A 43,007-nucleotide genomic window follows, 5' to 3' on the forward strand; every position below is an offset into this window, starting at 1 on the left:
CCAGTCTTTTAAGCGCTTTGTTGCTTGTGTATCCGTTGTAGCTTTTAACACATAACGCATGTGATTCAATGCTTGATCGCTATGCTTTGTATGAAAATCTTCCCGTAGCCATTCACGCACAAAACCACGTTCTTCCTCTGTTAACTCGTCCGGCTTTCGCGCTAAACAGCGGTCGATAAATCGGGATTTGTGCTGTTTTTTTGCTTCACCTAAGTAACGTCGTCTGCGCTGCTGGGCATCGGTGAAAATTTGAATCAAATGAAAGCGATCCAATACATTGATTGCGACGCAATGTCCACGTGAAAAATATTTGGCTCCTCCTCAGATGGCAGAGCGATTTCAAAAAAGGATGGCAACGGTAGAATTAATTTGATAAACTTAGAGCACAAAGTGAAAACTCCTCTCGTGGTTTGTCTCAGCAACAATTACGATACGTGAGTTTTCACTTTTTTTCTATACTTTAATGGAAATTTATTGAATTTTTTACGGTCAACCCCAAGTTATGGTGATGAACCAAAATCAATCACAAGTTATGGTGAAGATCCATAATTGTTATAAACCGAATGTATAAGCTAAATTTATGTAAATTAGTATTCAAACTTTTATATATTTTAATCAAACATATGGGTAAAGAAGGGGGCGGTACTATTTGCGAAGAAAAATTTTTACGTATTTATCAATAATTTTCTTGTTTTTATCATTTCTTGTTGGATTAGCTCCACAATCCATCCTGGAAATTAGCTTAACAATTCCATTTATTTCAGGAATTTTAGGATTAATATTTGCTATTCTAGGGATAAAAGGACCCACTCGTATGATTTTAGTTGTCATAAATTTGTTTGTATTAGTAGTGTTTATCGGGGTATATCTAATGGCTTTTTATGGACTTAATAACCCTTAAAAGAACCACAGTTTTAAAAATAACTGTGGTTCTTTTAAGGGTTATTTTCATTTTAAGTTTTAATATGCTTTCAGTTCCTTCTATTATTCACAGTCTTAATAACTTCAGATAGTTGTAAGATTACTGTTTCTAATTTATCTAGCTTCTTCGCAAATCTTACAAATAGGTAAACTGTAATAGCAATTGGGAAACCAAAATTCCCAGTTAAGGTAATCCACATTGGAATATCTTCTGTTCCCTTATTTAAAGAGCCACAACATTCACCTAGATTTCCTTGACCATCTTGTTTTTCGACACTAAGAAGCTACATCTATCTTTCACAGATAAAAGTAGCTTCTTATTTAATAGAATGGCTTCATGCCCTCGATATTACCAATACACTTCATTAATACCTTACGACAATAAGGTAACGAATATTGCACAATATAGCCTGATGTTAAAGCAATGACCACAGTACCAACACCAACAGGACCTCCGAGTAACCAGCCAAGAATCGTTACAAGCACCTCGATACCCATTCGTGCCGTTTTAATCGTTCCGCCAAATTTTTCAACAATAATCATCATTAATGTATCCCGTGGCCCTGCCCCCATATTCGGAGCAATATACATACCACAGCCAAAGCTTAAAACAAATAAACCTACCACAAAATAAGTTATCTGTAAGCCATAATTACTTGTTGAAGGTAATAGCCAATTAAAAACATCTATAAATGATCCGATAAGTAGCATATTGAGCCATGTCCCGATTTTTGGCCCTTCTCGTAAAACAATTGAAGTTGAAACAACAATTAAAAGCCCTGTTAAAATAGACCAAGTACCAATTGATAAACCAAAATTCTGAAATAAACCCACATGCAACACATCCCAAGGGCTCGTTCCTACGATTTTCCCTTTAATGGACATGGTAATTCCAAGCGACATCACCATTAAGCCACCAATAAAAAACGTCCAACGCCACCCCGTAATTTTCCTCATTTCATATCCTTCTCTCTATGTATGATATTGCTCTAACTGTATCCCTATTTTCTACAAAAATCTTGAAGTATGAATTTTAGCTGATTCCGTTGAAGAAAAAATTCTGCAAAGCATCTTATACAATTAATGTGTATATAGTGCTAACAGAGCTAGTGACAACTTCTCTAAGCGGAATTTTCATGTAGTTGAACACCTAAGCGATTCTACGAGCAGTTCTTTATCCCACCCGCTTACTTTTACACTCCCGAGCAGTTCTTCACCCTACCTGACCATTGCTACTCTTACTTCCTGATAACTTAAATAAAAAAACTACCCAACCTATCATTCTTGGGTAGTGGTAATTGGTGCGAGCTTTGCCTTTGTAACAGCGACTAAATCATCTAGCTGTACGTGCATTTGCATGCCGATTTTTCCGGCACTCACAATAATACTTCCTTGCTCTTGAGCTGATGCATCGATGACAGTTGGATAAAGCTTCTTCATGCCGACTGGAGAGCATCCGCCTCGTACATAGCCTGTATAGCCGAGCAACTCCTTGACAGGGAGCATGTCGATTTTCTTCTCGCCTACAACCTTTGCAGCAGCTTTTAAATCAAGCTCATCTGCTACAGGAATAACACATACAAAAAGCTTTTGTGCACTTGCCTTTGCTACTAATGTTTTGAAAACACGTGAAACTGGATGACCAATTTTTTCAGCAACCGAAATTCCGTCAACTTGGCCGTCACCAGTCTCATATTCAATTACTTCGAACTGTATTTTTTGTTGCTCCAACAATCTTATAGCATTTGTTTTCGCATGTTTTGCCTTAGCCATGTTAAAAAACTCCTATCTGCAGCATTAGGCTATCATGGAGAACATAGGGTCATTTCCTGGTCGATAGCCGTCTTTCGCCATTTGAATATGAGTGGCATATTTTTCAGAAGCGTATTTAAATGTTCGCGCCTTATATGCCTCTGCATAACTCTTACCGAAAATTGTATCTGCAAATGGATTTAATTTCAATTCCTTCGAAAAACGTTCTGGAACTTTAACGTCAATTACTTCACGTACAAAAGCGGGATCACTGTCATCTAGCTCTTGGCCGTTTAGTTGCACCTGCATATGTTGTATTTGAGCATCTACACTTACCGCTACACGTAAATTCTGTGATGGTGATTGCGTGGGTGCTAGCGCTGTATTCCGCACCTGCTCTAGAATTTGTAACGTCTCCTCATCTGCTATAGGCGCTTCCTCATCTACATGCTCTAGTTGTGAAAGAACTTCAGGCTTTTGCGCTTGCTCATGAGCGAGCACATTCTTTTTCGTTTGTTGCAAATCTTGAATGATCGCTTGCTGTTGAGACGTGACTTCTTTGGATTCCTCTTTTTGTTGCTCATAGAGATCTTGATCTGTATGCCCTAATAGTAAATTTTCTAGTTCAAGCAATAACGGATTTTTCTTTGGCTGAAAATACAGTGAGTTTTTTCGATATGCATCACCTGCTTGTTTTCGCTGTAAAATCTTTTTACGATTATAGTGTGATGAAATTCTTTCTTGTTCTATAAAACTTGATAGTTTCATATAATTCACCTCGGCTTTCTTATTTAATATGCAAGTTAAATAATAGATATGATAATTTCTTCTATTAATTTTATCTATTCCGTCTGAATAGTTTCTGTACCCTAATTATCGGAATTTTCTTTATCAATTTCAAGAGCAAATTAATACTAAGCTCCTAAAGAAATAAATCACTTTTGATGAATTAGGTACAAAGACCTTACAAAGACCCCGATATTCTATGCATTTATTATTTCAATATTTAATTTCAATAAAAATATTACGGTTATCACTTTATAAATGGTGTTAATTCACCACAAAAAAACAGCCCTTTAGCAAGGACTGTTTCTATCTATCTTTTTTAGGTTTAATAAGTATACTTTTATAGGCTAGGTAACCAAGCCATGCTCCAAGTGTATTTAAAATTAAATCATCAATATCTGCCGACCCGACCCTAAAAATAAACTGGATCGTTTCTACCGCTAGACTAGAGAAAAAGCCTGCACAAATAACCGTCCGAGCTTTACGAAACTTTTTTGATAATAATGGAAGTAAAAAGCCCATTGGGGTAAATATTAATAAATTGCCGAGTAAGTTAATAATAATGATATCCCAATTAAAATACTGTGAGTAATTTATATAGCGAAGAATTGTATCAAAGGGAATAAAATTTGTCGTTATTCGCCAGTTACTATAATCAAACAGCCCTAATTCACCAAGAGAATATTCGCCATTGAACAACCTAACGACTACATTCACTAGACGATCAATGACTAGTTTATAAAAAGCTATTACAGAATAGATACAAAAAAAGAGCCAACCTGTTATCTTTATCGGTAAATAATATGTATCTATCAATGCACGATATGGTAATGGTAGCTTGGCATTACCCTGTATATTATTTTTTGTCACGCCTCTACCACCTACTTCCCTATATCCTCACATAATTCTAATATGCCCTACTCCCCTAAGCAAGTGGTAATAATAAGATAAGTAACACGGTTTTAACCACAAATTGTGGAACCTTCCTCCCTATACTATACGTCTGTCCGGGTTCGGTTGAGAAGTATAAAATGGAAAATAATAACCGAATTCTAAAAAAAAATAGCAATAAGAATAATAAAAAAAGGAGCGGAAATCGCTCCTTTTTCAATTAACTATTTAAATAACCGCCCCAATCGTAATCGCCAATTTTATAAAATTCACCTTCATCATTTCTTTCATACGCACGCAAAGGCGGTTCTTGGATAAATTCCAAAATGGAATCGTCAAAATTTAAGATTGCTCCAACAGAGACAATTTAAAAGTTTTTTAGTATGTTTTATCACCCTGTTGTCCTCTATCTATCATTCAATTTCCAATTTGTTTTTCATTTACATAGTTTAAGTATTCTTGAGCTTTAATGAATTTCTCTTGTGACTCTGCAGGAATTGAAGTGACATCCGGAGCATCTGTTACTCCTAATTGTGCCCTAATCGTTTCATAGTCTAATAAGGCTTGAATGTATTGTTCATACTCTTCAGCTGTTAAAATTTCTTTGCTTGATGGTAGTCCATTTAATTTATCAAAGAATGGTTGAATTTCGGACAATGCTACTTTAATTTCTTCTAATTTCTCTGCAGGGAGATGAGAATAATCTATGTTCCCATTTTTATCGCCATATTCAATTTTTGCGCTTGAAAATACTTTTAATAAATTTTTAAATTGTTTAAATTCTTCTTTTCCTAGGTCGCCTTTTGCTTGATCTAGCTTTGCATTAAATAATAAGTAACTTTCCATCGTAACACTCATCGCATGTTTTTTTAAATTATCAAATGAACCATATAAATCATCGGCAAGTAATGCTTGATAAGCAAATGCACCTGTTGGAATCATTAAACAAGCAGAAATAACAGCTATAGCCAATCGTTTTTTTACAAAACGATTCAGTTTGCCACCCATTTCAGACTTTGCTTTATTAATTCCCAATTTACTTCTATTATGAATCTCTACAGGTATTTCTATTTTTGATAGCTCTTGCTTAAGACGATTATCCATAGTTACGTACCTCCTTTAAATTTTGACGAAGCTTGCCCAAAGCACGGTATAGGACAGACTTTGCGGTTCCAAGTGGGATATCTAATATCTCTGAAATTTCCCTTAATGTACGATCATCGTAATATTTTAATAAAATGACACTCTTCTCATCCTCTTTTAAAGTATCAATCAGATTATGTAAAGATACAGTAAGTGCAATATCTTCATCTTCTGACCCAATAAGCACTTCAAAGTCTGGATTTAGAGGGATTACCTTTTTGTTTTTATTGATTAAGTTCAATGCACAATTAATCGTAATTTTCATGAGCCAAGTCTTAAAATACTCTGTTTTTTTCAATGTACTGATTTTCTTAAATGACTGATAGGCCACTTCTTGAACAAGATCTAATGCATCGTCTTTATTTTTCACATAGACATAAGCCATTCTATAAATATCTGTTTCGTACTGTTGGAAAAGCTTTAAGTAGGCTTTATCATCACCTTTTTGTGCTTTCTTTACTAAACGTTCAAGTTTCAACTTATTTCCTCCTTTCGTTTTGGTTTTCATCTATTAGACAAACGGTAAGGTGATTTGGCTTAAATTTTTTTAATTATTTTTTTATGTAATATGCTTTTGGAAGTCTAATGAATATACTCTTTATCAAAATAACACAGCCTCTTGCTAATAGGTTTGCAAATTATGCTGTTAATTTATCTACTAAATAAACAAAAGAAGTCCAATTCATATGCGAATCGGACTTCTTTTGTTTATTTCTATTTAGTTTTTGTACTCAGCAACTGAGACAACTTTTTTCATTTAAACTGGATTTACTCCATGTTTACGTTCCGAGAATAATAAATATTTTGACATATAGAGCTCTAAACGTGATTCAAGTGCTTTTCTTAAATCATTTGGCTCAATAACATCGTCAATGATCAGCTCTGAAGCTAGACGATAGACATCGATTTCCTCTTGATATTCCTTGCGTTTCTCTGCAATAAAGCTTGCCTGTTCCTCTTTTGGGAGTTCAGCAATTTTATTTGCGTATACTGCGTTGACCGCAGCTTCTGGGCCCATTACAGCAATTTGTGCGTTGGATAGCGCAATACAGCAGTCTGGCTCAAAAGCAGGACCTGCCATCGCATACAGCCCTGCACCATATGCCTTACGAACAATGACTGTTAATTTAGGAACGGTCGCCTCGCTCATGGCAAAAATCATTTTCGCACCATGGCGTATAATCCCAGCTTTTTCAACTTGCGTACCAATCATAAAGCCTGGTACATCTGCAAGGAAAAGAAGCGGAATATTAAACGCATCACAAAGTGAAATGAACTTTGCTGCTTTATCAGCTGAATCGTGGAACAAAACGCCTCCCTTTACGCGCGGTTGATTGGCGATTATTCCAACAGATTGCCCATTAATGCGTCCAAGTCCTGTAATTAATTCTGGAGCAAATAATTTTTTCACTTCACAAAACGAATCTTCGTCAATAATACGTTCAATTAGCTTATACATATCAAAAGGAACGTTTTGATTTTTCGGTATTAGTTCATCAATCGATTTCTCAAAAGAAGCTGGCGGTTTTGGAGCCTCTACCTTCCCACGCTCTGCAAAGTTGTTCGGGAAATAGCTCAAATATTTACGAGCATAAGAAATTGCTTCCTGCTCCGTTTTAGCAAGCACATCTCCGCAGCCAGAAACAGAACAGTGCATTTTCGCTCCACCCATCGTTTCCAAATCTACTTTCTCACCAATAACCATTTCCGCCATACGTGGGGATCCTAAATACATTGATGCATTGCCCTCTACCATGACTACAATATCGCAGAATGCAGGGATATAGGCACCTCCTGCTGCAGAAGGTCCAAACAGTAAGCATATTTGAGGGATTTTACCTGAAAGCTTTACCTGATTATAGAAAATGCGTCCTGCTCCTCTTCGACCAGGGAACATTTCTAATTGGTCAGTAATACGTGCACCTGCTGAATCGACTAGATACAGTAATGGGCAATTTAGCTTTTCAGCTGTTTCTTGAATACGAATCATTTTTTCTACTGTACGTTTCCCCCAAGAGCCAGCTTTAATCGTCGAATCGTTTGCTAAAACACAAACAGTACGGCCATGGATTTTCCCGATTCCTGTTACCACGCCATCCGCCGGTAAGTCACCAGCTAAGCAGTTTGCGTACAAACCATCTTCTGATTGCAGCCCATCATCTAATAATAATTCGAGTCGTTCACGTACAAATAGCTTTCCTTGCTGTGCATTTTTATCGTGATATTTTGGCAGACCACCTGCTAAAATTTGTTCCTTCATTGTTTTAGTTGTATTTTCTGTCGGTACATTGCTCATATTTAATTCCTCCTTTTGCCCAATCGGTTACGCCTTAGCATAATTGCAGTAGCACTTCGTATTACTTCTCCCTTACGTTGCAATAATCGGTTTATCACCATAGTGTGGGGTTGATTTCCGTGCCGATTTTATTATTTTTTTAGATTCCTACTTTAAACCATTCAAAATCTATCATCAGAGCGTTTATTTCCCTAAGTATTGCGGTGTTCGCTTTTCTTGGAAAGCAAGTAAGCCCTCTAATCGATCTTCTGTAGGAATCAGAGCATTATATGCAAGTGATTCGATTTTTAAGCCAGTAGCTAAATCTACTTCAACCCCTTGATTCATTGCGATTTTCGCCTGTACTAAAGAAAGTGGGGCATTTTTTGCCATTTCAAGTGCAAGTTGCTGTGCCTTTTCAAGTACTTCATGTCCCTCATGAACATACTCTACAATCCCGTAGCTTCTTGCTTCCTCTGCATTTAATCGACGTGCTGTATAAATTAATTCCTTCGCTTTTCCAATGCCAATTAGTCGCGGAAGTCGTTGTGTGCCTCCTGCCCCTGGGATAATGCCGAGAGATGTTTCTGTAAGGCCTATCTTTGCATGTGTAGCTGCAATACGTAAATCACAGGCTAACGCAAGTTCGAGCCCGCCACCAAAAGCAACACCATTTAATACGGCGATAACTGGTTGAGCGAGCGCTTCTACTTTTGCTACTGTTGCCCCGATTAATTGCACAATCTGCTTTACTTGTCGGTCTGGCATCCCTTTACGCTCTTTTAAATCTGCTCCTGCGCAAAAAGCTTTTTCCCCTTCTCCTGTTAGTAAGACGACTCGTACTGCTGGATCACCGTTTATGTTGTCGAGTGTCGTGCTCAGTTCTTGGAGTAATTGTACAGACATTGCATTTGCCGCTTCAGGTCTTGAAAGTGTAATAAGCCCAATGCAACCATCTAATAATTCAAAACGAACGAGTTGCGTCATAATTGACTCGCACTCCTTTCATTACGGGCAATCGCCATTTGTTTAGAGGCAACTGCTTTCCCTAGTTTCTGTTCAATAAATAGCGCCGCTTCTAGCACTTTATTCAGTTCTACACCCGTTTTAATACCCATTCCATCTAATAAATACAATAAATCCTCCGTGGCTACATTACCTGATGCTCCTTTGGCATATGGACAGCCCCCAAGCCCACCAAGTGCGCTATCAAACTTGGTAATGCCCATTTCTAAAGATTGAACAATATTCGCTAGCGCCGTGCCACGTGTATCATGAAAATGCATCGCAAAATTTTCTGCAGGATATCTTTTTAGCAATTCTTCTAAAAGACTTTCCACCTGTGTCGGTACACCAACACCAATCGTGTCACCCAGTGAAATTTCATCGACGCCCATTTCTAATAATTTTTCTGTTACTCGCAAAACTTTTTCTGGTTGTATGTAGCCTTCATATGGACACCCAATCACCGTTGAGATATAGCCTCGGACATTTTTATGCGCTGCTTTTGCCCCTACCACTACTTCCTCTAATATTGGAAAGGTTTCATTAATCGCTTTATTTATATTGCTTTGATTGTGGCTTTCACTGGCCGACATAAAAACGCTCACTTCATCTACTTCAGCCTGCAATGCACGTTCTAAGCCACGCATGTTCGGTACGAGTGCCGCATACGTTATATCTTTTTGGCGTTTAATGGCTTGAAGTACCTCCACTGCATCTGCCAGCTGTGGAATCCACTTCGGATGCACAAAAGACGTGACCTCGATATAATTCAATCCAGTTTGGCTAAGTAAATTCACTAGCTGTACTTTATCGGCAGTTGCAAGATGCGTTTTCTCATTTTGCAACCCGTCACGAGGACCTACTTCCTTTAACGTTACATGCTTTGGTAGCAGCATAAAGAAGCCTCCTTATTCAATTTCTAAAATATCATCATCAACGTTAATGAAATCCCCTTCGTTCGCAATGATTTTTGTTACTACGCCATCTTCTTCTGCTGCAATAGGAATCTCCATTTTCATCGACTCTAAAATTGCCACATCTTGTCCTGCTGTCACTTTCTCGCCCTCTGCTACAACGATTTTCCATACTGTTCCTGCCATGCTTGCTTTAACTGTTGCCATTGTAAATCCCTCCAAATGTATGAATGTACGGATAATGCATTCGCACTAGTATTTAAGTGCGAATGCTTTTATTCATTTCGTCTCTGCTAATTGAGGTAGATAATATTCCTCTACAAATTTCGTTGTTGTATAGCCCTTTAAAAATTGTTCATGTGTGACTGTTTTTAATAGCATCCGAATATTTGTTTGAATTCCTTCTACTTTATACGCTTTAAGTGCCTCAATAAGTCTTTCACACGCAATTGCTCGTGTTTCTCCCCACACTACTAATTTGCTAATCATTGGATCGTAAAAAGGTGTTACCGTAGTGCCAGCCTCTACGCCACATTCATGGCGAATACCTTCACCTGTAGGTAATTCAAAAGCCGTAATTGTGCCTGGAGAAGGGAAAAAGGTCGAAGGATTTTCGGCGTAAATGCGTACTTCAATCGCATGCCCTTTTCTTTGTATACTATCGCGAGTAAATGCTAATGGTTGTTTAGCCGCAATCTTTAATTGCTCCTCTACAAGATCTAGCTTTGTAATTTCCTCAGTCACTGGATGCTCCACTTGTAGACGAGTATTCATCTCTAAGAAATAAAAGTTTTGCTCTGCATCTACTAAATACTCAATCGTTCCAGCATTCACATAGCCAATATGCTGAACTGCCTTGACTGACGCATCTAGCATACGTGTTCTTGTTTCTTCAGAAATAAATGGAGATGGTGCTTCCTCAACTACTTTTTGATTTCTACGCTGAATCGAGCACTCACGTTCAAATAGCGGTACGACATTACCATTATCGTCTGCAATAATTTGTACCTCGACGTGATGAGGATTAGTAATAAATCGTTCCATATACATCGTGCCATCACCAAAGAATGACTGTGCACGCTTTTGATTTCCCTCAAAGGCTTTTGCCAATTCCTCTGCATTGTTAACGAGTTGCATTCCGATCCCCCCACCGCCAGCAGAGGCTTTTAACATAATCGGATAGCCTAGACGGGAAGCAATTTCAATAGCTTCTGTTACATCTTTCACCGGTGCTTCTACACCTTCAACAATTGGTACACCTGCCGCCTTCATTGTTTTCCGGGCCTCTAATTTACTACCCATCGAAGCAATCACGTCCGCACTTGGTCCAATAAAAACGAAGCCCGCCTCTGTACAACGTTTAGCAAACTCAGCGTTTTCTGATAATAAGCCATAGCCGGGATGAACAGCGTCAGCGCCGCTTTCCTTCGCCACTTCAAGAATACGATCAATATTTAAATAGCTTTGCGCAACAGGTGGTTTTCCGATACAGAATGCCTCATCCGCTTCCTTAACATGTAAGCTTTCAACGTCTGCCTCGGAATACACCACAACTGTTAGAACATTTAGTCGTTTGCATGTTCTTATAACACGCCTTGCTATCTCTCCACGATTTGCAATTAAAACCTTTTTGAACATAACACTGGCCCCCTTCTTACTTCACTGTTGCAGCAAAACTCTCTCGTAATCTATACTTTTGGACTTTTCCTGATGCAGTCATCGGATAGTCGTCGATAAAGAAAATATGTCGTGGTATTTTATGTCTAGAGATTTTATCCCGACAATAATCCCGAATCTCTTCCTCTGTCGCCTGCTCTCCTTCACGCAAAATGATCCAAGCTGCCGCTTCCTCTCCATAAACAGGATCAGGAACACCTGCAACTTGTACATCTGCAATTTTCGGGTGTGTGTAAAGGAATTCTTCAATTTCTCGAGGAGATACATTTTCACCCCCGCGAATAATCATATCTTTTAAACGCCCTGTTACACGTACATAGCCCGCCTCATCCATCGTTGCCAAATCCCCGGTATGCAGCCAACCAGCCTCATCAATTGCAAGAAGCGTTTCTTCTGGGTTTTTATAGTAACCTTTCATGACTTGGTAGCCTCGCGTACATAGCTCTCCTTGCTCATTCGGCGCAGCTTCTTCGTTGGTACCAGGAATGACAATTTTTACTTCTAGATTTGGCAATGCGCGGCCAACTGTTTCAACCTTTAACAGTAGCGGGTCATCTGCTCTCGTTTGTGTAATAACAGGTGAGGCTTCTGTTTGCCCATAGCAGATCGTAATATCCTTCATCCCCATTTGGTCGATAACAGCCTTCATCACCTCGATAGGACAGTTAGAGCCAGCCATTACTCCAGTACGCAACGTTGATAGATTAAAAGACGCAAAATTCGGTAAATTAAGTTCGCTAATGAACATCGTTGGTACGCCATGTAACGCGGTACATTTTTCTTTTTCAACCGTTAGTAACACCTCAGCAGGTGAAAATTCCTGCACTGGTACCATCGTCCCGCCACTAGTAGTAATCGCTAATGTTCCAATCACACAGCCAAAGCAATGGAAGAATGGGACAGGGATGCACAATCGATCTTCAAAAGTTAAACGCATACATTCTGCAATATTAATCGCATTATTGACTAAGTTATAATGCGTTAACATAACACCTTTCGGAAAACCTGTTGTTCCCGAAGTATATTGAATATTAATAACATCATCATAATGAAGTGCTTGCTGTCTTTGATCTAATTGCTCCTCTGTTATTTGCTCTGCAGCAGATAACACATCAGACCAGTTTAGCACTCCGGGATATTTCGTTTCGCCAATTAAAATAACATTTTTCAATAAAGGTAGTCGCTTTGATTGCAAATTACCCGGTTCACAATGTTCAAGCTCTGGACATAACTCTTGCAGTGTATTCATAAAAGAATGGTCTCGATAATTTTCAATTAAAATAATCGTTTTTGCATCGGATTGCTTCAATAAATATTCCAACTCACTTGAACGATAATTAGTGTTGACAGTGACGATTGGGGCACCCATCTTACCTGTACCAAATTGCAGCTGTACCCATTCCGGGACATTAGTCGTCCATACTGCAATATGATCGCCCTTCTCTATTCCAAGAGCCATCAACCCTCTAGCAACTAAACGACTTTGCCGATTGAGCTCCTCATAGGTCATACGTAAACCCCTATCTGCATACACTAATGCTTCGCGCTGTGGATACTTTTCAGATTGCTTATCTAGCAATTGACCAATAGTTTGATACACAAGTTCTGCCATGAAAATCCCCCTTATGTTTACGCTATTTATTATGATTAACAGCCAATTAAACGAGAAATAACGAGACGTTGAATTTCAGATGTTCCTTCACCGATTTCCATTAACTTAATGTCACGCAGATGACGCTCTACATCGTATTCTTTCATATAGCCTGAACCGCCGTGAATTTGAATTGCTTGATTACAAGTACGGAAGCCCATTTCAGAAGCAAATAATTTTGCCATTGCGGCTTCCTTCCCAAATGGTTTCTTTTGATCTTTAAGCCATGCCGCCTTATGTACTAACGTACGCGCAAGCTCTATTTCCATTGCCATATCGGCTAATTTAAATTGTATAGCCTGTAGCTTTGATATTGGTGCACCAAATTGTTCACGTTCTTTTGCGTATTTTAATGCCTTCTCATAGGCAGCCTGTGCAATGCCTACAGATAATGCAGCAATGGAAATACGTCCTCCATCTAAAGTATTTAAAAATTGACTAAATCCGCGCTTTTCATCCCCTAAAAGATTAGCTCTTGGTACACGAACATTTTGCAAAACAATCTCACATGTATTAGAGCCACGTACGCCCATTTTGTCGTAATTGCAGTTGATCGTTACGCCAGGAGTATTGGTTGGTACTATGATAGATGAGATAATTTTTTTACCATCTTCACGTTTACCTGTCACTGCTGTCACAATAATTTGACGTGCATGGCCAGCATTTGTAATCCAGCATTTTTCACCATTAATGATGTAATCATCACCATCAATTACGGCTGTTGTACGTGTCCCACCAGCATCTGAACCTGCATTAGGCTCCGTTAAGCCAAATGAGCCTAACGTTTCACCCTTCGCTAACGGAACAAGCCATTCCTGCTTTTGCTCCTCTGTACCGAAGTTATAAATAGGTGAAGCACCTAAGCTAACTGCTGCTGCATAGCTTAATCCTGTACCGCCACACGCACGGCCGATTTCTTCAACAGCAAGCGCGTAGGAAACAGTATCCCCGCCTGAACCGCCGTACTCTTCAGGAAACGGGATACCTAATAAGCCTAGCTCTGCCATTTTTTCAAAGCTCTCTATTCTCATTGTCGATGTCTCGTCAACCTCACGAGCATACGGTTTAATTTCATTTTCAGCAAAATCACGCACCATGTCTCGAATCATCATTTGCTCTTTCGTTAGTTCAAAGTTCATCCCCAGTCCCCCTAATGTTTAATGTGCCATAGCAGATTTCGTTCAGATGACAGTTGCAAAAAATCAATTATGCCTCGGCATAATTGCGTCCGGAATCGGCTTTGTGCCTAGGCCTGCGTGAGGGCCGACACGATGTCGGTCATTTCGGTAATGCCACAGGACGTGGCGCTTTTACCGAGGGCCAACACGATGTTGGTCATTTCGGTAATGCCACAGGACGTGGCGCTTTTACCGATGCAGGTCAGTTAGCCGTTATCGCATGGATGCGATGATTTTAGGCTAACAACCTATGTGAACTCCTTTCCTATTCCGTGACATCCGTTGAAAGAAGTTAATACCGACTAGTCGGTTTGTTTCAAAAATAAATAAAACCAGTCTATTCTTTTGCTGCTGGTTTCTCCTTGATCATAAATTGAACTGCTTCTTCCATTGCTTGGTCAGTGACAATCGCACGCAATACCATATCCGTAAATACTTCTGTAATTTCCTCCATTGTTAATGGACCTGATTGCTTAAACCATTTGTATGTCCAGTTAATCATCCCAACAATAGCCATCGTTACGATAGTACAAGGTAGTTCTGTACGAAAATCCTTTGTTTGCTGGCCTTCCCCTATGACTTTTTGTAAAATATCCCGATATTGATCTCGTTTTTCATGAATAATTTCACTATATTCCTCTGGCAGTGAACGGCTTTCCTCATAAAAAACAGTAATATGTGCTTGGTACATATCAAATACTTGGGTCAGCGTTTGCAGCATTGCACATAAACGTGTTATCGGTGTATCGTATTTGTCATATGCCTCCTGTGACTGTTTAATAACATAAGAAATAAATACATCGTGAATTTCATATAACAATTCGTCTTTCGATTTAAAATTATGATAAAATCCACCCTTTGATGCACCAATATATTCAACAATGCGATCAACAGTGACATTGTGATAGCCATCTTGCTGAAATAGCACGACAGAAGCGTCAACAATACGTTGTTTTAATGTTTTCTTTACCATAGGCATCGATCATCCTTCTTATAACTCTTTACTCCATCACTCCTTATAATTAGAAAAAGTTTTGGGCCATCACCAACGTGTGTTGATTTTCGTTCCGGCTGAGCGCTTTCCCCGGGGCGTCCGATGAGCCGCTTGGGGCTTTTGCAAAGCGGCAGCGGCACAGATGTTGGTCACGAAGAGGTTATCACAGGACGTGATGGTTTTAGCCTTCGTTCCTCTATCGCTGATCCCCGAGGAGTCGCCCAGCCTCACTCCAATCAACTTACGCATATGGCAAATGTCTTAGTAAAATACCATACCATTTCTAGGTGCAGAAACCTGATTTTTCCTAATTATAAAAAAACTATGACACCATTAATATAACATTCGAAAAAATTAGTGTCTAGCATCGAGATAGATTTTATTTAAATTTTCGAGAATTTATCCAACATAAAATAGATTTTTGTAAGTCACCGAAGATGAACAAACATACACTTACTGTATGATTTCCAACTTGTTTTTATTACTAAAATCAAAAAATTCCCTAGCGCTGTATAAAAACACTAGAGAATCTCAAAAACATAGTTATGAAGCTTTTGGTATTTTACGCAGCCACGAGAAGATGGAGTATATCAAAATAATAAAAACGATCCCCATTAAATATGGTGTCACTAAAGCTATTATATTAATAATATTTTTTACAAAACGGCTAGTGTCTATAACGCTCTTAAAATAGCTCTCGTGATAATGTTCACACCGGTAATAAGCCGCTCGCGATTAAAGGTCATTTTCGGATGATGTAATCCCGGTGTTACACCACAACCTAAGCCAAGCATAGTTGCTTTCAGATTAGGACGCTCATACGTATAAAAATGAAAATCCTCTCCTCCAGGGGTAACAACTGATGAAGCACATGCTTTTTCGCCAACCACGTCAACAATAGCCGAATTCATATGCTGTAATGCCTCTTCATTCACTAACGCGGCAACAATATGCGCATCAACATTTAAAGAAATTTTCGCTCCATACATCGCTTCTACCGATGTCTTTACACGTTCAATACCTTCTGTCATAGCTTGCATTACTTCATTTGTTTGTGCTCGTGCATCGATGCTAAATGTTGCTTTCCCAGGAATAATATTTGTAGAGGTTCCTCCTGCATTAAATTGCGTCATTTTGACGGACGCAGAGACATTGGGGTCTGTCCAGATTTTTTGTAAACCTTCGACAATCGCTGCCCCTACCTCAATAACATTAATGCCGAGTTCTGGGCGTGCACCATGTGCCTCTTCTCCAATAATGGTCCCAGTAAAAAGCTTTGCAGCACCGTGGTACAATGCTGGGGCATACGTTCCGTCCTGTAATTCTTTTAATGGACGAACATGAACACCAAATAAGTATTCTAGATGATCAATAAGCCCCTTCTCAACGAATGCGCGAGCTCCCTGTGCCTTTTCTTCAGCAGGCTGAAAAAGAATACGTACTGCACCGGGAAGTAAATGCTCCATATCCTTTAACACTAGTGCCGTCCCAATAGCCATCGTCATGTGACCATCATGACCGCAAGAATGATTAGCTTGAAATTTGCCATCTACTTCCTGCCATAGTGCATCAATATCCGTACGAAATCCGACTCTCGGTATCCCTTCCCCAATATCTACATACAGCCCCGTCATATCCTCGAACAACCGAGGCTCCATCTGTGCCTCCTTCAATAAATTGGCGATGTATTGCGTTGTCTTCTTTTCCTGCCAGCTAATTTCCGGATGCTCATGTAGATGTGTAAAAATATCAGCCAATCTCGGCTGTAAGTTTTGTAAAAATTTATTCATAGTATTCAACTCCATCGATTTGCTAAAAAGCTATTTTGGAAATCATCATATTTTACGCGTTGATTTTCATAATAGTCGTGATCTTGAGCAGTCATACCTGCAATTAGTGCTGGCATTGCGTCACTTCATTGAATAGATGCATCGTAATCTCTCTCTGCAACTCAGCATAACCCGATAATGCTATAGCGTAGCAAAAGCGGATAACCGTCGTTTCACTTACCCCTGCCTTTTCCCCACATAAGCAGCTGAATGAACACCGACAGTCTGCAAATTTTTGAGGATAAAGATTGCTACCTTTTGCTGACTCTTCGAAAGCTCCTGGTATTTATGTTGAATGACTTGTTGAATTGTTTGATTATCCATCAAAGAAGTACATCCTTTTTATTTTAGTTTTTGAAGTTTAAACTTCATTTTCATGTTACATACAGTAGTATGAATATTTTTGTAATTCAATATATTTTCTGAAATTTCCATCACCAAAGACGCTATATCCCATTCGAATTCCATCTTTGTTATTTCATGTATAATAAAAAAGCAAGCATATTACGATCTTTAGTAAAGTAAAATGGGTGGTTGTTGAAATATGAAAAAGATTATGGTTGTTGGAGCATCTGGAGTTCTTGGTCAATTAGTTTGTAGTGAGTTATTAAGAATATTCGATAATCAAATAAAGCTAATAGTGACAGACTATAAAACTGAACGAGGAGAAAAATTAGCGAATTCTTTTAACGCTGATGTTCAATTTCAATATTTAGATGTAAATAAAGAAGAAAATGTAACGCAGGTAATAAAAAATCTTGATATTGTAGTTGTAGTATTGAAACAGAAAAATCCACATATTCAAAAGGCATGTATAGAAAATAAAATATTATGTCTAGATGTTACACCCTATTATGATTTTGTAGAAAAAGTTAACGAACTTAATGAAGATGCAGAGAATAATGATGTAGGTTTAGTTGTAATGTCTGGATTTTTCCCCGGCTTATCAGGCTTAATGGTAAAAAAGGCTATTTCTAATTTTTCAGAAGTGACAGAGATAAATGTTGGATTATTACAAAATACAAATGCTAAAGCTGGTATATCTGGAATTTTAGATATGTTAAATATAATTGCTCAACCAGTTAAGCTTGAAAACAAAGTTATATCTGGATTTACTAAAAAAAGAAAAATGATTTTCCTTCATCCCCTTAAAGAAAAAGAGGTACGATTTATTGACCATTCAGAAAAACCTTTCTTAAAAGACATATTGGGTGTTAACTCTATAAATTATTGGACTTCTTGGAATGCCAATGCTTTCAATAAACTAGTATCTTTTTTAAGACAAGTTGGTTTCATAGAAAATGTTCATAAGTACAAGGATTTTCTCTCAAAGGTAGTAAAACATAAGCCTCATAAAAATGAAAATGCTTTTCTTACTGTTGAAGTAAAAGGAATCATCGATAACCAAGAGAAGTTAAAAACATTAGCCTTATCCACCTTTTCTGATTATCATACAACAGCCATGGCAACTGCTTCTTTAGCTAAAATTGCTCAACAGAAAAATGTAAAAGGTGTCGTTTTTCCTTTTGAAATAACAGATATAGATGAATTGTTCTCGGAAATAAATTGTCCCGACATCGTCATTGAGGAGATTGAAAAATAAATGTAATTACTCATATCAAATGCTCATGTGACAATACACATGAGCATTTGTTGTAAAAAAACTATTGGTCAAGGAAAATAAGGTGTCCTATTAATTAATAGTATGGCTATTCGGCAGAGCGAGGGGTTTAATACGTTTCGGCTGGGCGCTTTACTGTGGGCTTCCAGCTTCCACTCCAATCAACCCTAACACGGTATATATCTTCCGGCAGTTTACTTTTATATATTAAATGAAATTTCAGCAACAATATTTTATTGGTGCGAAAGCAAAGCGACAGTAACCCGAAATAAGTCCACAAGGAAAAGAAATATACAATCCCTTTCCTCGTGCTAACTAGATTGTATTCTTCAAAACTTTAATCAAACTTCATCCCTTTTAACAAATCCGCAAACGCATTGTTAATTGGTTCTGCTTCTTTTTCTTGCTGTTTCATGTATTTCTGCACGCTACGCTTATCTACCTTGCCACCGCCTTCTTTTTTACGACGGGCTTCAAATGCAGATAACTTTTCGCGATATCCACATTTACATACGAAGATTTGGCCATCACCTTCACCACGAAGTTCTAGCTTTTTCTTACATTGTGGGCATCGTGCGTTTGTGACGCGTGATACGTTTTTACGATGTCCACAATCACGGTCTTGGCAGACAAGCATTTTACCTTTTTTACCGTTGACTTCAAGCATTGGCTTGCCGCAATCAGGACATGATTTTGTTGAGATATTATCATGCTTATATTTTTTATCACTTGCTTTAATTTCAGCGACTATTTCTTGAGTGTGCTTTTTCATTTCATTGATGAACACGTCTTTTTTCAACTTACCTTTTGAAATTAGCTCAAGCTTTTGCTCCCACTCGGCTGTTGTCGCTGGAGAGCGTAATTCTTCAGGCACTAAGTCAAGTAATTGACGACCTTTGGATGTAATGTAAATTTCTTTGCCTCCACGTTTTTCGATTAAGAATGAATTAAAGAGCTTTTCAATAATATCTGCTCGTGTTGCAACTGTTCCTAACCCGCCTGTTGATTTCAACGTATCTGCAAGCTTCTTGTCGTTCGTTTCCATATACTTCGTAGGATTTTCCATAGCTGATAATAATGTCGCCTCTGTAAAACGTGCTGGCGGTTTTGTTTGACCAGATGTTTGGGCAATTAGCTTTGTTTTTAATACTTGTCCTTGTTCTAAACGAGGAAGGAGCTGCTCTTTGACATCATCCGTTGATTCTTCATCCTCAAAACGATTTTGATATACTTCTTTCCAACCTGCAACTGTTACGGTTTTCCCTTTAGCGATGAACTTCTCATTACCGATTTGAGCTTGTACTGTTAATTGCTCATATTCTTGTGCTGGGAATAATACAGCTAAAAATCGTTTTACGACTAAATCATAAATTTTACGCTCTTTATCATTGAATGCAGAGAAGTTCACATAGCCCTCAGTTGGAATGATGGCATGGTGATCGGATACTTTACTGTCATCTACAAATGATTTATTCGCTTTAATTGGCTTAGTTAAAATTTTATTCGTTAATGTACGGTATTCGCCGATGCCACATGCTTTTAGACGTTCAGGTAATGTGCCTACAATATCAGATGATAAATAACGTGAATCTGTACGAGGGTATGTCAGCACTTTATGAGATTCATATAGTTTTTGCATAATATTTAATGTTTCTTTTGCAGAATAACCAAATAATTTATTGGCATCTCGCTGTAATTCTGTTAAATCATAAAGACCTGGGGCAAATGATTTTTTAGGCTTGCGATCAATTGAAGCAATTTTTGCATCTTGATTGCCTAGTGCTTTGACAATAACGTCAACTTTTTCTTTATTAAAGCTACGTGAATTACCGTTCGCGTCTTGCCATGTAAGCTTTAATGAATCTGTTTGTGCTTCAATACCGTAGTACGTTTGTGGTTTGAAGTTTTTAATTTCATCTTCGCGTGCAGCAATAATCGCAACAGTCGGGGTTTGAACACGGCCACAGTTCAGCTGTGCATTGAATCTTGTTGTTAAAGCACGTGTCGCGTTTAATCCGATATACCAGTCAGCCTCAGAACGTGCAACCGCAGCAGCATATAGATTATCGTAGTCTTTACCCGGTTTTAAATTAGCAAATCCTTCTTTAATCGCTTTATCTGTGACAGATGAAATCCATAAGCGTTTAATTGGCTTTTTCACATTTGCTTTGTCAATAATCCATCGAGCAACTAATTCACCTTCACGCCCAGCATCAGTAGCCACAATGATTTCATTTACATCATTACGCGTTAACTGTGATTTGACCGCATTATATTGCTTACCCGTTTGCTTCATCACTACTAGCTTCATTCGTTCTGGCAACATCGGAAGGTCTTCTAAATTCCATGTTTTATATTTATTATCGTAGGCTTCTGGATCGGCTAATGTTACTAAATGTCCTAATGCCCAAGTAACTATATATTTGTCACCTTCTAAAAATCCGTTCCCCTTTTTATTACATTTCAAAACATTTGCTATATCACGTGCAACTGAAGGTTTTTCAGCAATAACTACACTTTTAACCATATTTTTTCGTACTCCTTTACTAACTATGTACTGTCTAATATACCATAAGTTCGGGGTAGAAATTATTCTGAGCCATTTACTTGCCGGAGAACTGATTAGGTAAGCAAGGTAAAATGATCAGGTTCCCCACAGAGCTGGGTTTAAGGCTGTTTTATAAAAGATTGTTGCTGTTAAAACATAAAAACAGAGTAAATCTACAAAATGTGTAGAATCAACTCTGTTTTTTGGTTTGATATTTCTTAAATCGAATATTAATATGTCTATTCCACTAAGTAAAATTAGCAAATCCCAGACATTTTCATCATCAATATTAGGATTATCAGCCATCACATATAACGTAGCCCAATCGGAAACTTCTTCCCTTGTCATTTCACTTATAAGAACTAATTTTAATCTTTTTATTATTTCGCTTACAGTTGGCTGCTTCATTCTACACCATCCAGCTATCCTAAACTCAAGCGCCCTTTTGTTTAAGATTCCCTTGGTTACCTAATTCTACTTCAGGAGAAGAATACTTATATCCCAATTTACCCTTTGTAAAAATCAAAATTATCAAAGCTAAAAGACCTAATCCTAGACTAACGGATAAATCAGATTCTTTCAAAGCAGGGTTAGTAAGATAAGGTTGTGTTAAACCAAAAGTATTCAAACTAGCGTGAACCAACATAACAATAAACAAATTTCCTTGTTTGGAGTTGAACACCCAAGTTAAAATGATAGAAGCAGCTAGGCATAGCACAATAAAAATAGGTAAATCATAATAAAGAAGAGAAATGTTTGAACCTGGGCCACCTTTTTGTGCTGCGGTTAAAAAATGAGGTAAATGCCAAAACGCCCAAAGAATCCCAAGTAATAGCGTTGCCTTTAATGATCCAAACTTAGATTGCATTCGAGGTAAAGCAAAACCTCGCCAACCAATTTCTTCTGGAAACGGACCACCAAAGAAGAAAATTTCAACAAGATGAAGAAGGTATGTTGCGTAAAATAGCGTTGTAAGCCCTTTAAAAGTTGGAATTCCTCCGTTTAACATTACAAATCCCAAATATATCACAGCAGGAATGACGATAAGTGCAAATAAGTACCATTTTAAACCTACTTTAAGCTTCCATATTCCTTTTACAAAAACTGTCCAAGCTCCTTTTCCTTCCAGAGTCCGAATCATAATATAAGTAGCTAACATAGGACCAACGAATGCATTAAGTACAAAGAAAACATCAAAAATTTTAGTTTTGGGGATGATATTCCATTGAGAAAAGATAAATGGAATTAATACAATCCACGAAAATAAATATGCCATAACAAAGAATGAAGTTAATGGATAGGATTTTAAAATTTCTTTTAGATTTCTTGATGTACTTTTTGATTCTGTTAGAAGTTTCAGTACAAACCACTCCCTCGATTATAAAAGACTTCGATAGGTATTAATATTGGTTTAAAATAAAGTTTGATCAATAACACCTCGTAAACCCACATTTCAGGTTAAATGTCTCCCTCATACTAAGAAATGTTTAAAACAGCAAAAGTATTACCTCCGTTAATTGAATAGCAACAATTTAGAAAATAGCCTAATTTAAAGAGCAAATTCACAATTAGCATGAATTTGCTCTTTTTCTATGCTTCAAATAAAAATATCAGATGAACTGCATACTCAAACTCTCCAAACATATGTTGAGTTAACAGAATGTTCACAAAATCGAAAGGGGATGGATGAATGGATGCTCGAACTTTCAGACCTCGGAATGTGATTTGTATGACAATTGTCGTTTTTGTATCGATGTTAATTGGTTACGGTATCTATATAAATTTTATTGATGTTCCCTTTCCATGACGGTCTTACTTCTTTAACTGACTTAACAGGAATTTTCGGTTATCTAGTATGCGCTGATCTTTTGGCTTAAATTTACGTGCTACTTCATTATACTGATATGCATTTTCATAGAGACGCAAGCGATTGTATAACAAGCTTAGCTGTAGATGTGGAAGCCATGTAGAATAAGCATGCTTGTGCGTAGCCATTGTCTGTTCTATCGGTTGCTGTAATGCATGTGAATACCAGTAAATTGCCTCTTTATTTTTTAATTGCTCCATAAAAAAATGACCGATTCGACAGCATGTTTCTGGTCTTGGTCGATCATATAATAATGATTGTAAAATAGCTTGTGTTGCTTGTTTTGAATCGTGTAGCTGTTGGTAGCAATCCGCTAAATTTAAGCAAGCTTGAATTCGATCATCAGTTGTGCCTTTTGTGGAATCTAGGAAAATATTATAGTGATTGATAGCTTCTAAAAATCGCTGATGAATTTTGAGCTCATTTGCGTAATGAAATGTTTCTCTAGCTGAAAATGGGTGCCCTTCTTTCTTTAAACGCTCATAAATATTAATATTGCGATGAATATCACTTTTTCTTGGCAAATGTGTAACCGCTATATCGCTATGATAAAGCTGGCCTGTTACATCTAAATACTCATGGACGGCACCCCGCCACTGAAAATTACGTGCACGTTTTACGAGACGAAACCTTTTTTCACTTGATTCTACACAGCCATCTGCATCGAGCATTACATAATAATCCATGGAAACAGCATCGACGTTAGGATCATAAAGCGACTGCTTAAGTTGTAGTAACTTTTGCTGATGTTCTGTTGTGATTACATCATCTGCATCGAGCCATAAAATAAAATCTTTCGTAGCTTGCTGAAAGGAAAAGTTACGAGCTTTGGCAAAGTCGTCACACCAGGTAAAATCAAAAATTCGAGAGGTATAGTTTTGGACGATATCTTTTGTACGATCAGTTGAGCCCGTATCAATAATATTGATTTCATCCACTAAATGTTGAACGGAGTCTAAGCATCTTTCAATAATACATTCTTCATTTTTGACAATCATACATAAACTAATCGTAAACATCGGTCCCCTCCTTTTTTTTGTAATAATATATGCAAGCTTAAAATTTTATCGAGGCTTTTTATCATTTTATCGCCCTACTTTTTTGAATTTATCACTCAACTTTTATAATTTATCACCCAACTTTTCCGTTTTATCGACATACGCCTCAAAAAACACAAAAAAAACGAACGCTACGCACGTTCGTTTTTTGTCTTATAAGTATTGTTCACGCCACCTTAGTTGTTCTTTTTCTGTGAGCTGTTGTTCTAGGTGTGAATCCCATTGATTTAAGAGCGCATTCCATATACGAACGAACAAAATATCTTGCTCTTTATCGTGAAGGACAAATTCAAGGCATGGGATATCATTAATTTGTTTAGCGTCGGTTTGAACAATTTTTGAAATTATTTTTTGAGAGGCTCCAGCTCCAGCTTTTTCTTCATCCTCTTGCTGTAGCGCTTCTATTAACAGTGCTTCTTCGAAATGCTCCTGCTTCTCAGCCTCTTCATCCACATAGCGATATAGCTCTGGTAGATCATCGTATTCTTCCATATTGTCCTCGGCTACAGCAAGAAATGCAAGATGGCATGGGCTATAGTAAAGGTTGGCCATTTCTACATCTAGCTCCTCTTCAAAGATGCCACGTTCCAGTTGCTGCTGCCCTTTAGAGGTTAGTCTATAGAAGTCTTCCGTTTGCTCAATAAGACTTACTCGAGACATTAACGATACTAAATCCTCAATAAATAACGGATCGACTAGTAATAGCTCACTTAATTCTTGTGCATTTGCAAAATCCGCTTCCTGTATGCTCATTAACAGCATTGTCATCAGGACATCCATAGTAGAACGGCGAACTGGCTCATATGTCACTTCTACTGTTCGAATCGGGATGCACCATTCATCGGTTTTGACGATTTTAATATGTCGATTTTGCTGAAGTTCACGCATTAAGCGCTGCTGCAATTTTAACAATCTACATCACCTGTCCTTCATGATTACGCAAGCCGTTATAGGATTTCACGGTCTCTAACAGATTGCTGTACATCTCTCGTGTATCTGGATGCTTCGCACGTTTGGCAAACATCTCAGCACTTCCGACAAGTAGTAATAGCTCTCGGGCACGAGATAAGGCAACGTTTAAGCGGCGATAATCTCTTGCAAAGCCAACGTCTCCCCCTTTAGGCGTATTACGTACCATACTAACTAATATGACATCCATCTCCATACCTTGGAACTTATCGACTGTCCCTGTTCTAAATTGAAGATGCGGTAGCTGTAATTCCTGTTGCAGAAGGCGATTAATTTTCTTTACTTGCTCCCCGTAGAAGCTAATTACCCCTACACTTTTTTGCGCATCCTGAGGTATGCGTCCCGCTGCTTTAGCTTCAATAACAGACGTATTCAAATCTATTAAAATACGTCGGATTGTTTGTAATTCACCCTCATTGTAACGACTCGTTCCGCCCTTTACCTGCTCCTCTAGATAAGGTTTTTCAGTTGGAATATCAACCCATAGCAAATGATCATCACGGTTCACAAATTGTCCTTCTAGGCAATGGTCTCGTGCTGCATCTGAATCAGGTAAACCACATTGCAGACCGTTTTCCTCTTTCGCGTAAAACGGTGTAATACTGTGCATAATTTTTTCATGCATTCGGTACTGCAATGCGAGCATTTGCTTATGGGTTTGCGGTAAGTTATTAAATAAACGTTCAAACAGTGACTCACGCAGTAAATTTTTCAACTCCTGTGCGCCGTCAAAGTCTGGATTTTCATCGAGCATCGCCTTTAACGTTTCCTCCAACGTATCGTCTCCAAGTAATGGAGGTAACTGATGATGATCGCCTACTAAAATAACTTTTTTACCTTTAAGCATCGGTAATAATAGCTCTGGTGGTGTTGCCTTTGAAACTTCGTCAATAATGACAACATCAAACGTCGGGTAGTTCTCCATAAATTCCTTACTTGCCGAAGCAACACATGTCGTGCCGATAACATTCGCATGACGCACATATAATTTACGAATTTCATCTAAATCATATTCAGTAGCATTTTGCAGCTTGTCACGCCATTGCTCTTGTAATTTTTTTCGAAGAGGTAGCTGCTGTTCCTTGCGCTGTAATTCCACAATTGTTGTTTTGGAAGATGCAATTGCTTCCACTACTTCCTCGGAAGTACGCTCAGGTGTTGATTGTAGAAGCTTTGTGCAAGCTGTTAGTTGCTTCTCCTTCTTCAATCCAGCTATATTAATTTCTTTAATATTTTCTTCTAATTGTGTAAGCTGTTGTTCAATCTCTTGTAAGCTAGTCTGCGCTGTTTGAAGTGCCGCTCTCTTTGGTAGTAGCTGTGTATTAGCATGCTCTACTGCCTCGAGCTGTTGACGTGCTGTTTGAAGAGAAGATTTCTCTTGCGATACAAGTATTTTTAAATGCTCTACAGACTCTTCTGGCTCAGCATCCATTTGGAATGTCTCAGCTAACTGCTGGAGTCGTTCTGTATGCTGTAAATATGGCTGCAATTGCCGCTGTATGCTTTGAACGTCAAAGCTTGTAATCGCGCATTCTTGACGTAATAAGCCACCGATACCTTTACGTAATGACTCAAATTCCTGATCTTTATGATCTTGTTGTTGTTTAAGTGCTACACCTTTTTGCCAAACAAAATCACGACGCATATATAATCCGAGCAAAAAGCTCTCAAGTTGCTCGGCAGATGGTGTTTGATCATCTTGAAAGGCTGTATTGAGCTGAGCAAAAACACCTGTTAGATTTTGCAACGAAAACGATTGAACTGGCTGTAATCTACTTTTAGCAAGGGCACGTTCTTTTTCATCATCAGATACCAACGACTCAAGCTTTGCAATCGCTTTTTGTAAACGTGAATTGATGGTTGCCCATGCCTCTAAATCTTTGGCATCCTCTAAATGCTGCAAACGATTAATTTGCTGTGACAGCACATAGGATGGGCGAATGTGATAGTGCTGTAAAAATCGTTGGATTCGCTCATAGGACGTTAAAGTACCGATATATTGTTCGGCATCCTTCATTAATCGAAGACGATTATTTTCCTCTTCATATTTCGATTGAATATCTTTGAACTGCAGTGCCAAATGCTGCTTTTGCTCTTGCAGCTCCTTATATTGAGCAGCTGCTTCCAATTGCTCAATTTTTTGAGTAGTTTCATCTAAAGTAAGCTTTAGTTGCTCTACAGGTGGGCTTTCAGCAAGGGTCTGTTCAAGCGACTTTACCGCAGGCTCGATTTGCGCCAGCTGTTTTTCGTAATGCTCTTTATGCGCCTCGTTCTCCTGCTGCTCCGTTTTTGCAGCCTTTAATTCTTTCTTTAACGCTTGTATTTCCTGCTGTAAAATGGGCTCGTCAATTGCAGCCTGTTCTTTTGCAGCTATTTCCTTTGTTAGCTCCTCAAGCCATGCCTCAAGCTTTTCTAGCTCTTCCTCAGCCTTGCTAATATTTGATTTTAGTTCTTGTTCACGTTCTGTAAAGGCTGTGATTTCCTCTTCGATCGCTGCGAGAGTTTGCTCACGCCAATGAAGCGCAACATTTTCCTCAATAAATTTTTTACCCTCTTCTTCAATACTTTCCGTTCTACCATAGCGCAAAATTCGAATTTCTTGATTAGAAAGAAGTCGTCCTAATGCATTATCCACGGCTAGATTTGATTGAGAAGCTACGAGTGTCTTTAAGCCAGCTTTAACATTTTGCTGACAAATTTCAGAAATAACGGTTGTCTTTCCTGTGCCAGGAGGTCCTTGAATTACATACAAATCTTCAACAGACAATGCTCCTAAAACAGCCCGTCGTTGATATTCGTTTAAATTATTGTGAAATACAATATCCTCTCGAAGCTTTGCTGTTCTGACAGTTGGGCGTTTTTCAAATAGTATTGTCTCTAAATTAGGGTTAACTGCTTCGCCTTTTTCTAGCTTTGTAAAACCATTGCGTAATCGCCTAATTTGGCTTAATGTCGCAAAATTACTAAAGCTCGCTTGCTTTGAACGAAGGTTAAGCTGATCTTTACGTGCTAAATCTTGCACAAAAGGCTTTAAGTCAATTTCTATTGTCTGCTTCCCTGCATTAACCTTTAATACTTGTCCAATTTCACCGCGTACCCCTTGGATGTTCACACTTAAGCCTTCAAGCTTCTTCCATTCCTTTGATTTTATATACGGGCAGACCATTGTCAGCCTAGTAAAATCTTCATTAAAATAGCTTTGCTTAAATTCTGTATGAATATCATCTACGGTCGCATCGCGTTCTTGAATTTTTAAATAGCCTTCCCAGCTCGAGATACGCTTTTTCACATATTCTGTGCGCTCCTCAGCTATCGGTAGCTCTCTTATTTTTTTATGAAGATCGAGCGGAATCCCTGCTCCATTATTAGGTCTTGTGACAAGTTGTAATGCTGCTGGTAAGCGTCGGTTTGTATTAATTGGGCCACGCATATGTACAAAACGAATATTTGTAGCTAGCAGTCCTTCAACCTTTAGCACACAATCCATAATGGCTGTTTTCTCAGCGATAACGTCGGTTAATTTTTCATTTTGCTCCGCATTAAAATAAATCGATAAAAATGTTTCACCAACCGTTTTTGCTTTGCGCTTTTCGATATAGACGGTAAATGTTTTCTGTAAGGCAAAAAAGGCATGCTCATTTGCTGAGCATTCCTCTACCGCTTCCTTCGCCTTATTAGTCAATATTAGACTACAGCGTTGTTTTTCTAGTATAGCGATGTCCTGCATGAGCAGCCCTCCCTTCCGATTCACTAAAGTTCTATTTTATCACATCGCAAAGGGATACTTGAAAAGAAAAATCCCCTGCACAGTGATTTCCTTCCACCGCACAAGGGATAAAGATCTTATTTTAATGTTGATCAATCGGTTCTTTCGGTAATGTTTTGCTCATTTCACAATACTGCACAAAAACACGAGCCAATTCACGTAAACGATTATGAACATCTTCGTCGACAATCTTATTATCTGCATCAAAGTGAGATGTGTGTGTGTATACATAGTTCGGCGTTACAAGTGCACGGAAGTAGTCTAAAATTGGCTTTAACTGATTTTCTACTACTAAATGGTGCTGATACGTGCCACCATTTGCCACGATCGATACTGGCTTATAGCGCATTGTTTTCGGATGCAAGAAGTCAAATGCATTTTTTAAAACGCCCGGAATCGAAGCTTGGAAAATCGGTGTAGCGATAATATATGCATCCGCTTCCTCGAACTTTTGAATCATTTCCTTCATGTCATCATTTAACGGTGAACCGTCTACAATTTGATGCTTATATTGACTAAAATGCATAACTTCTAACTCGAAACTTGCATCTAATTCTTTAATATAGTGCTCCACTTGCTCTAAAATAGCACCAGTTTTACGACCAAACATTGTGCCATCAACGAGTAAAATTTTCATGTTCACTTTGCCTCCACATTCATTTCTACAATAATATTGTAACAAATGAAAAGAGGCACGGAAAGAATTGTAGTGGTTAAAACCGTAAATTCAGTCTTTAGGCGGAACGTAGTCTATACAAGAAATATCGCTTCAGAAAAAAAAGACTTTAGTATGGCGAAGACTTGTTATCAAAATATATTTGGCCCATAATGTGGAGTTTGGATTTCCGTTCAGGCTGTGCGCTTTGTTGCTTTCGCTACAGAAAACATTCGTTGCTACAGGCGGGCATTTCCCCTGCTTCCGCGGGTATTTGCCTTGCTTCCGCGGGTATTCACTTTGCCCGCGGGTAATCACCTTGCTTCCGCGGGTATTCTCCTTGCTTCCGCGGGTATTCTCTCTGCCCGCGGGTATTCGCTTTGCTTCCGCGGGTATTCACCCTGCCCGCGGTTATTCTCCTTGCTTCCGCGGGTATTCACCTTGCTTCCGCGGGTATTCACCTTGCTTCCGCGGGTATTCGCTTTGCTTCCGCGGGTATTCTCTCTGCTTCCGCGGGTATTTGCTTTGCTTCCGCGGGTATTCGCCCTGCTTCCGCGGGTATTCGCTCTGCTTCCGCGGGTATTTGCTCTGCTTCCGCGGGTATTCTCCTTGCTTCCGCGGGTATTCGCTTTGCTTCCGCGGGTATTCTCCTTGCTTCCGCGGGTATTCGCCTTGCTTCCGCGGGTATTCGCCTTGCTTCCGCGGGTATTCACCTTGCTTCCGCGGGTATTTGCTTTGCTTCCGCGGGTATTTTCCTACTCTAGTATTCACTTTACTGTCCTAACAATGTATGGACGCTCAAATAGTTAGAACTATAAATGAAACGCCCAACCAGTAAGGTTAGGCGGTCCGTCTGTGACGATGATTCCCAAGGAGTCGTTCAGTCGTAGCGAAGATCAACTTGTCTGCATTGAATATAAAAGATAATGCCCAATTTTAGTGGTAAGTCTTTTATTTATCCTCACGATGATGAAACTTTACTTCTTTATCTACAACGGTTTCCTCTATTTTATATTTATCTCGATTAATCACGACTTCACGATTTACTTTATCTCCTTCAACGCGCTTATCCCAATTAAATAATTGCTCCCTTGAAACATCCTCATCATGCGTTTCAGGAAAATCTAACTTAGCCAAATCCTGAGATTGATAAATTGTAACCGGCTGTTTATCGCCGTACAGCGCAATAACGATCATTGCCTTCGCAACCTGAGAAGCTTCTATAGCTCTTGAACGCTTTAATGGCCCAACTAATAGTGGCTTTGCGAATTTTAAAACTTTCTCTCCCGCCTTTTCACCTAAGCGAAATTCCTCTCTCTCCCCAGTCAATAAAGATGGGCGAATAATTGAAAGTCTCTGTAAGCCTAGCTCTATAAGATCATGTTCAAGCTTTCCTTTTACTCGATTATAGTAAATTGGAGATTTTTCATTTGCCCCCATTGCTGTAATAACTAACATATGTGGGATTCCTCGATTTTTTGCTAACGAGGCAATCGTTAGCGGATATTCAAAATCAACTTTCTCAAATACCTCACGAGATCCTGCTTTTTTTATCGTTGTCCCTAAACAACAATAAAGCTCATGTGCAAATTCAATATCTTTTTCCTCTAAAGTATCAAAATTACGAATTTTTACTTCTAGCTTTGGATGCGTAAATGCTGGCGCTCTTCGTGCAATAACCGTAACCGAAACATATTCATCATTTTCACATAATTGTTCTACAAGAGAGGTACCAGTTAATCCAGTAGCCCCTACAACAATCGCTGCGCGCATTCCCATTGGTTGTACCCCCTTCAAAGCTCGTTTGCTCCTGAAGCCACACTGCCGGAACAAAAACATCTAGCTTCTATTTTTGTTAAAAAACTGAAACAATCCTATGTAACTTTCCACAAACTCTACTTTATTTATCGGCCAAAGAAGGAGCTCTTACTCATTTAATTTTAGGTGTTTTGAAAAACTATTTTGAGGCAGACGGTTATCAGTATAATATATCCTCCATTTCACATTATGTCATAATTTAGCTAATCCTAATTTTTTACACATACTTGCCCATCATTCACCATAGTTTAAATAGACGAATGAAAGGATGGGATACATTTGCAAAACGAAACTCAAGCAATGGAACTAAAAAAGACGATAGTTTTCATCATTGAAAGCTGTATCGATAAAGGGCTGTATCCTTTTGAACGGGTTGCAACGCTAGCAAAGCTACTTACAAATGAAAAAGTTTTCATATTTGTAAAGACCCCTTCAAATGATGGGCTTCAAATTTTAATGAATGATAATCTCTCGCCAATCTTATTTGAACATTTCGATGAGCTGCCAAAGCAAATGAAAGGTATTCAGCCTGATTTAATTGTAAGAGATGGCCGTAACTCTGAAAGCTGGCAAGTACAAAATTTACGACCGTTCTGCAAAACAATCATTCATTTTGATGATTTTGGTGAGGGTGGTCAAGCCTGTGACTGTGTTTTGCTAGCACTCTATCAAGAGGTTAAAGATTATTTACCATCTCATTATATTGGTGGCAGCTTTAACTTTGCATTACCAGAAGCTTATCAGAATTTTGAAGATAGACCAGACAGTAAAATACCTGAAAACCCACCTCATATTGTTGTTGCTTTTGAGGATGGGGACGAGCATAACTTAACCTACCGTACTCTTCGACACTTAACGCAGCTACAAATTCCACTACAAATTACAGTGATGATTGATGATAGCTATCGACATGCAACAGATGATTTGCAAATGATGGTGCTTAGTCGTCGTAATACTGCCATTCTTCGTGATAAAAACGCACTCCTAAAACTATTACCAAAAGCAGATATTATTATTTGTAATGCTAACTATACGCCTTATAAAATCGCCTCTTATGGTGTGCCTTGTATTACGCTTGCACAAACTGAGGCTGAGCTATTACATGCCTTCCCTCGCGAACAGAATGGCTTTATTCATCTTGGACTTGGTCGCAAAATGAAGCAATCACAGATTCAAAATGCTGTCATGGAATTTTTATTACATGAGGCCCGAAGCGAACGCGCTGTTAAAAAACAACGACAGCTCAATCTTACAAGTAACAATGAAGCACTACAGTCATTGCTTTTAGATTTCGCTTATGATCGACACAATATCGCTTCTACTTAATGATTCTTTGCAGGTGGATATGATACAATATAGTAGAACTTTCACTTTCACTTAGCTGTTATTACAAGAAGTGAATTCAAGCATCATAAGTACCCGATTGATAGTAACTAATAAGCGGTGGGGGATAAAAAAACCTCCATCGCTTTTACACGCGTTATTTATACAAATAAACATATAAAGGAGCAATCATCATGCCATCAAAAAGTGATATTGAATATCAAATTAAAGAGCTTAAAATGGATTATATGAATTTACAGGGCGACATTGAAAAGCTTGAATCTACAGGTCATAATGATCAAGTAGCAAAAGCAGAGCAACGCCTTGCAAATATGGAAGCAACGCTAGCGGATTTAAATAAACAATTAGCAGAACTTTAAAAATGAAATTAACTAGCGGTTATAAAAAAGCCGCTATCTCGGAGGAACATATATGGCAATATTAACAGTTGAAAATTTAGGTCATTCTTTCGGTGACCGCACGCTTTTTAAAGATGTCTCTTTTCGTCTAGTTGAAGGTGATCATATTGGTCTTGTAGGTGCAAACGGTGTTGGTAAGTCAACATTAATGGGCATTATTACGGGCCAAGCAATCCACGATACTGGGAAGGTTGAATGGCTTCCAGGAACGCATTATGGTTATTTAGATCAACACACTGTATTGACAGCTGGTCGAACTATGCGCGATGCATTACGCGACGCCTTTCTTCCTTTATATAAAAAAGAAGAAGAGCTTAATGAAATTACAGGAAAAATGGCTGAAGCAACACCTGAAGAATTAGAAGTTTTACTAGAGCAAATGGCTGATGTGCAAGATGCGCTAGATGCAGGAGATTTCTATTCTCTTGATATGAAAATTGAAGAGGTTGCACGCGGTCTTGGTCTTGATGCAATCGGCTTAGAACGTGATGTTGCTGCTCTTTCCGGTGGTCAACGTACAAAGGTTTTACTAGCAAAGCTATTACTTGAAAAACCAAAAGTATTATTACTAGATGAGCCGACGAACTATCTGGATGAAGAGCATATTACATGGTTGAAAAACTATTTAAAGAACTATCCACACGCTTTCTTATTAATTTCGCATGATACAGAGTTTATGAATGAAACGGTGGATGTTATCTTCCAACTAGAATTTTCAAAACTAACTCGCTATACAGCGACATATGAAAAGTTTTTAGAGCTTGCTGAAATCAATAAACGTCAGCATATCGATGCCTATGAAAAACAACAGGAATTCATTAAAAAACAAGAAGATTTTATTGCAAAAAATAAAGCGCGCTACTCAACTACTGGCCGTGCAAAATCGCGCGCCAAGCAGCTTGACCGCTTAGAGCGTATCGACCGTCCTGAAACAGCTGTAAAACCTGAATTTGGTTTTAAAGAGGCCCGTTCTTCAAGCCGTTATGTAGTAGAGGCTGAAAACTTAGTCATTGGCTACGACAAAGACAAGCCATTACTTCCTCCACTTACATTTGAGATTGAACGTGGGGAAAAAATTGCCCTAGTCGGTATGAATGGTGTCGGTAAATCAACATTATTAAAAACGATGTTAGGCAAAATAAATCCGCTAGATGGAAAAGTAATTCGTGGTGACTATCTTTACCCATCTTACTTCGAACAAGAAGTAAAAGCTGAAAAAATTACGCCTATCGATGATGTATGGAATGCCTTCCCTTCTATGGAGCAAGCACAAGTACGTGCAGCATTAGCACGCGCAGGACTAAAAACGGAGCATATTACTCGCCCACTTAATTCTTTATCTGGTGGTGAGCAAGCAAAAGTACGTTTATGTAAGCTCATGATGGATGAAGCAAACTGGCTTCTATTTGACGAACCGACAAACCACTTAGATGTCGATGCAAAAGATGAGCTAAAGCGTGCCATGAAAGAATTTAAAGGCACAATCGTACTAGTAAGCCATGAACCTGAATTCTATGAAGGTTTAGCGACAAAGGTTTGGAATGTCCAAGACTGGTTTACTTCAGGACAACAAAACTAGAAATATTATTAATATGGGCAGTTATCGGTATGATCCATGGATCACTCGATGCTGCCCTCTTTTTTGTGCCTCGAGTGCGGGTAGTATCCATTTGGCGGTTCTATGAGCTACATGAATGGTTTTTGGCCTACCCGAGCAGTTTTTTGGCTTACCCGAGCAGTTTCTTCGTCTACCCGAGCGGTTTCTTGGTCTACCTGATCAGTTTTTTGGCCTACCCGAGCGATTTCCTGGCCTACCCGAGCGATTTCTTGGCTTACCCGAGCAGTTCCCCGATCTACCCGAGCGATCTCTTGGCTTACCCAAGCAGTTCCCTGACCTACCCGAGCGATTTCTTGGCTTACCCGAGCAGTTTCCTGACCTACCCGAGCGATTTCTCGGCTTACCCGAGCAGTTTCCTGACCTACCCGAGCGATTTCTCGGCTTACCCGAGCAGTTCCCCGACCTACCCGAGCGATTTCTTGGCTTACCCGAGCAGTTCCCCGACCTACCCGAGCGATTTCTCGGCTTACCCGAGCAGTTTCCTGACCTACCCGAGCAGTTCCCCTACCTATCCAAGCTTTTGAAAACAGCCCTTTTCTCAGCCCAAAACAAAAATTTATTTATCTATGCATAAAAACCTGCATTAAATCATATTAATAATCAGTGGATTAACAATATACTTTTCATCTTTAAATCAGACTATTTCTCTCTATATTAAAACAGCTCTTTTTATTCTATAAGCATCTATTAGTAAGATTTGATAAATCTTACATCATTGTAAGCTGAATTTGTGAAACTTTTCGCTCTTCTGTGCGTATATTTTAGTATAGAAAAAAATATTCACTTCTGTTTAAAATTTTTCAAATAACTATTGATTTATATATAGCTTACTAGTAAGATATATGTATAACCTAATTAACTTACTAATAAGATATATATTAAATATAATCCTAAAAAAGAAAGCGGGGAATGAAGAATGACAGTTACAATTTATTCACAAGCGAGCTGTTCTTCATCCAGAAAAGCATTAAAATGGTTAAAAGATCACAAAATCGAATATAAAGAAAAACGTATTACGTCACATCCACTAACGCTTGCTGAATTTAAAGAAATTTTAAGCATGACAGAAGATGGAACAGACGAAATCATTGCAACTAACTCAAATGATTTTAAAAATTTAAATGTTGATATTGATCAGCTCTCTATTCAAGAGTTGTTTGCCATCATCCAAGCTCACCCAAGAATGTTACGAAGCCCAATCTTAATTGATGAAAAACGTATTCAAGTTGGGTACAATGAGATGGACATTCGCCGTTTTATTCCACGCAGAGTACGTGCTTATGAGTTAAACGCGATGACAAGATTGGCACAAGAAAGTTAAAACAGTTTTGGAGTTGACCTTATATGGATCAAGAAAAAGAAAGAGCCATTACCTCGTTGTTTGAAGTAGTATCTTCCATTGAGCGTAAGTGGGCAAACGAGTGGAATAATCATAATGTACTCGGCTTTTCAAAATCCCATATTTTAATTTTAGACTACTTATCGCAGGAGGGACCAAAGCGCCCTTCTGCCATTGCTGATCGGTTAAAAGTGACGACAGGTGGTGTCACTGTTTTAACAAGTAAGCTCATTAATGCTGGCTTTATTGAAAAAACACAGCATGCAACAGATCGACGAGCATCCCAATTGAAAATTACAGCTGATGGCGAAGATATTTTAGAAGATTCCCGTCAGCAAGTTAGCGCACTTATACAAAATATGTTTGGTATGCTGTCAGCTGAGGAAGTACAAACATTACGTGATATTTTTGCAAAATTACTCAACGCTGAACCTAATCGACATGAGTAAAAGCTTCATTTTCATACCTTAAAAAGTTAGATATGCATCTAACTTTTTAAGGTGTTTTTCTTTTTGCGCGATTTTTCGGTAACCACCCCTCCCCTCTGTACATAACAAGTTAGTTTATTCGCTCAATTATCCTCACCCTAAAACTTTATTTGGCGCTTTCACTTCTTCTGGAATACCACATTCATACTGTTTCCCAGCTTTTAAATTCGCAAATTCCTCCTTCGCTTTTTTCATAGCATCTGGATTTAGTAAGGAATCAAGCGCTGCTCCTGCCATTGCTTTTGCCGCATAATGCATGCCTTTCATGCCGAGTGAAGATCCAAAAGCAGCAGTTGCTTGCCAAGTATGCACTTGGACCCCATATGGAGCACAAGTTGTAAATACCTGACCAAGTGGCGCAATCCACGAAACGTCCCCTAAATCACTAGAGCCTTGCATGGATTGGCGAAAAGTTTGTGGCATATGAAATACTTGCTCCACCAATACCTCCTTACTAATTTCATTTGGTACAAAAGATTGCTGGGCCGTACCTGCAAGAACAGAAGGATCTAATGAATCCTGTAGCGATTTTGCAAAAGTAAGCTCGTCCTCTGTAAAGGATAATGGCGGTAGGTCGTCCCACTGCGCCAACATTTGCTCATTTAATGTGAGATTCGGTAATGTATCGTAACACCCTGCCTTCAGCTCCCAATGCACTTCTGTTTCTGTCATCATTGCTGCCCCTTTTGCCACCTTAATGAGTCTGTGTTCTAAATCTTTGACAGCATCACGATTTGCTCCGCGTAGGTAATAATAGACACTCGCTTTATCTGGAACAATATTCGGTGCTGAGCCACCATTTGTAATTTGATAATGAATTCGAGATCCGTCTGGCACATGCTCGCGTAAATAATTGGCTCCGACATTCGTCAATTCAACAGCATCAAGCGCACTTCTCCCTAGATGCGGCGCGCCAGCTGCATGTGCCGTCCGACCTGAAAAATAAAATTCAATGGCCGTAAGCGCTTGCATAGAGAAGTTCGCTGTCACGTTAAACGTCCATGGATGCCACGTATAGACAACCTCTAAATCATCAAAAACACCAGCCCGTGCCATATACGATTTTCCAGATAACAATTCCTCCGCTGGACAACCGTAATAGCGAATCGTTCCTTGTAAATTGTTAAGCGTCATAGCTTCTTTTAAGGCAACTACAGCTTCTACCCCAGCCGTTCCTAATAAATTGTGACCGCAGCCATGCCCAGGGGCCCCCTCCTCCACTGGTGAATATAGTGAACTGACTTGCTGCGATAATCCAGGAAGCGCATCAAACTCTCCTAAAAATCCAATAATTGGACTACCACTACCCCACTGTGCGTAAAACGCTGTATGTACGCCTTCAATCGGGGTAACAATTTCAAATCCTTCTTTTTTTAGGAATTCCTGTTGCAGTGAAGAAGCAAATGTTTCTTCATAGCCTAGCTGAGGATTGTCCCAAATTTGCTTTGCCATATGACTGAAAGTTTCTTCATGTAATTGCATCCACTCAAACAATTGTTGCTTCATATTAATATCCCTCCACAGATTCTATATTTGTTTGTTGCTGCTGGTTAATAGGTAAAGTAACAGCGATTGCAGCAGCGATCACACACATGATAGCTAAAAATATAAAGGATGATTCAAAAGATCCACCTGATACATTAATTAAATAACCCATAATTGTTGGAGAAATAATCCCTGCTGCTTGTCCTCCAAAATTTACGAGGCCAAAAGCTGTTCCAACATTTTGCTGATTGACGACACGGTGTGGCGTTGTAAATATAAACGAGGCCATAAAAGATACGAATATAAAGGCGATTGATTGATACGTAATAACTATTGCAACAGAAGCCGCTGTAGACATGAGATATAAACAAATAGCTAATACGACCGCTCCGAAAATTACGCCATATTTTGAGCGTCCCCCTAGCTTTGAAATAATCCGACCACTTATAATCATTCCAATAGCTGCGAAAAGGGCTGGTATAGCAGCAATGAACCCTACATTTTTTAAATCTAAGCCATGCACTTGCATTAAATAAGTTGGCATCCATGAGCTTAATCCCCAGTTTGCAATATTAATAAAGAAGAAAATAAAAAGTACACGCAATAAATAAGTATTTTTTAATACTTTCCTAAAAGAGCCCTTCTCTTCGTTTTCTTTTTGCTCCTCTGAGATAAATGTTTGTGCATTTTTCGTACTCCACAAAAGAGCGATTACAAAAATAAGTCCTAAACCAGAAATTAAGAAAAATACATTGCGCCAATCCATTAATAATAATAGAGGAGCACAAATAATAGGAGCGATAGCACCACCTATCATATTGGATGACATCATTGTCGCTTGAGCCTTTGTACGTTGTTCTTTCTGAAAATATATAGAGATTGCTTTTGTACTTGCGGCAGGATATCCACCTTCCCCAATACCAAATAATAATCGAATTAAGAGCAATGAAGTGAGTGACCAGGCTAACCCTGTGAATGCAGTGAAAACTGACCAGAAAATAACTGCACCAATTAATAATTTAATCGTTCCGTACTTATCCGTTAGCCATCCACCGGGAATTTGCATCGCAGCATATCCAAAGAAGAAAGCACTTAAAACAAATCCCAGTTCAGTGGCTGATAAGGACAAATCTTTACCAATACTAATTAAAGCTAGGCTAATAGCTGTCCGGTCAATGTAAGAAACCATCCATCCAAAGAATAAAACACCTAAAATTAAATTACTGCGTTTTTTAAGTTCGGCATTCATAAATCCACCCCTTCCGATAAATTATCTAAATATTAAGAAAAATTAAGGACGAAATCATTAGAATATCTTACAATGTTTATTAAAGTTCATTAGAATAATTTCTGAAATTTAGGGAAAGGAGTCGAATCACAATGTTTCTAGGGGCATATAAAGAAATTGTATTGACCGATGACAATTGTAGCTTTTATATTTATAGCGCAACTAAGGAATGGTCTTTATTTTCTGGTCGGCCTTGTGATATAAACCCCGATCTTAAAGGAATACATTGGGATAAACAACAGCAACGCTTCAGTGCAACGTTATACATATCGGAGCCAAATAAGTATATTGTACAAGGGATCTTCTTTGGAGACTTTACAGGCTATGATGAGCGATTTTTAGCTTGGCATCTAGAAAAGACCTTTTATCAGAAAATCCTTATACGGCAGCGTGAGCAAAAATTAGCAATTATACAGCTCATGGGAGCGATGAATTCAACTTTGAAAATAAAAACACTATTGCAAACTATCATGGATTTTGCCATTTTAGCTATTCCAGAAATTGATCGTGGATTTTTAATGTTATTCAACCATGAAATAGAGCGCTTATATACAGTAGCTAGTGCAGGTGTGACAGAGCGTATTTTTGATTATGCTCCCCATTTAGGTGAGGGAATGGCAGGTTATACATTCCAAACAGGCGTATCAGGCATTTACAATTATCAAGAAACAATAGAGATCATGAGGAATGTCTCAAAATTTAATCTAGACGCATTAATGGAAGCCGTACATTTAGGAAGAATCGAGAATAATACATCGATGGCTGTTCCAATTACCTTTAATGAAAGAAAACTTGGTGTAATGATTGTTCATCAATATACAAATAAACGTGCTTTTCAACAAAGTGATTTAAGACTCCTAGAAAGCTTCGCATCGCAGGCGGCAGTTGCTATAAGAAATGCTGAAGCATATGAAGAAATAGAACGGTTAAATGCTTATTTTGTAAAACAACATGAAATTCATCAAATCTTTATTAAACTATCCTTGCAAAATGTACAAGAAATGAAAATCATTCATACAACGAAGGAATTATTACAATTAGACGTTCAATATGTAAATTTGGCAGATCGTAAAACATTTTTACAGCAAGCTCAGATGGACAAGCTCGCAACAATTAACAAAGAACAATTAATTGATATAGGCTATATTTTTCCAGTTGGAAATGAAAAAGAAACTTTTGGCTATTTAATTATTCAGGGTGTAGAGCAATTAACGAGTCAGCAACGTATGATTATTGAAAATGCGGCGATGAGCTTAACTTTAAAATCATTACAAATACAAGCAGCTGGACAAACGAATTTTAAAGAACGTTTTGAGCTTTTCCAACAACTTATCTCTGGACGAGCCCTACTCGTTGATTCTCGTTATGATGAGTTAGGACTTGATATTAAGAAACCAACATTCGTCGTAAAATTTAGGCTGAAACATTTTTCTCATAAAAATAGTATGCAATTTATTCAACATGTACAGCAATATTTTAAAGATCAGCATTTTATATTTACACAGCGTGAAACGGTCGTTTGGGTACTACAAGGAGATACAGCGTTTCGTCAAAAAATAAAACAACAATTAACACAGGCAATCATTAGTTGGGTTCAGTTTTATCATCAACAGGTTGCCATTGGCATAGGAGCTGTACAGGATCACTTACTAAAAGTCGCTCAGAGTGCAGAAGAAAGTAAACAAGCTCTCCGGCAAGCTCTACGCCACACGCAAAAAGAAGACGTAGTAACAATTATTTGTTATGAGGAGCTAGGCATTAATCGATTATTCAGCAAGCAAAGCGAAGAAGAGCTTGGACAATTTATTCATGATACATTAGCTCCGTTATACAAGCTAAAGGATGAAACTTTACTTGAAACACTTCGTTGTTACATTCATCAAAATCGTTCTATTTCGAAGACGGCTTCTGCCTTACACGTTCATCAAAATACGCTATACCATCGACTTGAAAAAATCGAGCAATTATTAGATCGAGATTTACACAATCCCGCACATTATTTAGAAATTCATTTAGCCCTGCATTTAAGTGAGTGAGAAATAAAATTGTTGTTTATCGGCGTTGATTGAGGTTTTATCAGCGATATTCGATACTTTATCAGCGATTCTGGTACTTTTATCAGCGATGTTCGATGTTTTATCAGCGATTTCTGCAATTTTATCAGCGATGTTCGATGTTTTATCAGCGATTCTGGTACTTTTATCAGCTATGTTCAATGTTTTATCAGCGATTCTGCAATTTTATCAGCGATGTCGCTGTTCTACCGGTGTTGGTGCCCATTCTTCTGGTAATAAAAGCTCATCAAAAAAAGATGCATCGCAAAGTAATTTTGCAATGCATCTTTTTTGGGATTGGCCGAGCGAATACTTCCGTCTAAGTAATTATGCTAGTGCGGCCAATGCATTTAATTATGCTGGCAGCACAGACTCTACTATGGATGCATCGGCCATTAGCATTTCTTTTAAACGAGCTTTCGCACGGAATAAACGAGATTTCACAGTTCCAATTGAAACTTTCATAATTGTAGAGATTTCTGCAAGTGAAAATTGGTCAATGTAGAAATACCATAATGTTTTACGATAGATTGTATCTAGTTGACCCATTTTATCCTGTACTAATTTAGTAACAATATCTTTTTCAATTTTTTCTTCTGTTGAAATGTCATTGTTGGGAACCAAATCTAAAATCGGTACGTCTAATGTTTCAGGTTGGTTCATCATGTATTTACTACGTCGTGTTTTTTTACGATAGCGATCTCTAAATGTATTCATTGTAATTGTTGTTAGCCAAGCTTTAATATGCTCCACCTCGGCAACGCTATCCTCATAGCGCACAACTTTTACCCATACTTCTTGCATTAAATCTTCAGCTTCTACATTATTGCGAGTAAGTTTTAAACATAGGTGGTATATGTAACGGTTGTATTCCTCATATACGCCTTCTAATTTTTCATTCATTGTGTATTCCTCCGCTTCTTGTTCTTGCTTCTATACACATTCTCGCAAAATAATGTATTACACTCTATCGTATTGGCTTTCAATTACATTACAATCGTGTAAGCTTAGATGCTTTCACTTGTAATATTCGTAAATAATGTTTTATTACTATATTTTTCATTCAAAGAAAAGCTCTATAACACGCCCTTCTCTTTCTTTTTTTATTGTATAGCCAATAGTATTTCCTTAAATTTCCTAACACGAAAGAATTCGGATTTTTCACACGTTTTTTGTTAAATACTTAATTCAACAGCCCCAATCGAAAGGCAGAAGCGACAACTTGTGTGCGATTCTTTGCTTTTAGCTTTGTCATTAAACTACTGACATAATCTCTTACTGTATGCTCGCTTAAAAACAGGAAGCTACCTATTTTTTTATTGTCATACCCTTCTGCTAATAAGCCCAAAATCATAAATTCCCGTTCTGTTAAGTGAAGCTCAGAGGAGTTCTCCGCTTTTTCACCTTTTCTTGATAAAAACAACCCCAGGCGTTTTCCGACTTGGTCAAGTAACTGTAATTCATCCTTGGTGCAATCAAATTCTTCCCCTAGCTGATCAAACGTCAGCCACCCAAACAATTGATCTTCATGAATAATCGGTATAAAAATCACGGAGGACAAATTAAATAATTTTATATGCTCTTCCACTACCGTCGCTTGAATTTTAACTGAAATTTCAGATTTATTATTCCGCCTTTTTAGAGTAAAAACGAAGACATGTAAGCAGAGGTAGTA

40 protein-coding genes and 1 pseudogene are annotated in these 43,007 nt (G+C 38.3%); 9 read left to right on the forward strand and 32 right to left on the reverse strand.

Annotated features, from left to right (window positions below; all coding sequences use genetic code 11):
* A partial coding sequence (locus AMS59_RS14980) for a transposase (RefSeq protein WP_199777767.1) occupies positions 1-273 on the reverse strand: 273 nt, incomplete at its 3' end.
* Positions 274-649: 376 nt separating this feature from the next.
* On the opposite strand from AMS59_RS14980, the gene AMS59_RS14985 reads away from it, so the two are divergent.
* Positions 650-901 (forward strand): hypothetical protein, encoded by a 252-nt coding sequence (locus AMS59_RS14985; protein WP_053484544.1) that lies wholly within the window; start codon positions 650-652, stop codon positions 899-901.
* 70 nt (positions 902-971) lie between these two features.
* On the opposite strand, the gene AMS59_RS24365 is transcribed toward AMS59_RS14985, so the two are convergent.
* The 18 genes and pseudogenes from AMS59_RS24365 to AMS59_RS26385 all read right to left on the reverse strand — a co-directional run bounded on the left by AMS59_RS24365 (position 972) and on the right by AMS59_RS26385 (position 17,343).
* The gene (locus tag AMS59_RS24365) at positions 972-1,121 is read right to left on the reverse strand and encodes a YvrJ family protein (RefSeq protein ID WP_082337527.1); all 150 of its coding nucleotides are present in this window, start codon (positions 1,119-1,121) and stop codon (positions 972-974) included.
* A gap of 121 nt (positions 1,122-1,242) precedes the next feature.
* Positions 1,243-1,878, reverse strand: coding sequence for a YitT family protein (locus AMS59_RS14990; protein ID WP_053484545.1), 636 nt, complete (start codon positions 1,876-1,878; stop codon positions 1,243-1,245).
* Between the two features lie 321 nt (positions 1,879-2,199).
* On the reverse strand, positions 2,200-2,694 hold the full coding sequence (ybaK, locus tag AMS59_RS14995) for a Cys-tRNA(Pro) deacylase (RefSeq protein ID WP_053484546.1): 495 nt from the start codon (positions 2,692-2,694) through the stop codon (positions 2,200-2,202).
* A gap of 24 nt (positions 2,695-2,718) precedes the next feature.
* The gene (locus AMS59_RS15000) at positions 2,719-3,441 is read right to left on the reverse strand and encodes a hypothetical protein (protein ID WP_053484547.1); all 723 of its coding nucleotides are present in this window, start codon (positions 3,439-3,441) and stop codon (positions 2,719-2,721) included.
* Positions 3,442-3,765: 324 nt separating this feature from the next.
* A complete protein-coding gene (locus AMS59_RS15005) occupies positions 3,766-4,329 on the reverse strand; it encodes a VanZ family protein (RefSeq protein ID WP_053484548.1) in 564 nt (187 codons plus the stop codon).
* Positions 4,330-4,570: 241 nt separating this feature from the next.
* Positions 4,571-4,717: pseudogene (locus AMS59_RS25320) on the reverse strand (DUF2185 domain-containing protein); the annotation flags it as partial.
* A gap of 50 nt (positions 4,718-4,767) precedes the next feature.
* On the reverse strand, positions 4,768-5,454 hold the full coding sequence (locus tag AMS59_RS15010; protein WP_082337528.1) for a DUF3600 domain-containing protein: 687 nt from the start codon (positions 5,452-5,454) through the stop codon (positions 4,768-4,770).
* The gene (locus tag AMS59_RS15015) at positions 5,447-5,971 is read right to left on the reverse strand and encodes a sigma-70 family RNA polymerase sigma factor (protein ID WP_234007807.1); all 525 of its coding nucleotides are present in this window, start codon (positions 5,969-5,971) and stop codon (positions 5,447-5,449) included. Before AMS59_RS15015 ends, AMS59_RS15010 begins: the two co-directional genes overlap by 8 nt.
* Positions 5,972-6,250: 279 nt before the next feature.
* Positions 6,251-7,789 (reverse strand): acyl-CoA carboxylase subunit beta, encoded by a 1,539-nt coding sequence (locus AMS59_RS15020; RefSeq protein ID WP_053484550.1) that lies wholly within the window; start codon positions 7,787-7,789, stop codon positions 6,251-6,253.
* Positions 7,790-7,972: 183 nt separating this feature from the next.
* A complete protein-coding gene (locus AMS59_RS15025; RefSeq protein WP_053484551.1) occupies positions 7,973-8,755 on the reverse strand; it encodes an enoyl-CoA hydratase in 783 nt (260 codons plus the stop codon).
* The gene (locus AMS59_RS15030; RefSeq protein ID WP_053484552.1) at positions 8,752-9,669 is read right to left on the reverse strand and encodes a hydroxymethylglutaryl-CoA lyase; all 918 of its coding nucleotides are present in this window, start codon (positions 9,667-9,669) and stop codon (positions 8,752-8,754) included. Before AMS59_RS15030 ends, AMS59_RS15025 begins: the two co-directional genes overlap by 4 nt.
* Before the next feature lie 12 nt (positions 9,670-9,681).
* Complete coding sequence (locus tag AMS59_RS15035; RefSeq protein WP_031418413.1) at positions 9,682-9,894, reverse strand: acetyl-CoA carboxylase biotin carboxyl carrier protein subunit; 213 nt, start codon at positions 9,892-9,894, stop codon at positions 9,682-9,684.
* 72 nt (positions 9,895-9,966) lie between these two features.
* On the reverse strand, positions 9,967-11,325 hold the full coding sequence (locus tag AMS59_RS15040; protein WP_053484553.1) for an acetyl/propionyl/methylcrotonyl-CoA carboxylase subunit alpha: 1,359 nt from the start codon (positions 11,323-11,325) through the stop codon (positions 9,967-9,969).
* 16 nt (positions 11,326-11,341) lie between these two features.
* A complete protein-coding gene (locus AMS59_RS15045; RefSeq protein WP_053484554.1) occupies positions 11,342-12,976 on the reverse strand; it encodes an AMP-binding protein in 1,635 nt (544 codons plus the stop codon).
* Between the two features lie 35 nt (positions 12,977-13,011).
* Positions 13,012-14,154: an acyl-CoA dehydrogenase gene (locus AMS59_RS15050; RefSeq protein WP_053484555.1), complete on the reverse strand. Its 1,143-nt coding sequence runs from the start codon at positions 14,152-14,154 to the stop codon at positions 13,012-13,014.
* A gap of 376 nt (positions 14,155-14,530) precedes the next feature.
* Positions 14,531-15,166 (reverse strand): TetR/AcrR family transcriptional regulator, encoded by a 636-nt coding sequence (locus AMS59_RS15055; protein ID WP_053484606.1) that lies wholly within the window; start codon positions 15,164-15,166, stop codon positions 14,531-14,533.
* A gap of 695 nt (positions 15,167-15,861) precedes the next feature.
* Positions 15,862-16,977 (reverse strand): M20 peptidase aminoacylase family protein, encoded by a 1,116-nt coding sequence (locus tag AMS59_RS15060; protein WP_053484556.1) that lies wholly within the window; start codon positions 16,975-16,977, stop codon positions 15,862-15,864.
* Positions 16,978-17,193: 216 nt separating this feature from the next.
* On the reverse strand, positions 17,194-17,343 hold the full coding sequence (locus AMS59_RS26385; RefSeq protein ID WP_234007808.1) for a hypothetical protein: 150 nt from the start codon (positions 17,341-17,343) through the stop codon (positions 17,194-17,196).
* A gap of 217 nt (positions 17,344-17,560) precedes the next feature.
* Here AMS59_RS26385 and AMS59_RS15065 point away from each other — a divergent pair, with 217 nt between their 5' ends.
* Positions 17,561-18,619, forward strand: coding sequence for a saccharopine dehydrogenase family protein (locus AMS59_RS15065; RefSeq protein WP_053484557.1), 1,059 nt, complete (start codon positions 17,561-17,563; stop codon positions 18,617-18,619).
* A gap of 355 nt (positions 18,620-18,974) precedes the next feature.
* Here the strand turns inward: AMS59_RS15065 and AMS59_RS15070 are convergent, their stop codons facing one another.
* The 9 genes from AMS59_RS15070 to AMS59_RS15110 all read right to left on the reverse strand — a co-directional run bounded on the left by AMS59_RS15070 (position 18,975) and on the right by AMS59_RS15110 (position 31,279).
* Positions 18,975-21,164, reverse strand: coding sequence for a DNA topoisomerase III (locus tag AMS59_RS15070; RefSeq protein WP_053484558.1), 2,190 nt, complete (start codon positions 21,162-21,164; stop codon positions 18,975-18,977).
* A 117-nt stretch (positions 21,165-21,281) separates the two neighbouring features.
* Entirely contained in the window at positions 21,282-21,593 is a 312-nt protein-coding gene (locus tag AMS59_RS24375) for a hypothetical protein (RefSeq protein WP_082337529.1), read from the reverse strand.
* A gap of 25 nt (positions 21,594-21,618) precedes the next feature.
* Positions 21,619-22,461 (reverse strand): type II CAAX endopeptidase family protein, encoded by an 843-nt coding sequence (locus tag AMS59_RS15080; protein ID WP_082337530.1) that lies wholly within the window; start codon positions 22,459-22,461, stop codon positions 21,619-21,621.
* A 536-nt stretch (positions 22,462-22,997) separates the two neighbouring features.
* On the reverse strand, positions 22,998-24,071 hold the full coding sequence (locus AMS59_RS15085; RefSeq protein ID WP_053484560.1) for a glycosyltransferase family 2 protein: 1,074 nt from the start codon (positions 24,069-24,071) through the stop codon (positions 22,998-23,000).
* Positions 24,072-24,263: 192 nt separating this feature from the next.
* The gene (locus AMS59_RS15090; protein WP_053484561.1) at positions 24,264-25,022 is read right to left on the reverse strand and encodes a hypothetical protein; all 759 of its coding nucleotides are present in this window, start codon (positions 25,020-25,022) and stop codon (positions 24,264-24,266) included.
* Between the two features lies 1 nt (position 25,023).
* Positions 25,024-28,806: an ATP-binding protein gene (locus AMS59_RS15095; RefSeq protein WP_053484562.1), complete on the reverse strand. Its 3,783-nt coding sequence runs from the start codon at positions 28,804-28,806 to the stop codon at positions 25,024-25,026.
* Between the two features lie 121 nt (positions 28,807-28,927).
* Positions 28,928-29,482, reverse strand: coding sequence for an NADPH-dependent FMN reductase (locus tag AMS59_RS15100; RefSeq protein WP_053484563.1), 555 nt, complete (start codon positions 29,480-29,482; stop codon positions 28,928-28,930).
* 429 nt (positions 29,483-29,911) lie between these two features.
* Positions 29,912-30,271, reverse strand: a complete 360-nt coding sequence (locus tag AMS59_RS25335; protein WP_156304680.1) for a hypothetical protein — start codon at positions 30,269-30,271, stop codon at positions 29,912-29,914.
* A 180-nt stretch (positions 30,272-30,451) separates the two neighbouring features.
* Positions 30,452-31,279 (reverse strand): NAD(P)H-binding protein, encoded by an 828-nt coding sequence (locus AMS59_RS15110; protein ID WP_053484565.1) that lies wholly within the window; start codon positions 31,277-31,279, stop codon positions 30,452-30,454.
* 318 nt (positions 31,280-31,597) lie between these two features.
* On the opposite strand from AMS59_RS15110, the gene AMS59_RS15115 reads away from it, so the two are divergent.
* The 6 genes from AMS59_RS15115 (at position 31,598) to AMS59_RS15140 (ending at position 36,466) form a co-directional block, all read left to right on the forward strand.
* Positions 31,598-32,644 carry a PseG/SpsG family protein gene (locus tag AMS59_RS15115; RefSeq protein ID WP_053484566.1) on the forward strand — a complete coding sequence of 349 codons (1,047 nt, stop codon included), beginning with the start codon at positions 31,598-31,600 and terminating at the stop codon, positions 32,642-32,644.
* A 191-nt stretch (positions 32,645-32,835) separates the two neighbouring features.
* Positions 32,836-33,021, forward strand: coding sequence for an SE1832 family protein (locus AMS59_RS15120; protein WP_053484567.1), 186 nt, complete (start codon positions 32,836-32,838; stop codon positions 33,019-33,021).
* Positions 33,022-33,073: 52 nt separating this feature from the next.
* Complete coding sequence (locus AMS59_RS15125) at positions 33,074-34,639, forward strand: ABC-F family ATP-binding cassette domain-containing protein (protein WP_053484568.1); 1,566 nt, start codon at positions 33,074-33,076, stop codon at positions 34,637-34,639.
* 115 nt (positions 34,640-34,754) lie between these two features.
* Complete coding sequence (locus AMS59_RS15130) at positions 34,755-35,252, forward strand: hypothetical protein (protein WP_053484569.1); 498 nt, start codon at positions 34,755-34,757, stop codon at positions 35,250-35,252.
* Positions 35,253-35,594: 342 nt separating this feature from the next.
* Complete coding sequence (spx, locus tag AMS59_RS15135) at positions 35,595-35,999, forward strand: transcriptional regulator Spx (RefSeq protein ID WP_053484570.1); 405 nt, start codon at positions 35,595-35,597, stop codon at positions 35,997-35,999.
* A 23-nt stretch (positions 36,000-36,022) separates the two neighbouring features.
* Complete coding sequence (locus AMS59_RS15140; protein WP_053484571.1) at positions 36,023-36,466, forward strand: MarR family winged helix-turn-helix transcriptional regulator; 444 nt, start codon at positions 36,023-36,025, stop codon at positions 36,464-36,466.
* Positions 36,467-36,598: 132 nt separating this feature from the next.
* Here the strand turns inward: AMS59_RS15140 and AMS59_RS15145 are convergent, their stop codons facing one another.
* Both AMS59_RS15145 and AMS59_RS15150 read right to left on the reverse strand, forming a co-directional pair.
* Positions 36,599-38,011: an amidohydrolase gene (locus AMS59_RS15145; RefSeq protein WP_053484572.1), complete on the reverse strand. Its 1,413-nt coding sequence runs from the start codon at positions 38,009-38,011 to the stop codon at positions 36,599-36,601.
* 1 nt (position 38,012) lies between these two features.
* Positions 38,013-39,239 carry an MFS transporter gene (locus tag AMS59_RS15150; RefSeq protein WP_053484573.1) on the reverse strand — a complete coding sequence of 409 codons (1,227 nt, stop codon included), beginning with the start codon at positions 39,237-39,239 and terminating at the stop codon, positions 38,013-38,015.
* Positions 39,240-39,370: 131 nt separating this feature from the next.
* Here AMS59_RS15150 and AMS59_RS15155 point away from each other — a divergent pair, with 131 nt between their 5' ends.
* The gene (locus AMS59_RS15155; RefSeq protein WP_053484574.1) at positions 39,371-41,314 is read left to right on the forward strand and encodes a helix-turn-helix domain-containing protein; all 1,944 of its coding nucleotides are present in this window, start codon (positions 39,371-39,373) and stop codon (positions 41,312-41,314) included.
* A gap of 372 nt (positions 41,315-41,686) precedes the next feature.
* On the opposite strand, the gene AMS59_RS15160 is transcribed toward AMS59_RS15155, so the two are convergent.
* Together AMS59_RS15160 and AMS59_RS15165 are read right to left on the reverse strand one after the other, a co-directional pair.
* Positions 41,687-42,235 carry an RNA polymerase sigma factor gene (locus AMS59_RS15160; RefSeq protein ID WP_053484575.1) on the reverse strand — a complete coding sequence of 183 codons (549 nt, stop codon included), beginning with the start codon at positions 42,233-42,235 and terminating at the stop codon, positions 41,687-41,689.
* 280 nt (positions 42,236-42,515) lie between these two features.
* On the reverse strand, positions 42,516-43,007 hold a 492-nt coding region (locus tag AMS59_RS15165), incomplete at its 5' end, for a response regulator transcription factor (protein WP_234007809.1).

The sequence above is a fragment of the Lysinibacillus sp. FJAT-14745 genome (assembly GCF_001275675.1).
GTDB lineage: Bacteria > Bacillota > Bacilli > Bacillales_A > Planococcaceae > Lysinibacillus.

What these genes read in the sequence shown, in the direction of transcription:
- AMS59_RS24365 (WP_082337527.1), bottom strand. Translation starts at nt 1,121, where the DNA reads ATGTGGATTACCTTAACTGGGAATTTTGGTTTCCCAATTGCTATTACA.
- AMS59_RS14990 (WP_053484545.1), bottom strand. Translation starts at nt 1,878, where the DNA reads ATGAGGAAAATTACGGGGTGGCGTTGGACGTTTTTTATTGGTGGCTTA.
- ybaK (WP_053484546.1), bottom strand. Translation starts at nt 2,694, where the DNA reads ATGGCTAAGGCAAAACATGCGAAAACAAATGCTATAAGATTGTTGGAG.
- AMS59_RS15000 (WP_053484547.1), bottom strand. Translation starts at nt 3,441, where the DNA reads ATGAAACTATCAAGTTTTATAGAACAAGAAAGAATTTCATCACACTAT.
- AMS59_RS15010 (WP_082337528.1), bottom strand. Translation starts at nt 5,454, where the DNA reads ATGGATAATCGTCTTAAGCAAGAGCTATCAAAAATAGAAATACCTGTA.
- AMS59_RS15020 (WP_053484550.1), bottom strand. Translation starts at nt 7,789, where the DNA reads ATGAGCAATGTACCGACAGAAAATACAACTAAAACAATGAAGGAACAA.
- AMS59_RS15025 (WP_053484551.1), bottom strand. Translation starts at nt 8,755, where the DNA reads ATGACGCAACTCGTTCGTTTTGAATTATTAGATGGTTGCATTGGGCTT.
- AMS59_RS15030 (WP_053484552.1), bottom strand. Translation starts at nt 9,669, where the DNA reads ATGCTGCTACCAAAGCATGTAACGTTAAAGGAAGTAGGTCCTCGTGAC.
- AMS59_RS15035 (WP_031418413.1), bottom strand. Translation starts at nt 9,894, where the DNA reads ATGGCAACAGTTAAAGCAAGCATGGCAGGAACAGTATGGAAAATCGTT.
- AMS59_RS15040 (WP_053484553.1), bottom strand. Translation starts at nt 11,325, where the DNA reads ATGTTCAAAAAGGTTTTAATTGCAAATCGTGGAGAGATAGCAAGGCGT.
- AMS59_RS15045 (WP_053484554.1), bottom strand. Translation starts at nt 12,976, where the DNA reads ATGGCAGAACTTGTGTATCAAACTATTGGTCAATTGCTAGATAAGCAA.
- AMS59_RS15050 (WP_053484555.1), bottom strand. Translation starts at nt 14,154, where the DNA reads ATGAACTTTGAACTAACGAAAGAGCAAATGATGATTCGAGACATGGTG.
- AMS59_RS15055 (WP_053484606.1), bottom strand. Translation starts at nt 15,166, where the DNA reads ATGGTAAAGAAAACATTAAAACAACGTATTGTTGACGCTTCTGTCGTG.
- AMS59_RS15060 (WP_053484556.1), bottom strand. Translation starts at nt 16,977, where the DNA reads ATGAATAAATTTTTACAAAACTTACAGCCGAGATTGGCTGATATTTTT.
- AMS59_RS15065 (WP_053484557.1), top strand. Translation starts at nt 17,561, where the DNA reads ATGAAAAAGATTATGGTTGTTGGAGCATCTGGAGTTCTTGGTCAATTA.
- AMS59_RS15070 (WP_053484558.1), bottom strand. Translation starts at nt 21,164, where the DNA reads ATGGTTAAAAGTGTAGTTATTGCTGAAAAACCTTCAGTTGCACGTGAT.
- AMS59_RS24375 (WP_082337529.1), bottom strand. Translation starts at nt 21,593, where the DNA reads ATGAAGCAGCCAACTGTAAGCGAAATAATAAAAAGATTAAAATTAGTT.
- AMS59_RS15080 (WP_082337530.1), bottom strand. Translation starts at nt 22,461, where the DNA reads ATGGCATATTTATTTTCGTGGATTGTATTAATTCCATTTATCTTTTCT.
- AMS59_RS15085 (WP_053484560.1), bottom strand. Translation starts at nt 24,071, where the DNA reads ATGTTTACGATTAGTTTATGTATGATTGTCAAAAATGAAGAATGTATT.
- AMS59_RS15095 (WP_053484562.1), bottom strand. Translation starts at nt 28,806, where the DNA reads ATGCAGGACATCGCTATACTAGAAAAACAACGCTGTAGTCTAATATTG.
- AMS59_RS15100 (WP_053484563.1), bottom strand. Translation starts at nt 29,482, where the DNA reads ATGAAAATTTTACTCGTTGATGGCACAATGTTTGGTCGTAAAACTGGT.
- AMS59_RS15110 (WP_053484565.1), bottom strand. Translation starts at nt 31,279, where the DNA reads ATGGGAATGCGCGCAGCGATTGTTGTAGGGGCTACTGGATTAACTGGT.
- AMS59_RS15120 (WP_053484567.1), top strand. Translation starts at nt 32,836, where the DNA reads ATGCCATCAAAAAGTGATATTGAATATCAAATTAAAGAGCTTAAAATG.
- AMS59_RS15125 (WP_053484568.1), top strand. Translation starts at nt 33,074, where the DNA reads ATGGCAATATTAACAGTTGAAAATTTAGGTCATTCTTTCGGTGACCGC.
- AMS59_RS15130 (WP_053484569.1), top strand. Translation starts at nt 34,755, where the DNA reads ATGGTTTTTGGCCTACCCGAGCAGTTTTTTGGCTTACCCGAGCAGTTT.
- spx (WP_053484570.1), top strand. Translation starts at nt 35,595, where the DNA reads ATGACAGTTACAATTTATTCACAAGCGAGCTGTTCTTCATCCAGAAAA.
- AMS59_RS15140 (WP_053484571.1), top strand. Translation starts at nt 36,023, where the DNA reads ATGGATCAAGAAAAAGAAAGAGCCATTACCTCGTTGTTTGAAGTAGTA.
- AMS59_RS15145 (WP_053484572.1), bottom strand. Translation starts at nt 38,011, where the DNA reads ATGAAGCAACAATTGTTTGAGTGGATGCAATTACATGAAGAAACTTTC.
- AMS59_RS15150 (WP_053484573.1), bottom strand. Translation starts at nt 39,239, where the DNA reads ATGAATGCCGAACTTAAAAAACGCAGTAATTTAATTTTAGGTGTTTTA.
- AMS59_RS15155 (WP_053484574.1), top strand. Translation starts at nt 39,371, where the DNA reads ATGTTTCTAGGGGCATATAAAGAAATTGTATTGACCGATGACAATTGT.
- AMS59_RS15160 (WP_053484575.1), bottom strand. Translation starts at nt 42,235, where the DNA reads ATGAATGAAAAATTAGAAGGCGTATATGAGGAATACAACCGTTACATA.